The following is a 57,671-nucleotide window of genomic DNA, read 5'->3' as shown; positions in this document are numbered from 1 at the left end:
AGGAGGTGTATGGGGAGTTGCCTTTAACCCACAAGGAAATATTATAGCCTCAGCTAGTCGAAACGATAACCTCAAACTTTGGCGCTTAGATGGCAGCTTAATCAAAACAATTCGGGGGCAAAGTCGAGGATTAACGCGAATAGCATTTAGTCCTGATGGTAATACAATTGCAACAGCAGGCGTAGACAACACTATAAAACTGTGGAGTACAACAGGTAAATTGCTAACCACATTACCAGGACATTCGGGTATGGTAATCAGCCTTGCATTTACAACCGACGGTAACACACTAATATCCGGAGGTGATGAAAGTACAGTAATTTTGTGGGACTTAAAGCAAATTCGCACCCTTAACGAACTAGAATATGCTTGCAACTGGGTACAAGATTATTTACAGACAAACACGATGCAACTAAGCGACCGCCACCTGTGCAACCCCCTGTAGCACTGAAGTGCTTATTACGAGCTTCTCAGCATTTTCTGGTATATACTAGTAAAGGTGTTTGTAGCACAGAAACGAAAATTAGATACGCACATCCTATTACACCTAGGTATTTTGCTCTAACCATCACGGATATACAGCGAAATTTGGGCGCTTTATTTTTGATTTTCATAGCTCAAATTATCAAAACAATCCAAAAATACCTTATGACAATTGCTAACGAACCAAATTTGATTCGGCACGGATTATACGTAAAACAAATACGTCCTCTACTGCCAGACGAAGCATTTCTAAAAAATTCAAATAAACTAACTATCCTACTCATCAATATTGCAATATTGATTCTCGGTTGGGGTATAGCATCTTATTTAAATCAATGGCCCGTATACTTATTGTGGCTATACCTACCATTATCTCTAATAATGGGCAACAGCATAATAGTATTACTATTTAGTTCTCACGAACTACTCCATAACAGCGTCATCAAAAATCCTCGCTTAGTTTATGCGTTTGGTTTTTTAGGAATGACAATGCTAGGAATGCCACCAACATTTTGGCTAGCAGTCCACAACCGAGAACATCATAACAAAACCAATTCATTCGGTGACCCCGACCGAAACTATTTATCAAGCCAACCAGACACTTGGGGAAAATGGATTCAAGATAAATTTGTTCCCTCAGCAGAAGTAAATCCATTTGGATTGATGTTAGGTATGGCATCAGCTTGGGCAGTACACAACTTTCGGAATTTAACTTCTGTATTATTATTTAATAGCAAATCTGTCAATTACGTTCCTGCTGCCTTTACAGTAGGCGCCAAAGAACGGCGTACAATAGCCATAGAATGGTTAGGAATCATAGCAATTCATGGAAGTATCTTAGCATACTTACAATTTGACTTGTTAAAAATAGTACTGGCTTATATTATACCAATCGCCATTGGTTATGCCGGAGCAATGTTTTACATTTATACAAATCATATGATTTGTGAAATGACAGATGTCAACGACCCTTTAGTTAACAGTCTTTCTTTGAGAATGCCAAAAATATTTGATTTGCTGCATCTCAATTTTTCCTACCATACCGAACATCACATATTCCCAAGCATGAATTCCAACTACTATCCCTTAGTGCAACAATTACTCATTCAACACTACCCAGAAAAATATAATCTCATCGATGTAAAAGAAGCTTGGTCATTGTTAATGCAAACTCCTAGACATTATCGAAATAATAATCATTTCACTGATTGGTCTGGTAAAAAATCCGTTCCTTGTCCACTGATAGATAACTAGGGCAACGGATATAACGGATGTAACGGATAAGTTATACTGTAAACGGGTAAAATATGTACTAATGTCATGCTGAGGAACGAAGCATCTCACGTCATGCTGAGGAACGTTAACGCAGTTTTCGCGTTATCCGTAAACGGAGTTTTCCCGCAGGGTAGGATATCCCGAAGGGTAGGGTAGCATCTTTAAGATTTTGACTTTATTTAAAAGTAAAATTGTAATCCGTCCCCAGTATATTAGGCACAAAAATATTGGCTCGATAAAATAAACTATCCGTTACATCCGTTAATAATCCGTTGCCAATATGGTTTTCAACGCTATGATAAATTGCGTCTTTTTTGTATTTATTCTACTGGGTTAAAAACAAAACCCATGAATAGCAAGGCGCCAGTTTGGTTATCGCGAATTGCATGAAAGAACGGGCGGTCAATAATCATTCTAAATTTAGACGTAAACCCCATACTTCTTACCATTGTAATAGCAGTCGCAGCAGCAGCTTCAGTTCCCTCTTCGTTAACCTCAATAATCGCTTTATGAATAACTTTGCTAATTGTTAAATTTCCCGCTCCTATACCTTCAAAGTTGACATCAACAGAAAAAGCTTCGCCCATACCAAGATTAATCAAAGCATCATTTAAAATTTTGCCATATTCAATCTTGAAACGAGGCAGAACAATATCGCCCTCCATTTCATTAAACTGAAATATCCAGCTTCGCCAATTTTCCACAGTGAGAAGCTGTTGAAATTCTTTTATCGAAAATGATAATTTGGGAAGAAAAATGTACATGCTAAGGCGCCTATCTCCGTAAGGTAAGCTGACAGCCTGAAATTTTTCAGTTTCGTAATATAGATATTGCCCTGACTGTGACATCATAGGGTGTGACTTCTGGCTACCATCGGGTAAGGAAAAACTTTGCTCTTTTGTCTTCTGTTTATCAAATAGATACGTCCATGTTCCTTTAAAATAAATTGTATTAATTAGAACTAAAATTGCGTTTACAATGTCATCTGGTGTAACTAATTGTTTAATTTTATCCTGAGTTTTCTCTTCTACCCATTGATTTATAGTTATAGCGGCGCCGGGATGAGGAAAATCTAGATTTGCAACCTTGCTATTATAAGCTTCTTGTAGTTGCTGAACAAAATTATTATTTAGTGAAATATCGGGTCTTACCCAGAGTGAATTTGCAAATCCTAATTGGTTATGAGTATCAGTATTGTTTCCTATTGACATTAGGAATTTGTTAGCGGCATTAATTTCTTGTATATTTAACCCTTTGAATCCTAAAACCTTAGCGATTGTTTGCTCTGTTGTTCCGCGCGCACCATTATACACCATTGCAAAAGCTATTGCTACACTAAAAGGCGATATAAACACGTTTGTGTTAGGGTCTTGTTTTAGTAATAGCAATAGTAACTGGAAACTAAAGCTTTCGTATGCTGAAATTAATTTATTTACAACCATATTATACATGTAGAAAATTAAAGATATAGTACATAAGTTTTGTGCAAGTCTAGAAATGGCTATTTATAGCTATGAAAATAATTCTAATATCTCCGGCGCCTAAAATTAAAAACTATTTGTATAGATTACGAAGTAGGGTGAAGTAGGGTGAAGTATATTGAATAATGCTCGCTACATGGCTAATGACAGTTTATATTCCTGCACAAGTGGAATACTTGTTTAGAAAGCTATAGAAGTATATTGAGAATAACAACACTAAAGCAGCGAATTGTATGCTCATACTACATATCAGCATCAATATTTGCTTTTTATAAACGGCAATAGCTATGGATTTACGAAGATTTTTTGAGATGGTTAATTGTAGTAAAAATATTGCAGTGGGGTTTGGAGTAGCTGCACTCACTATAACTTTATCTTGTCAAGCACAAATAAGTTATTCTCAAACAATTTTCAGTCAAAGCAAAAGTTTAATAGCAAACAATCAAATTATGACAACAGAACCAAGAACTTTAGCTGGTCATAGCAATGTCGTCAATGCTGTTACCTGGAGTCCCAACGGCAAAATTATTGCTTCTGCAAGCCACGATAACAGTATTAAACTTTGGGATGCAAGCACGAATAAGTTAATCACAACTCTGACTGGGCATAATGGCGGCGCCAATACTATATCTTGGAGTCCAGACGGTAAAACTATTGCTTCTAGCGGTTTCGACGACACCATCAAACTTTGGGATGTATCCACAGGTAACTTAATCAAAACCTTAGCAAAACATAATAGTATTCGCAGTTTAGCTTGGAGTCCAGACGGTAAAACTATTGCTTCTAGTGGTTTAGATAACAACGTCAATATCTGGGATGCAACTACAGGTAAATTAATTCAAACATTAAATCATAGCTATGCAGTTGTTGGTGTAGCTTGGAGTCCCGACGGCAAAAACATTGCTGCTGCAAGCTTAGATAGTACTGCTATTTGGGATGTTACTACTGGTAAGCGACTCAAAACTCTTTATGGACATATGGGTTATCTCAGCAGTGTCGCTTGGAGTGGCGATGGTAAAATGATTGCTTCTGCTAGCGATGACCAAACTATCAAACTCTGGAACGCAACTACAGGTGAATTAATCAAAAACCTTTATGGACACGGTTACGGCGCCACAAGTGTAGCATGGAGTAGAGATAGCAAAATTCTCGCTTCTGCGGGTGTGGATAATACAATCAAACTTTGGGATACCACGGGTAAACGTATAAAAACCCTAGCTGGACATAATAATCCTGTTATGAGTGTATCTTGGAGTCAGGATGGTAAAACTCTCGTTTCTGCAAGCCAAGACAAAACTATTAAACTTTGGGATTTAAATAATTTAGTCAAAGATGAAGAAGTTACAGAAAAAGTAACTTTAAATGGGCATAGCAGTGACGTTGATGATACTGCTTGGAGTTATGACGGTAAAATTCTTGCTTCTGCTAGTGGCGATAAAACCATTAAACTTTGGGATGGAACCACAGGTAAATTAATTAAAACCCTGAGTGGACACAAATATGGCGCCTTAAACGTATCATGGAGTGCTGACAATAAAACCCTTGCTTCTAGTAATGGGAGCGAAGTTATTATTTGGGATACAACCACTGGTAAATTAATTAAAACTTTTACAAGTAAAGCAAGTAATGGTTTAACTTGGAGCGCAGACGGTAAAACTCTCGCAGTTGCAGGAAATGATGGCGCCATAACACTTTGGGATGCAACCACAGGAAAATTAATTAAAACCTTAGCAGGGCATAGTAATTCTTACATCAGTAGTGTAGCTTGGAGCGTAGACGGTCAAATACTAGCTTCTGCGGCTAACGATAATACCATCAAACTCTGGGATAAAACCACGGGTAATTTAATCAAAACCTTGACAGGACATACCAATGTAGGAGTTAATGACGTACCAGATGGTACTTTTACTAACGGTATGGCTTGGAGTTATGACGGTAAAACCCTTGCTTCTGCCAGTGGCGATAAAACCATCAAACTCTGGGATATATCTACAGGTAAATTAATTAAAACCTTGGCTGGACATAGCAGTACAGTTATTGATGTCGTTTGGAATAATAATGGTAATCTTACTTCTGTAAGTCAAGACAAAACTATTAAACTTTGGGACGTATCCACAGGTAAATCACTCAAAACTGTTGGCATCAATATACCTGTGTCTTGGAATGTAGCTTGGAGTCGCGATGGTAAAAAACTAGCTTCTGGAAAGGCATTCAAAACCATTAAAATCTGGGATATAGATTTTAATAACTTTGCTAAAAATGAAACAGAGTTAATTACAAACAAACCAACGAAAGAAAACAAAACATTAATTGGACATAGCGATGTTGTTAATAGTGTGGCATGGAGTAGCGACGGTAAAACTATTGCTTCTGCCAGTCTAGACAAAACCATCAAACTTTGGAATGCATCCACAAGTAAATTAATCCAAACCCTAACTGGACATAATAATGCTGTTTTAGATGTAACATGGAGTCCTGATAATAAGACACTTGCTTCAGCTAGCGCAGATACAACTATCAAACTTTGGGATGCGACTACAGGTAAATTAATTCAAACTTTGACTGGGCATAAATATACAGTTGTTGATATTACTTGGAGTGCCGACAGTAAAACTCTTGCCTCCGCCAGTTCAGACAAAACCATTAAATTTTGGAATGTAGCCACAGGTCAATTAATTAAAACCGTGAATGCATATAGTGATTCTCTAAGAAATGTTACTTGGAGTGCTGACGGTAAAACTCTTGCTTCTACAGGAATCGATGGTGAAAATCTCCATGATCCAGACACTATTTCTTGGACGAATAACATCAAAGTTTGGAATACAACCACAGGAAAATTAATCAAAACTATAACTGAATATACCAATAATATATGGAAAATCGCTTGGAGTGGTGACAGTAAAACTCTTGCTTCTGGAGGGGAGGATAATACAATCAAACTCTGGGATACAGCCACAGGAAAATTACTTAAAACCTTAACTGGACATGTAGATGTAGTCACAGGTATAGCTTGGAAGCCAAAAAGTAAAATTATCGCTTCTACAAGTGCAGACAATAGCATCAAACTCTGGAATACAACCACAGGTGAATTAATTGAAACCCTAACAGGACATAGCCTTGCAGTAACAGATGTGGCTTGGAGTCCAGACGGCAAAACCTTGATTTCTGCCAGTATAGATAATACAATTAAAATCTGGAATATCAATTTTGATATTTGATGTATATGTTATGGTTCGCAACGCTAAATTCCGCAATTAAACAAATCTAGAATTTAAACCACATATCAAGGCGCCAAATTTAACCGAAAGGCGCCTCAAACCTTTACATCTTAATTCAATTGCAATATAGTATTCATTGTTAAGTGGTAAAAAATTAAATATAAGTAACAACAAAATAAAACTATGAAAAACTTGCAGAAATCTAGGATTCTTTTTTTCTCACTCATGACATTCCTTGGTTTAGGAAGTCATGTTCTTGCACAATCTTCATCACCAAAAATTCCAGAAGCTCCAATACTTCCAGATACGTCGGAATCACCTAGGTCGCTTCTTGAATATAAAAATCCTGAGTCTTGCAGTCATGATGATGCTCAATGCGTAGCTGATTTCATAAAAAGACTAGAAAGTCCAAACCATTTAATGCGTCGCGGTACCGCTTGGCAATTGGGTTTGATGAAACAAAAAGCAACAAAAGCAGTCCCAGCTTTAATCAAAATGCTTCAACATGACCCAGGTAAATGGGAGCGTATCCATGCAGCTATAGCTTTAAGAAGTATAAATATACCAATAACTAAAATTTTATCTGCTCTGCGGGTTGCACTTAATGATTCTGATAAAGACGTCGCTAATATTGCTGCTACATACATCGGAGAAATTGCTGCCAATCTCCACAAAGAAACTAATATTACCCCGCTATCTTTATCTGAACCTTTATTTGAGTCTTTATCTGAGTCTGAAAGAAAAATTGTTATATCAGAATTAAAGACTAGCTTAAGAGTTCTACAAAATCCACGTAGAAAATTTGCTACAGAGCCAATAAATAGAGTGACAGCATCTCTCTCGCTTATATCTAAGGCGCCTAAAATTAAATCATAAGGAATTGTTTTCTACAACCAAGCCAATTTCTTGCCCATAAGATAGTTCAAGCGTATGACCATCTGGGTCTTGCAAAAAAGCCCAATAACCAATTGGATAGCCAGAATCTTTAGGTTCTTGAATTAATAAATCTTCTTGTCGTGCTTTGTCACATAAAGAATCCATATATTCGCGACTTTTGCAACCAACCCCAAGATGAGCAAGCGGAGAAAGAACGGGATGTACTGAATCTTTTTGAATCAAAACAATTACAAAAGGACGAGTATTGTCAGAAATCCAAGCAACAGCAACACCTGTTTCTACATCAATACGTTGATGAATAACTTGCATTTGAGCATAGGTAGAATAAAACTTAACACTTCGTTCCAGGTTTGATACAGGGAGTGCTATATGAGTAAGTCCAATATCAATCATTACGGTAATGCCTCCAGATAATATATGATAAAATCGCAAATAAACCTGGTTTCTATGCATAATCATTATTTTTATTACATGCTATCAGCGAAGAAACCAGGTTTCTGTCTATAAACACTATTATAAAGATTGAAATTTATGACTTCTCTGATAAGTTGGAAATCTTATTATTTGCCAAGCATAAAATTACAATAAGAGATGACACGGCGCCCCAAATAAGTTGATTTAAAGGTGTAATGGAGTTTACTAATTGTAACAAAATTGAAATCAAGGCGCCAGCTGCACCAATTCCACCAAAGTATAAACCCGTCCCCAAACCTGCTCTATCACTAGCGACCATTCCTAAAATTAAAGGAATTTGGCTTTCAAAAACTAATCCAAAACCAAATCCAGCAACTAAAATTAGTCCTATCGCTAACATACTGCCCAACTGAAATAAAAGTAAGGCTAGGCAGATTACAATAATTAACATTCCTAGTTTCATTGCTAACTTGGCGCCTAACTTAGTAGTCAATGTTGCAGCGGGCACTACAGTCAAAGCAGAAAGCAGTAATATACCTGATATAATCCAATTAGCTTGAATACCAGATAAGTGTTGAATAATCTTAGGAAAAGTTCTCAGCAGTAAATTTATTTCTAAACCAACTCCTAAACCAATTGTAAAAATTATACTAATATTTTTAAGTGATATAAAAGATTTGCTAGCTTCAATATTTATAAATAAAACATCTCTATTAGTCAAAGTATATAAAACAGTGGCGCCAATAGTTAAAGAAATGGCGCCTAAAATAAAAGTAATAGAACCACCAATACTATTGAGAAAACCAGTCATAATTGGAGATAAGGCGCCAACTAATCCAAATACAACGGTCAGTAGCATATTTGCCTGGGGTAAAGCAGCTAAAGGTGCAGCTTGTCTGAGTAAAGCAACCACTGGCCCCCGAAATACAATCATTGACATTACCCACAAAGTCATTAACACAGGAACAAAAGGACGAATGACAACAGGTATTTGCCATTGCAACAATATTGCAACCGCAACAAAAATTAACCCTGCTAACGTCACACCTGTAGTAATAACTGGTAAACGACTGCCAAAGCGTCGTTGAATTTGGTCAGAAACACTTCCAACGAAAGGTTCAAGCACTGCACCTAAAAACCCCTGAATAATTCCTAACCATGCAGCAAGTTTGACAAACCCCAATTCTTGGAGAATCTTGGGTTGATAAAGACTATAAGCCATCCAGCTAAACATTACTGCCGCTAATATTGCCGATAATCCTACAACTTGGCGCCATAATATAGATGATTGAGAAACTCTGAACTGCATATTGGTTAGGTTTTATTTTTACAAATTACACTTTCAATACCCAAGCATTACGAGTTTCCACGCTGACAAAAGCTGCTGGCACAATCTCTATACCAACTCCCAACGCTCTAAAAGTGGCACGAATTGCCGCAGCATGTGCAGACTCAGTAGAGCCAATACTGGCGCCAACTGTAACTAACTTAGGAGTTTTGAGTTTAGCAGCTTCCAAAGTATAGGCAATTGCCGCATCAACTTCTAAAGCCAGAGCCAACTTAGCAATATTCACATCACTGTCAATATTACCTTCACCCTTTTTGATATAAGACGAAACATCATAGCTAGACTCAGCTTTAACAGGATTACCACCCAAACTACTAACAGCAGTAGCTAAAGCATCACGATGTTTTTTATGGTCAGCTTGGTTACGCAACGCAAGAGCCAAAACTGCTTTACCAACATCAGTATTAGTCAACTTTCCTGCCGCAAAACTATAAGCCCAAATAGCTTGATGCTCATAGTAAAGCGCATTATTCAAAATTTTCAAATCATTCCGTTTCGCGCTGGTTGTAAGCGCTTCAGCGCTTTCACCAATTAGCGGCAAACCTAAAGCTGTAGCGGCGCCTGCAATTACCCCACTCACCACAACTCCACGACGCGACAATTTTTGTAACCCGTTTGAATAGTTCATCATATGTAAAGACAAAAAATACTTTAAATTCGATAGATTTAGTTTGTCTTAACCCAATATTCACTATCCAGTTCAATTTGTGTTCAATAACTACTCACTCAAGTCGGCGCCCCTAAACAGTTACTCCTTTGATCACAAAAAAACCCCAGCTAACAAGTAACTGGGGGACTAGAGGTTAATCAGGGTGCATCTATATATTTGTATTCGTCAAGCAATTAACTGTATCAGGATAAATCTGGTAACGGATGGTTTGTAAGATGAAGAGGCGCCAAACGAATTACAGTTTATAACAAATCAACCATCCGTTACATCCGTTCATAATCCCTTGCAAAAAAACCCCAACCGTTAAAACGATTGAGGTCAAATTGAATCAGGGTGCATCTACCATCTAAGTATCCCTGCCCGCTTGGGACATATCAGGATAATTTAGGTAATTGAATTAATATTACCAGCATCTGTCTACAGATAGATAAAAATTTTGCACAAAGTCAAAATTGCTTAGGGAGAATTGATAGAACGCATAAACCGTTGTAGTTGCCGACTCTCTAATTCAAGAACGCGACGAGCAAAATCGCTATCGCTATCTAGTAAATCATCGAATGTATGTACTGGAATTGCCAAAATACGAGTTTTTGGGCTGCTGGCAATAATTGTATTCCTAGATTGACTATGCGCTAGTACATCTAGTTCGTCTAAGGTTTGTCCTGGGTGCAGACTCTCAACCCGAATTTCATCATCTGTAAGTTGGTAACGAATTTCTGCATCACCACTCAGCAACAGTAGTAATTCTCGACAAGTATCACCAGCCTCAGTAATTGCTTGATTTTGTGTATAGGTTTTAACGTCAGCCCGCTCTGCAAGGGAAACTAATGTTTCGGGATGCATTCGATGGAAGAAATCGCTGTTGAATAAATAAACTACCTTTTCTAAAGTCGGGAATGAATCTAAAGAGGGATAAGGGACGGGTAGAGATAACAGTAATTCAGAAGTTTCTCTCAGTACTTTTGAGCTATCGCTAGTAAATTGGCAGGCAATGCTTTTTCCTCGTTCGGATTCGAGTTGAGCAATGATATAAAGACATGCTGCTTGGAGCGATGGATTTTGATCACCCAGCAATGCTTCTAAATGTTGTAACACCTCTGATGGGGAAGATTCGAGAGAACAAGTGTTCCACTCACTACTGGGTTGGGTTAAATATCTCAATATTTCTGGGTGTAGACGTTGTTTCCAAGGTTCTGCTTCGAGCAATTCTACCAAAACGAATGATGACATTTGTCCTAAAGATAAACCTAACTTGAGCGCTAAGGGACTATTTTGTTGTGTTGCAAGAATTTCTAAAATTGAGCGAATAATCAGTTCTTCTTTGTGATAAATACTTTCCTTTATTAGAGTTAATACTGCCTGATGTTGGCGAATAATTGGCTGGTTCAATACACGATAACAGGTAATTAAATTTGGTAATTGTGCCAATAGGAACTCAGCACGTCGTTTATCTCCTGCGTCTGGAGATAAACCGCTTAATATCCACTCTTGTTCTTGAGATGTAATAAAGTACTGTTGCCTTAAGGCGCCTATTTCACTAGAATTTTGTTGTAGAAGTTGGTCAAAATTTTCGTTGCTGGACTGTTGTTGTAATAACATCAAGCGTTCTAAGGATTTGCGATATCCATTCAAACGAATTTGATTTTCTAAAGTGCGTTGACGGTCTGGGTCGAGCAATTCAGGATTTTCAATTCCTAATTCTTCTAGAACTTTCCGGTGTTCATCATCGGTAATTCCTAATTCCAAGCGCATTTGTTGCAGTACTTCTAAACTACTCGAATAGTTAACATATCCTTCTTCTAAAGCTTCTTGTACAACTCCCTTATAAGCTTTATGGCGATTTTCTTTGGTGAATTCTGGCAACACCTTTGCCAATATATAAACCTCGTGGGTATTCAAATCATCAAGCGAGCGTCCTTCTAGATATTGAGAAACATTTAGTTGCAATTTGACTAACTGTTTGCGGAAACGGTTGGCTAAATTTTCACGTGAGTATAAATCGGGACTACGGTTCCAGGTTTTATAAACCCAAAGCGTGCTTAGTGATACTAATCCTAAATCATAGATATATTGTACCCAAACTGGTAATGTGGCAACTATCGGTCGTCCACCAAATATAAAAAAGAAATTAAAAATAATATATGTGCAGAGAGTAAAAATTCGGTGGCGAACTACATCTACATGAAGATTAGGAAAGCTTTGGCGACTAAGGGAAATTATTTGTTTTTCTGCAATTTTTCCTAAATAATAAGCTACGGCAGTAAATGCTCCTAATGTCAAAGGTACTGCTAAAATTTTGGGTATATTTATTGTTTGTCCAAATAAGTAAAAACCAGGACTAAGAAGCGATGCAAGTTGGTCGGTTTGTCTTGCCCAGGCGCCTGAAAAATAATAATCCCAATTCCCCGCATATAAATAGTAGTAAACAAAATAACCAAAAACTAAACCTATATACCCATAGCGTAAAAAACTTTCTGTTGGTTTATTCAGACTATCCCAGTAATTGCGTTCGGCATCAATATCAATGCAGGGATTTTGGCAAGCAACGCAAGCGCTTTGTTCTTTACCATCGGGTAGAGTAATGCGACACATCGATTGAGTGATGGTTTGGTCGCTGGTATGAGCTTTAGTGCGAAACAATCCACCAGGTTCACTATATATCTTCTGTACAGGCGCCATTGGACAAAAGTACTGACACCACGACTTTCCTGCATAAAAATAACCAACTCCAATCGCACAAGCAATAGTAAATAATAACCATAACGCCAGCACTAAGCGGTCTGCATTAAAAAACAAAATTCGTCCGCACAACCCCACAAATAGCCAACCAAACTGGATGTAGTGATAATTTCTACCCAACCAAGAATCTGACTTAACTTTTGCCAGTTCATAACGAACTTTACCAGTTTTGGCATTTTCTCGTTTAAATTGTCGTTGTTTATTGAGCGCACGCGGAATTTGCGATAAGAAAGACAAAGGACAAATCCGGCGCCACACCTCATGTCCAAACACTAATAATATAAAAATAGCACTAGGAACAATGGCGCCCCAAAACAGAGTAGTGCCCAAAGGATAAGGCTGTTCAGACAAGCATTTTCCCTGTACTTGAATGCAAGTATTGGGCAATCGTAAAGGACTCCAAGGGTGATTTGGCGCCGTCAATACTGAAGTCCAAGGGTCGTAAAATAACGAGACAATTACCAAAAGCCATGCGACCGTTAGTACCCAGCGAGAAAAATGCATTTGCCGTTCAGAAAATTGTGGTAGCATATTTGGGTTTTTTTCAGTAGCTATTTTCATCAATTTAGTCATTATCATCCCAAGAGGTTGTCAAAAACTAAATATTGCGATTTGTAAAGAATGCATAAATGCTTGCCAGTATTAGAAGAGATAAATACAAGTAGGAAGTACATCTAAGTACGTCTGCTATTACCCGTTATTTCAACTAAACAATAATATTTTTTGGTAGGATTTATGAGTAAATTCATTCTTCAACTTGGATTATTCGTTATTGGTGTAAGCTCAAGCTTTGCAGCCATTGAGACCATTCAAACTCCCTCAGTTCAAGCTCAAAAAGTATGTCAATCTTATAGAGTAACTCGCCCCAATGGATTATACGTATATATCCAAGGAGGTAAACGAATTGTTACAACTCTTCCGTACAATTATATCGTCACTGTTACAGGACTTAGTAAAGATGCATATTGGGCAAAAATCGAATATCCAAGACGCGATGGGCAAATAGGAAGCGGTTGGGTTGCTGCTAGACATTTAAAATGTTTTCAACAATAAAGCATATTGAACGCGCGGCGCCTAAAAAGTGATATACTCATTCCGCAGCTAAAAACTTTGATAGGCGCCAATATTAAACCCCACTATATAATCATCTATAATCTCTGCTTCTTTTTGCTGGGAGGAACTAATATGAAAAAGATATTAATTTTGGGAATGCTTGCAATAGTCGGATGTCAAACAACTCCACAGTCTAGTCAAATACCTACTAGTACAGAAACTAAAGTCACAACAACCACATCTCAAGTTATAGAAACTGTGGCGCCAACCCCAACAATATTAACCACACTACCACCGCTTCCTATACCTACACCAACTATAATACAAACACTACCACCATTACCACCGCTAACGACTCAAAAAACACCCCTCACAATAGCACCAAACATAGACAAGCCAATTCCTTCAAGCCAAAAACTAGCAGAAAACATACGTTCGTCCATTGGTTGCGGTGTAGTTAACGAAGAATATAGAATAAAAGTAGCCGCAATGGCAGTTGCTCTAGCCAACCCAAAAGCCACAGAACAACTTACTGAATCACAATTTTACCAAGCTGTTAAACAAAATATTATTAAGAATCAAGCAAAAACAAATAATTTGGTCGCAGAATTCCGCGCTTCTAACTGCGGCGCCCAATCTAAGAACGTAAATACTAACACACAACAGACACAAAAAGCACAAAAGGCGCCGACTCCAACAGATAAGGTGATTTTAGAACAATCAGGCAGTTGTCAAGATTTAAACGCGCGTGGCATCAGTAATATTAACGTGCGAATCAACCCTTGGGCAAAAGCCTTAGACCAAGACAAAGACGGAATTGCCTGCGAATCAAACTAATTACAGCCACTTACCACAAATTATTGAAAATGGTTATCAGTATATAAGACAAAAACTGATAGTCAATATAAGTATGTCAAATATATCAAATACATAAATCTACACACTATTTGTAAAAATCTGTTACAGTTCTTAATAGAGGCTTACAAACCTTTACATTACTTCTAGAGAATATACTTAATCATGCCAGATACTACAACCACAAAAACCACAAACATCAATACACCAGTTCAAGACCGTAACGCTTGGGTCTGGGGTTTCACACCACAATCAGAAATTTGGAACGGTCGCTTTGCTCAGATTGGTTTTTTAGCAGCAGTTTTAATTGAATTGTTCTCCGGTAAAGGCTTTTTACACTTCTGGGGAATTCTCTAAACTTTTACAAGTTTTAATTTAAACCTGATGGGGACATACGTGTTCCTGTCAGGTTTTTAAACTAAGACACAAAACATCTCTCAATATAGTTTTTACAAGTACTAAAATTGAATTAAATAACGAGATAAATATCCTGCAAACTGGTAAAATCTAAACTTCTGTCATGAGTCGGGCACGTAAACGGAGTTTTCCCGTTATCGAAGATATCCTGAAAGGGAGGGTAGCATCTAAAAGATTTTGATGCTTATTATAAAGTCAAATTCTAAGCCGTTTTTAGTATAATTATAGGCGCCCGTCAATACAATCTAATATTATGTCTGGTTGATTATCCACATGTAGAGACGTGACATGTCACGTCTCTACAACAAACATATTTTTCTATCTACAGAATTTGCATCGCGGGTGATTGTATAAAAACTAGCTTCTCTGATTTTGGCTAATCTTAGTAATTAGTAGAAGGTAGACATTGCCCACCTTTTTTATGAACTTTAACCTTGATAAGAGAACTCGAAGAATAAAGTTGCATATGGTGCGTGTTTATCAAATAGCACTATGAATAGTACTTTAAAATCTTATTATTTCCGGCGCCTTTGCATAAATTCAAGTATATTTGTAATAAATTATACATTAATATTTTTCTAAGTATTGCATAGGAACAAAAGCTTTACAAATTTTAATAATATTTTGCTAAAAACTTAACTTTAGTTAAGTGTTTTTACTAAGAGATGGCATCAAAATGTGGATTTAGGGGCTATATTTTACTATTTGATGCTTTACAACACTGCTGTTTAACGCTAAGTGGCTCAACTTAGTTATGCTTCTAACGGTTAATCTATGGTAGCTATTTATGGAAACATGGGTAAATTTGGAGTTTGATGACGGGAACTTTAAATTTGGATTTCCTAAAGTAAATCTTAAGGTGATGGTAGCAAATGCAGAGAGTAACATCACGCAACTTGAAGTGCAATTACCTCCAAATGTAGACATTTCAGTTTCCTACCAGCGTTGGAAAGAGCAATACTATTCACTGCTGAACCATTCAAGAGGTGGTTTTAAAAATAACCAAGTTACTCATGTATCCAAGATGAATTGTGATAATTATGCTCAAGGTTTATGCCATCACCTTCATCAGTGGCTTCACCCTATTCAGTTAAAATTAGAGCAAGTACTACCACAAAATTGTCAATCAGATATTCGTCTATTTATCCATACCGAAAAAATTACCTGCCTCTCAACTAAAGACATCTTACATCGTTTACCTTGGCAGGAATGGAGTTTTTTCGCTCAAAAGTTTTTCTGTGAAGCAGCTGTTTGTTTTCACTCTCCTGTTACAAGTACTACGGCACCGGAGAAATCATCGACTTCTGGTAAAATTAGAAGAGCTAGAATTATTAGCATATTTGGAGATAGTACAAATATTGATACGAGTGCAGATAGAGAATTACTTGAAAAATTGAAAAAACGTTCAGCAGAACTTATCGTTCTAAAAGAACCCAATCGTTCCGATTTTAATGCACTTTGGGAAGAAGACTGCGATATTCTATTTTTTGCGGGTCATAGCGAAACAAAAGGTGATGGTCAAACAGGCATAATAAATATTAATCGTAACGATAGTTTAAGTTTAGCGGAAATCAAAAGGACACTTAAAGCAGCAATTAGCAAAGGCTTAAAATTAGCAATTTTTAATTCTTGTGATGGGCTAGGTTTAGCAAAGCAATTAGCAGATTTAAACTTACCTTATATTATCGTTTGGCGCGAAGAAGTACCAGATAAATTAGCACAAAAGTTCCTTCAATATTTTTTGAATTCTTTTTCACAAGGTGAATCTTTGTTTAATTCAGTTCGGCAAGCAAGAGATAAGCTTTGTGAACTTGCAAACGACAAGGATATCGAAAAGCGATTACCAGGGGTAAGCTGGTTGCCAATTATCTGTAAAAATACTACAATTCCTGCACCAAATTGGGAAGATTTGGGAGGACTTTCTGGTGAGGTGCCCGAATGTCCTTATCAGGGTTTATCAGCATTTCGTCAGGAAAATGCTGATTACTTCTTTGGTAGAGAGAAGTTTATTAATAAGTTAGTAAAAGCAGTCAACAGTAAACCTTTAGTTCCTGTAGTTGGTGCTTCTGGAAGTGGAAAGTCATCTGTCGTATTTGCAGGCTTAATTCCTCGTTTACAAGCTACTGGTAATGTAGAGATAATTAGTTTTCGTCCTGGAAAAAATCCGTTTGATACTTTGGCTATAGCGTTGAGCAAATTTTTAGAACAGCGACAATCAGAAGCATCAGCAGAAATTGCAAGCAGGTTAGCAGAACTAGAATTTGAGGTTAACTTGCGACATGATGAAACAGTATTATGTAATTTTATCGACAATATTATTAATTCTTCAGGATGTAAGCGTTTTGTGTTAGTGGCAGACCAGTTTGAAGAACTTTACACTCTTACTGCCGACTCAGAACGTTACAGTTTTTTAGAGTCACTGCTTATGGCAGTAAGAAACGTTCCAAGGTTGACGCTGGTGTTGACGCTGCGAGCAGATTTTTTAGGAATTGTGCTTGATAATCAATCAATGGGAGAAGCTCTGCAACAATACACTCCATTGTTACTAACTTCAATGAATAAGGAGGAGTTACGAGCGGTAATTGAAAAACCAGCCTTAAAAATGAAGGTGGAACTGAAGGAGGGCTTAACAAGTAAACTAATTAATGATATTGGTAATCATCCTGGTCGTTTGCCTTTGCTAGAATTTGCCTTAACTCAATTATGGTCAAAACAAAAAAATTGGTATTTGACTCATAAGGCTTATGAAGAAATTGGCGGTTTAGAAAAAGCTTTAGCAAAACATGCTTCGGAAGCATTAAAAAATCTGTCTCAACAACAGAAACAGCAAGCAGAAAGGATATTTATTCAATTAGTGCATCCTGGAGAAGGGACTGAAGACACTAGACGTGTAGCAACTCGCAACGAGATAGGAGAAGAAAATTGGGGTTTAGTCAAATGCTTGGCAGACGCACGCTTACTAGTAACAGGAAGAAATGAAGTTAAAGCAGAAGAAACGGTAGAAATTATCCATGAAGCATTAATTTGGGAATGGGGGACTTTGCGGGAGTGGATAGAAGCTAACCGTGAGTTTCGCATTTGGCAAGAAAGGCTCAAGCAAGAAGCGCGCGATTGGAAAAATCATAATTTAAATCCAGATGCATTATTAAAAGGCAGGCGCCTAGCTGTAGCAGTAGACTGGTATAAAGAAAGGGAAGAACAATTAACACAATCAGAGCAAAATTTTATTACCGCTAGCATATTACATGAACAACAGGAACAACGCCAACATAACCGGAAGCAAAAACTTATTATGTTTGGACTAAGTGGTGGTTTAGTAGTAACCTTGATATTTGCTGGAGTCGCTTGGTGGCAATGGCAAAATGCACGTTTGAATGAAATTAAAGCTATTAGCGTATCAAGCAAAGCCTTTTTAAGTTTGGGTCAAGATTTTGATGCATTAATAGAAAGTTTAAAAGCATCTAAAAAACTCAATGGAACACTCAGCCATTTAGTGTTTTACCAAGCTAAAGAAAGGGCTGCTATACAAAAAGAAAATGATGTTTTATTACAAGAAGCACTTTATAAAACTCAGGAACGTAATCGATTACAAAAGCATAAAGATGAAATAATATGTGTTAATTTTAGTCCTGATGGCAATATTATTGCAACTGCCAGTAAGGACAAAACTGTTAAATTATGGAGTTTAGAAGGTAAAGAAATTACCACGCTAACAGGGCATACTGATTTAGTTAATAGTGTAAAATTTAGCCCAGATGGAAAGATAATTGCTACAGCAAGTTGGGATAAAACTATTAAACTTTGGACGCATGAAGGTAAATTAATTACTACCCTGACAGGGCATGATAACAAGGTTTATAGCGTGACTTTTAGCTCTGACGGCAAGACAATTATTTCTGCTGATGCTAATGGATATATTAAACTCTGGAATATTGAAGGTAACTTAATTAAAAGTATCAAAGCACATGAACAGCCAATCTTAAATTTAAGTTTTAGTCATAATGGTCATATTATTGCCAGCGCTAGCCAAGATAAAACAGTTAAACTTTGGAGCTTAGATGGAAAATTACTGCGAACGTTGGCTGGAAATGATGGACATAAAGATTGGGTTTGGAGCGTTAATTTTAGTCCTGATGGTCAGAATATTGTAACCGCTAGTCGAGATGAAAAAGCAAAAATTTGGAGCAGTGACGGAAAATTAATAAAAAATTTAGATTCTCATAAAAATTCTGTTACTAGTGCAAGTTATAGTCCAGATGGTAAGCAGATTGTTACCACCAGTGCTGACAAAACAGTGAAGATTTGGAGTGGATTCGGCGAAGAACTCCAAACCTTAAAAGGACACCAAGATTGGATATGGAGCGCTAATTTTAGTCCAAAGGGAAGTATAATAGCCACAGCTAGCAAGGACGGAACTGCCAAACTTTGGCAAATAGCAGGAAAGAAATATCAAATCTATCAAGCACATAATAATAATATTTATAGTCTCAATTTTAGTCCTGATGGAAAAGAAATTGCCACTGCTAGCAAAGATAAAAGCGTTAAATTGCACACTAAATCAGGTGAATTAATTCAAACTCTAAAAGCAGATAATAGTCAGTTCACTCATGTCAGTTTTAGTCCAAATGGACAGATAATAGCTACCGCAACCAATGATGGTAAGATTATACTTTGGAATCATCAAGGAGAGAAAATAAAAACCTTCCAAGGGCATAAGGGAAAATGGATATGGCAAGTAAGCTTTAGTCCTGATGGCAACACCATAGCTAGTGCTGGTCATGATGGTAGTATAGAAATTCGCAGCTTGAATGGCGCCCGACTCAAAACCATTAATGCACATAAACAAGGTAAATATGAAGACGGGGAAGGAGTTAATAGCGTTACTTTTAGCCCAGATGGCAAAATTATTGCTTCCGCTAGTTGGGATAAAACAGTTAAGCTTTGGACTTTAGAAGGTAAATTAATTACAACTATTAAGAAACATACTGATGGAGTTCATAGTGTCAGTTTTAGTCCAGATGGCAAAATTATTGCTACTGCCAGTGAAGATAAAACAGTTAAACTTTGGACTAGAGAAGGTAAATTAATTACAACTATTAAAGGGCATAACTCTGGAGTATTTCGTGTCAGGTTTAGTCCGGATGGCAAAACACTTGCAACTGCTAGTTTAGATAAGACAGTTAAACTCTGGAATCTTGAAGGTAAAGAACTGAAAACTTATCAAGGGCACGATGATTCTATCTTAAGTCTCAATTTTAGCCCAGATGGCCGTACCCTTGCTTCAGGTGACCACAGTGGAAAGTTAATTCTATGGAATTTAGATTTACAACCAAATCAGCTACTAATTGATGGTTGTAATTGGGTGCGTGACTATCTAAAAAACAATCCCACAGTTAATGAAAAAGAGCGCGCGATGTGTAACGGTGTCGGTATGTAGAAACCAGAAACCCGTTTTCTTCGTTGAAACCGGGTTTCTTTAAGTAACTAATTAATTTGGTATCCGGCAAACTCTTCTAGATATGTGAAAATAGAAGTGCCCGTTTCATCCCTACTATCTGTACCCCTAAGCAGCATTTGTGCCGTTGCTCCTGGACCACGTAGATGAGAAGCTGCTAAAAGTCCGGAAACAGTAACTACTGTCCCTCTTAGTCCAATGCGCTTTCCAAGAAAATCTCGCACAGAACGTCCATTCTGTTGAAGTTCAGCGTTAAGACGGCTCAACTGCAACTTAAAAGCCTGATTAATAGCCCTTTCTTGTGCATTATTCTTATTATTCAAAAAATCTTGCTTGCTATTAATGCCATCTTTTCCTGTCCATGTTCCTCGCCAATAGTTTCTATCGGTGCCTTTGCCATCGCCATAGTAAACTTGAGCCTGATAGTACCCAAGGTCAATTAATAGAGCTTCTCCAAATTGGTATTTACCGATAAAACCCCATTGGTTTTTAGTATTATTATAAGATGGATTTGCTTCTCCTGTTTCCCTGCGTGCAAGTTGATGCTTAAAATCTGAGAAATTTCCTCTAGCCTTCGAGTTTTGTTTTGTAAGCGCAAAATCATTATTATTTTTAAAATTACTCTCAGCGTAACTCGATTCAGATGTGACAAATAATGGAGTTAAAGACGAGCATATAATTAGCCCGACAGCAGATAATTTTGTAGCAAGGAATGAAGTCATAGAGTTTTTTGACTCATATTTAATGTTCATCAGAACGTTCATCTTGATTAAATAAGTTTTAATTTACTAGAATAAAAAGCTTAAGTTAGTTGCTGTTTTGTCACTTCTAATTGTTGATAGGTATGAGTTGAATCAACTTATACACTTGTTATACATTTGAATGAGTCAGTGTTAGAAACAGAACAGCTTTAATCAATGTTGAGGCGCCGTAATCATAAATTTTAAAAAACTAAAAATATTAAATGAATAGCTCAATCACAATACAAAATATTCAGTAATCATTGCATCTTGATAGCTAACTTCAACCTGGAACTGTTGACCGGGTGTTTCACTAAATTCTAACTGAATAACTTGGTCAGATTCTCTAGCAACAGCTTCCTGACTTACAGATTCAGGAGTATTAGGATAAAGAATAACTTTCAATTTCAAGCCATGTGGTAAAATTTGTTGCTTCTCAGGATTAGGAATAACTTGTACTAAAACGCTTTTTTCTCGATTTTCTTCGTCTTTAAGATTGATAATTAAAGCTAAAGATTTATTTTGTAGTAGCAGTCCTAAATCAAATAATTTGGCTTGTGATATTTGATTATTTCTTGACTGGCTTCTAACATAACCCCAAGTTGAGTCTCCCGAAACCTGATTTAATATTAAATCTGTAGACTGCCAAGCTTCTTCAACTATTCCATAGCACCATTTACTCAAGTTAATTAAAACTTGATCAATTTTAGTCTTAACTGGAGCTAGAGCATTTGCACTATTAGAAGTTGCTTTTAAGAAAATTGCTGATGGTTCTAAAAAACGAGTGTAGAGCAAAAGATTATTTAACTCTCTGTCAAACAAAGACAACGGAAGCTGATAAAATCCATCTGGCAGAGATGTTACATTTTTATTTTGACAGTATTTGAACAGTTCATCATAACGCAAAAAACCATGAATATTTAATTGTTGTTCTTCTTCTAATATTTCAAGTAAGACATAGAAATGAGCATTCATTTCAACAGAGGTAATAATTTTTTTCGTAACTGTAACAAAATCGTTAATCAGATTATCAACGGTAATTAAGCAAAGGATAAATTCGCTGGCACTAAGGTAAGAAATATTATCAAATGCCACATCCCAGTTATTATGACTAATTTTAACATCTGGAATTCGCTCTCTTAGCCACTTTTCAATCTCAAGTCTTGCTAATTTATTTAAGTATGTTTGCCACTGATTTGTTTCAGTGGTTTTTATATCGGTCAATCTTTGAGCTTCATCAACAGATTCTGGCTCTATCCAAATAACTTTAGGTGACATTTGCTTCTCCTATTTTACGTTGCTGGTAAATACGTCAATTATTTTTAATTTTTAGACATTTTAATTAAAGCATAACTAATTTACATATTAACTATAAAATGTTTAACTTACTAAAATATTTAAATAATCAAGATATGTACGTATCTTTTGAGCAACTAAGCTGTTTCTACTCAAATTTTTACCTGCTAAAGTTTCCGCTTTGGCATCTTTGAATACTTTATTCCAGATAAATTCTCTAGTTTCCACAGCAACTTTTTTAAAATGCTCCGAATCATGAGATATTTTTTTGAACTGAGATTGATTAAGTACTTGCAAAAGTCTCTCTATAAATTTCTCCTCGGTTCGATACTGAATAATTTCCAAGAAGTTATCTAGTTGAAAAATTCGCCTAGCTCGACTCCACTCTATTCCCCAAATTCTAGCAATTTCACTCAAAGATTTACTTTCGTGGTAGTAATATTGTAACCCTTCAGGAAATCGATGGGCAAAGTTTTTGTACCCTTTGCTTTTTTCTAAATCTTGAATGCGCTGGGGGATGACTTCTGCTACTGCTTGATATAAAACTTCATCTAACCAATCTGTAAAGTTTTGTTGCCATTGCTCTAATTCCACATCTTCTGGGTCTGGGTCAATATAATAAGGTAATTCTGGATGAGGAATATAATTTCCGCTCTTAGCATCATAAATTACTGTAGGTACTGTTTTGGGGCTACCCGTTTTCTTACATAGCATCTCTTGCCGCAATGTTTCTGCAATGCGTTTAAGATGATAAATAAGTTCTTTTGCAGAGCTAATTACGATATGTTGATGTTGTTGCTGCAATATTTGTAGTATTTCTAACTGTTGGCTTGCCGTTGGCTCCGTACAGCGTCCTTTTTGGCGTAATTTAATTCTGTCTCTTTGATAAACTTGTTGAAATGCCTTTATAATTTCACTGTCTCCTTTTTGTAACACCTGTTCTAAAGAACGGGAAACATGTTTACATAATAACCCCCAATCGCTGGCAGTTCCTATGCCAAAGTCCCATAAAACTAATTTCAGCTTTTCATTTTGGCGAGTTAATCGCATCGTCCAATTTTCTAAGCTTTCGTTAAAATCTAAATTAGGATTAAATTTTCCTAAAATTTCAACGGTAAAAAGCTCTGCTTCTTTGACTACTGGTCTAGTTGTGCCGTCATGATTTAAAATATACTGGGTTTTACCTTCACAATCTAAAATCACCAGTGCTGCACCATCGTCATTTAAGACGCATGGTAGTAAATCAATATAAGTAAACCCGATTTGAGCAGTGGTGTTGTAGATGTGAGGGATTGTTTTGCAGGTAATAAGGATTCGTTCGGACACATAGCACCTTAAACATAACCCAGCAAGCGCGCGCTTTTGAATATCACCAGTTGAACAAAACATCCTCCACAAAGTAGTTTGAATGTATTTGTTATCTGGCGGAGAGAGTCTAGTTTTGCCAACTAAATCGGGAAATTGGCATTGAATAAACTCAAAAGCTTGCTTAATTTGCTTAGGTCTATAACCGTTATGAAGTTGATTGCGCTCAATCCTTGGAGAATCGATTAACCATATTGTCCAATATTTTGACGGAATCATCATAGCTTTTCAAATAGCCTCCTATGATAAACAGTAACGTCAACAGCAAAGCCTTTTTCCAAAGACCATATTCTGATTGACATAATCGAGAGCTACATTTATATATAGGTAATGGTTTTTGATACCTATACACTTCTGCCCCTATCAGGTTTCAAGTAGCTTTAGGGGTGAGGTTACAATAATTATTTGTTAGTCATCTCAAATAATGGCGCCTCACAATTGCAAAGACTAAAAACTTGACAAGCTGTTTTCGCTACCATTTCAGGAGTTGGGTTATCGTTTAATGGCGTTCCTTCTGGTTGTTTTTGTAGACTCCACAGCATTAACCCTGCGGCATTATTTTTAATAACAGCCTTGATAAGAACTATATAGTAGAAACGTTATTTTACCACCTATCGAAGCGACATTTACTATAATTCCTTGTCGGCGCCCTCGAAAATGTGGCAATATCGGACGTGTCACTGCCATTAACCCAAACACATTCGTCGCAAATTGCCGCTCTATTTCTTCAGATGTACACGCTTCAAAGGCGCCTATCAACGCATAACCCGCATTATTTATTAAAACATCAATGGCGCCAAACTTTTCTATCGCTGCTGTAATCGCTGGTTCTATCGTCTCACTTCGCGTTACATCCAATGGTAAGCACAATATATTTGGTACTGAAGTACCTATTACGATGGGGTTCCGCATCGTTGCGACTACGTTCCAACCCTGACTAGAAAATATTTTTGCCGTTTCTAAACCAATACCACTTTATGACCTGTTATCAATACTGTTTGATTTTTACTAGACATAGTTTATACATCAATACTTAGACAGGCTACTATACTGCATATTTTAAAAATAGTAACCATATAAATAAGTGCAACGAGTTAAAGCACAAAGCGATGAAAAGGACTATAATAATATTATTAATTTTTACAGGAACCCTTATATTCTGCAATAGTCAAAACAACTATTATATATCTCACTTAAACAGTACGAACTTACAGTCTAACAGAACGGCGCCGCCAACAACCGGAATTCCAGAAAAAAGAGAAGCTGGCATTATAGAATCCAACTTCGAGATATATTAATACTTATTTAATCAGGGTTACAAAATTTACCAATTAAAATTATGAATAAACAAGTACAAAAAACCAGGTTTTCCGGAAACCTGGTTTTTTAAATGAAGTCTACATCTAAAGTACCCAAAGAAACCGGGTTTCTATGCAAAGTCGTTGTTTTATATTACAAGGTATCAACTTTGAAACCCGGTTTCTCAGAAATATGAAAACGGAAGCATCTAAATATGTTAAGCAACTCGTCATCATATTCGCACGATTATTTGTTAGCTGACTTAAAGCAGCGTCGCATTATTGAAAAAATTGCCAAGAAGTACGTACATGGGACTTCGGTCAGTTGGGAGGATGCGGTGCAAACTGGTTATATAAAGATTTTAGAAGCTTATTCAGTGGGTAGGTTTCGTCATGGGGATTCAGAAGACTTTTCTCGTTGGGCGACAGTTGTGGCACGATACGAGATAATAGACTTTGTACGCAAAGAGTTACGCAAACAGTGTCAAAGTCTAAACTCCCTTGTCCCAGGAACCGACATATCTATATTAGATAACATTTCTGACGATTTTAACTCTTTCGATGCAGTCGAACGTGCGGACTTTACATTACAAGTCACCAAAGCAGTAAAAAATCTAGACCAGCGTTATCCCGAACGGGGGTACTTAAAACTTTGGCAAGGACTAGTAAAAGGAACCAAGCAAACCCAACTTGCCCAAGAACTTCAAGTCACGCAACCCGAAATTTCCCGAAGACGCAAAGAATTAGCGTTACGTGTCGTCATTGAGTTAGGATTAGCGCAACCTAATTCTAGCAAACACAAAAATCAAAAACAACCCAACCATTCAGAACGGCGCCGCACAAAAAACATATGGTAGGGGCGGGTTAACCAATATCATAAAATTAGACGCAAATCACGTAAACCCGCCCCACACATCATAAAATTAGACGCAAATCACGTAAACCCGCCCCACACATCATAAAATTAGACGCAAATCACGTAAACCCGCCCCACATATCATAAAATTAGACGCAAATCACGTAAACCCGCCCCACACATCATAAAATTATATGCAAATCACGTAAACCCGTCATTACATAAATTTGTAAAATAACCAGCATATAAAAACGCGGTTAAACGTTATCTTTATAACGCAAGTTTTTAAACTAATTGATTATGATACAACCATTACCTGGTGAAATTTGGGAACTTAATACAATATCAATTCCTTCGTGCCATCATCAGGCGCCAAGATATGTCATGATTATTACAGAACCAGAAGAAGTAGTATTACCAACTGTCTCTGTAATGCTACTTTCAGAAGAAACAAATTTTCTGAGTGAAATTGATATATTAATTCCCAGTTACATTTCTGGGTTACAAAAAGACTTACTTGCCGAAACTTGGTTAGTCTTTCCCATGTTCGTATGCGATTTACGTCACCCCACAGGCGCCCGCTTATCATACCAAATATATGAAACACTATTAAATATAGGAGACTCACACCATTACTTAACAGAACTCCCATGCTCACATCATATCCAAAGCTTAGGACTTCAACAAGGTAGTCAAACACTTGTAAATAACGACATCCTCAAAGGGTTTCATACAAGTGAACAAAGTAAAATCAATAAATTCAAGGCGCCAGCACTATGTAATAATCAACACAGTATAATGCAAATGGCAGAACAGGTATTAAATCAAGCAGTGCAAACCGAGCAAGACTTAATAGATACCACACGTCATAACATTATCGAATTTATCCCAAACACCTTGACACCAATTACTCTCAGTCACTGGTTACAAAATATACATTCACCCGAATGGCAAATTCCAACTCAAACACAAAAATTAGCAGTTGCAACCCGCAGTGTTAATCATCGTGAGTACACAATATCGACAATTGATGAGATTTCCACATTAATAAAACAATTATCGCTTCTAAAAGATGAATCTCAAAAGCGTAGCATTGCAAAAAGACTGAGTGAAATTGGCAAAGATAATCAAAACGTGAAGCAAGCACTAATAAAGTTATTACAAACGACTCAAGACGACGAAACGTTGTGGACAGTAGTCGAGAGTTTATGGCAAATAGACCCAGGAAACTCAGCAGTGGCAGTACGAAGAGTCAAATTAATCGACTTAGGAATTCAGCTAGCAGGAGAAGGAATAGCTCTAGCTATCGCATTAATCCCAAAAATCAACAATCGATTTGGAATATTATTACAAGTGTACCCAACAGGAAGAGAAATTTATTTACCACCACAATTAAAGTTAGCTCTACTCGAAACAACAGGTAAAGTGCTAAAAAAAGTAACAGCACAACTAGCAGATTTCTTTATACAAATTAAATTTAGCGGAGAACTTGGTGAAGCTTTCAGCGTTAAAATTTGTATAGGAGAAGCCGAAACTACCGAAAATTTTATCATTTAACATTTTGCCTGACTGGCATAGTAATGACAAATTCTGCTCCATTTCCGGGTGTCGAGTAACACTCTAATTTCCCCTTATTGTAATTCCGTAATAATTTGATAGCTTATAGATAACCCCAACCCAGTCCAATACTGCTCGGTTAAGGGAGAATGAAGGGTAAAATAAAGAGAATTATGTTCTCGTTTCATACACGAGAACATAGCAAAGTTTATATAAACGTATAAAAATCTACGCGCATATCGTTAGTCGCGTTCAACTTAGCTTTATATATATAGATGTCAAATGTTACTATTGTTTCTTTACTTGTTCGGTTTCCACTACTTTTTATTCCAGAAAACCGAATCAGAGATAAAGAGAGCAAATGATTACAGGTATCGCGGCAATCAGTAAGGTGCCATACTATTTTTGTCGAAAGCCAAGAGTCAAATTTACAACCAATTACCAACTAGAACATATGGCGCCCAATAAAGAGGAAGATTTAACTCTTTATCTTTGAGTAACTCTAATTGAGCTAGTTGTAAAGCTTCGGCTGTTGATTTACCTGTTTTTAAGTAATAATAAAATTTCTTAATAAGTTCTGCTGTAGAACTGTCCTTAATTTGCCATAACGATGCTAGTGTACTACGGGCGCCTGCACGTAACGCAACTCCTGCTAAACCTAATGCCGCGCGGTTATCTCCAGCAGCTGTCTCGCAAGCACTAAGAACGAGTAATTCTATTGGTTCAGAGCGTTGCCACTCTCTACTTTTGAGTAATTTATCTAGCTCATCTACGTAAATACGTCTATCTGACGCAAGAATAAAAGTTTCTTTTGCTTTTGAGCTAAATTTTCCGTGAGTTGCCAAGTGAACAACTCGGAAAGGTTGAGTGTTGATGGTTTTTTCTAAAATTGTACTTTTGAATCTATTATTATATAATGTGACTGTTGATACGCCTAATTCTTGAAGGGCTTTTAGTTCTATTTCAACATTGGGTAGTGGTGCAAACTGTTCACCTTTGGGCATTTGCGATAGTCCTCCTGCAAGAACATTTAAACTTTTCCGTGCGAGGGGTTTGGGGGTGAATAGTTGTAGACCTGGACTCATAGCAACAGCATATTTTTCTATCAAGTATTTTTGCTCAATATTATCGTATAATGCAGCCATCGGAATATTCCTTAAGGCGCCATCCGGGATAAATACCAAAGTTTTAACTTTACTTTTTTTAATCTGAGCTTCAACTGGTTCAATTAACCATTTATAAAGCTGTTGGGAAGCTGTTTTAAGTTTCCGTATTTCGTCAGGTTCAGATATATTATATCGTATTTCTTTAATAACTTGTTCTACTTCTTGACTACTAACTATAGAAGTTTTATTTATTAAAGGTTGCTCAGGTAATTTAAGAATTATTTCGAGTTGATTATCTAGAATAATTGGGTAAATAATGGCAGTGTCGGCTTTAATGTTGTCTACCACTTTGTCAAGTACAACAAATTGGTTGTTTAAGCAAGCTTCACGAAAATAATTGTCTAATTCTGCTAATTGTAAAGCTTCTATTCGTCTGCGTGCTTTATCTAAATCAGGTTTGTTTTCACCTTTTTCTTGCAGTAATAGTTCTACTGACTGACGGTAAATAGGTTCAATGCTATCACGGAAATTAAATTGTATTTCTCTGTTCGCTCCTGCTAAGTCTGTGCGGAAAGTAGAGAGCGTTTCAACTGACGCATCATAAGCTTTTATCGCTTCTGGAATGTTAAGCTGTGCTTTGAGTATACGTCCTAACTGCCATTGCCAACGGTAAGTAATATCCGGTGCATTAATTTGTTGAGATAAAGATAATGCTTCACGTGTTAATTTCAAAGCTTCTTGCCACTGTTTGTTTTGCTCGTAAACCGATGCTAAATTACCTAGTGCATATGAAAGCGCGCGCGCATCATTTAAAGCTTTTGCTTGTTGTACGCTAGTTGCTAAAATAGAAGCAGCATCTTTTTTATCAGCAATTTTTATTATAGCGCGCGCAAAATTAATTCGGGCATATATACCAGTGTTATTAGTAGGTAAACTTGGTAATTGAGATTGAATTGCACTAATCAACGTTTTTGCTTCTGCTATTCGTTTATTATTGATAAGCAAGTTTAATTGATTAATTTGAGCTTGGACTTTTAAAAGCGGGTTCGGCGCCGTATTTGCCGCATTTTGATAATGTATAATAGCGTCGTTAACATTACCTAATGCAAAAGTAGTATTACCAAGAGAAAATTCTGTCAAACTAATTTCTTGTGGTAATTGTAGACGTTGAGCTATTTTTAAGCTGTGTTGTAAATTTTTCTGAGATTCTTCTAAACTACTTAACTGTTGCTGAACATTACCAAGCGAACGTAATGCACTTACCTTAAGAACCGAGTCTCTTTGTAGTTGTAACTCGGTAGAGACTGATTTTAAAATATCGAATGCACGACGGTTGAAACCAGAAACTCGCAAAGCTTGTGCTTGGTTGATACGACTGCATAAAACACCTGTACTATCGCCTAACTGGCGCCAAAATTTCTCCGTATGTTTGGCTGTTTCATATGCTGCGTCTGACTTTCCTTGTCTGAGTTGTTGTCCAGCAAATATATCTAAAGTCGGCGCCAAAACTTTGAGTAATTCTGACTTAGGGTTGTTGACTTTTAACACATAATTTCCTGTATCCCATCCAAGTAAATTTAAACTAATATTAATAGTTTCGGTCGCTTGTTTCCATAATCCTAATTGCTCTAATATAAGAGAATGATTGGCTTGCGATTCTGCTTCTCCCAAATTATCACCAGATTGTTTGTAAATGAGAATAGCTTGTTGTAAAATACGAGAAGCATCGCTAAGATGCCCTGCTTGAAATAAATTTTCTGCTTGGTCAACAAGTTGTTGTGCTTTAGTTTTATCTGCGATAATTTGGCTTTTAAATTCTAAATTATTATGTTGCGGTTGTTTCGCAACAGTGCTAGGGATAATAATTAAGAAAAAAGCAAAAATGAATAATGCTAAATTAATCGCTGCTATCTTAACTATCTTTTTTGAAAGTTTAAGTTTCATATCTTAATAAAATAAAATTTTGTAAAGGCTATTAGTTCATATTAATGAGTCTAAATTAAACTTATTAATAGATAAAATATTTTTTTTGCAGCAACTTCACCAGTCCTACAGCCACCTTCCATATTATATCCCTGAAACTTTTGCAAACAGTGTTCACCTGCAAAAAAGAAATTACCTACGCTTTGTTGTTCAGCGTATGATATACTCGTCCATTATGCAACTAAATAAGATGAGTAAATCAAACTCTGCTAAACATCGAATAGTCAAGCTTTGTGTATAATTAATTACGACCAGCAGTTAAGATGATAGTTAATTATTTCCGCGCGTTTGTCATAAGTTTGATTACAGCTAGTGCCCTAGTTACTAGCTTTGTAGTGAAATCCCTAGCTCAAATTAATCCAGACACAACCTTACCTAACAATTCTAGTGTTAGATTAGAAGGGAATACGAATATTATTGAAGCTGGAACAACACAAGGAGGTAATCTTTTTCATAGTTTTTCCGAATTCTCTGTTCCTAATGGCAGTACTGCTTTCTTCAATAATACACTTGATGTTCAGAATATACTAGCACGAGTAACGGGTAATTTTATTTCTGATATTAATGGATCAATTCGCAGCTTGGGTAAGGCGAATCTGTTTTTGATTAATCCTAACGGCATTATATTTGGTCAGAATGCTCGGCTAGATGTTGGTGGTTCTTTTCTTGCTACATCCGCTTCGGGCATAAAATTCGCCGATGGCTTTGAATTCAGTGCAAAAAGTTCTCAACCTACACCTTTATTAAGTATTAGCGTTCCTATTGGTTTGCAATTTGGCGCCAATCCTGGTTCTATTCAGGTACGGGGTAATGGTAAGGGAGCAAGAAATTTGAATTCTCCTATAATTAATACGCAAGATGCTTTGCGAGTACAACCCGATAAAACTTTAGCGTTGGTTGGTGGAGATATTAATTTAGAAGGGGCAACATTGAAAACTGCTGTCTTCTGAATCCTCAAGAACGATATAATATAAGCGAAGACTTTTATTTATAGTTATGCTTGTTCACTGCTTACCATTTAAGGGAAAATTAAATGATTAGGAAAAAAACTCGATACCTTGCGACATTTGCAGTGCCAGCAAAAGAAGATGAAGACGCATTAGCTTGCCCCGTTATGTTAGAGGAACTCTCTGATGCGGAATCAGAGGCAATTTGGGGGGGTACAACAATTGGGTACGGTTACACGGAATTAAACGCAGAAGGTTCCCCCGAACCAAAGCCTTTCATATTTTTTAAAGGATCAACATCCAGCAAATCCTAACGGGGTGGCAATCTAGCTTAAAAACCTTCGAGCAAAGATTATAAAAGAGTGACCGCTCGAAAGATAAAAGTAAATTCAGAACTAAGTCCAAAGAAAAATAAGACTTGTGTACGAAACTTATTGATAATAAAATCAATAAAGTCTAAAAATGGTGTTTATCTTTTTATGGCACACACGCTTAAAACTATTGCTGTATCTCAGGTTATGGAGTTTTTGTCACCCTCCGAGGTAATATAATCGCTCTGATCATCATGACTTACGCATTTGGTATTTTGTACCAGTTGCGTAAGTCCTGCATTAAATAAGATTATAACAAAGATATAAAATCATCAACAATTACAATACCTTTGCCAAAAACCAGTTAAGATGATAATTAATTATTTTCGCACGTTTGTTATAAGTTTGATTACAGCCAGTACCCTAGTTACTAATTTTGTAGTAGAATCCCTAGCTCAAATTAATCCAGATACAACCTTACCTAACAATTCTAGTGTTAGATTAGAAGGAAATACAAGTATTATTGAAGCTGGAACAATACAAGGAGGTAATCTTTTCCATAGCTTTAAGGAATTTAATATAGAAAATAATAATGAAGCATTCTTTAACAATGCCGCTAATATACAAAACATAATTACTAGAGTTACAGGTCAATCAGCTTCTAGTATTAATGGTGTAATCAAAGCTAACGGAGAAACAAATTTATTTTTAATTAATCCAAATGGTATTATATTTGGTGAAAACGCAAGCCTTCAAATCGGAGGTTCCTTTATTGGCAGTACTGCAAACGCAATTCAATTTGGCAATTTAGGAGCATTCAGCGCAACTAATCCAAAGGTGCCCACATTATTAACAATCAATCCTTCAGCGCTGTTGTTTAGTCAAAATCAAGCTAGTTCGATTGAAAGTAATTCCGTTGCACCTTCTGGCAATAATCTATCAAAGGAATTTACTGCATTAGGTTTGCGCGTACCAGATGGAAAAAGTTTATTATTAGTTGGCGGTGATGTCAATATTAATAACGGAGGATTATATGCTTTTGGTGGACGAGTTGAGTTAGGGGGTTTAGCGAGTTCGGGAACTATTGCGTTAAAAAAAGACGGTGATAATTTTAGTTTGAGTTTTTCAGACGGGCTAAATAAAAGTGATGTTTCTCTCAGTAATAATGCTAAAGTAGATGTGCGTGCGGGCAATGGTGGAGGTATTGCGATTAATGCTCGTGATTTAGTTTTGACAGGTATCAGTGAGGTATTAGCTGGAATAGTAAGCGGAGGTACTGATAATAGTAGAGCTGGAAATATTGATATTAATGCAGCTGGAACAGTGAATATTCAGAATAGCGATATTGTCAACTATACACTCTCAAATACAAAAGCACAGGGAGGTGATGTCAATATAAAAACGAACACTTTAAGATTAGAAGATGGAGGACGAGTTATTGCTAATACACATGGCAGAGGTCAAGGTGGGAATTTAAAAATTGATGCGACCTCAAAGGTAGAACTGTCAGGTTTAAATACTGTTAATGGTCTTTATATCAGTAGTTTGGTTGTTCAATCGGTAACCAAAGAAGCAACGGGGAATGCAGGAAGTTTGACAATTAATACCCCTGAATTGCGAGTCTTGAATGGAGCGGAAATTAGTGGTAGTACTGATAGTGCGGGCCGAGGTGGAGACTTGATAGTTAATGCAAATAAAATAGAAGTAATCGGTACATCAAGCGATGATTATGTTAATGTTAGTCAAATCTCTACTCAAGCAGAGTCAACCGCAAAGGGAGCAGCAGGAAATTTAATAATCAAAACAGACGAGTTGCTAGTACAAAACGGGGGAGAAGTTAGTGCTAGTACATTTGGTGCAGGTACTGGTGGAAATCTGAAAATTGATGCTACCTCACTTGTAGAACTGTCGGGTCAAAGTACTGTTGACAGTAGGCGCAGTGGTTTGTATGTTCAACAAAATATCTTAGGTGCAACGGGGAGTGCAGGAAGTATGACTATTAACACTCCTGTTTTGCGAGTCTTTGATGGAGCGCTTGTTAGTGCTAGTACCTATGGTGCAGGTACTGGTGGAGATTTGACAGTTGATGCAGGTATTATAGAAGTAGTCGGTACATCAAGCACTGGTTATAGCAGTAGTATAACTACCCAAGCCTTTTCAACGGGAGCAGCAGGAGATTTGATAATTCATACTGATAAGTTGCTTGCACAAAATGGGGGATTTGTTAGTGCTAGTACGTTTAGTGCAGGTACTGGTGGAAATTTGAAAATGGATGTTACATCACTTGTAGAACTGAAGGGTGTAAATTCTTTTGATAGCAGATTTGCCAGTGGTTTGTTTGTTATACAAAGTACCGAAGGTGCAAGGGGAAATGCAGGAAATTTGACACTTCATACTGATCGGTTGCTAGTACAAGATGAGGCAACAATAGCTGCACGAAGTTTGGGAACAGGAACCGCAGGGAACTTAACTATAAGTGCTAACTCGATCAATTTAGATAAAAATGCTGTATTCACAGCAGATACGCGCAGCAATAAAACTGATATTACTCAAGCAACAATTAACATTAATTCACGAGAGTTAATATTACGTCGTGCTAGCAGAATTACCACGAACGCTACAGGTCGTGATGTAATAGGTGGTGATATCAATATAAACACTTCGGTGTTTGGCGCCTTAGAAAACAGTAACATTACCGCCAATTCAGCTTCGGCACGCGGTGGTAATATAAATATTAAAACTCAAGGACTTTTTCGCAGTCTAAATAGCGCAATTACAGCAAGTGGAGCAACGAGTGAACAAAACGGCAATGTCAACATTGTAACTATACTAGACCCTAGTAGAGGTTTAGTGGAAATACCAATTAATTTGGTTGACCCTAGTGGACTCATTTTAGCTAGGTGTTCTCCAAGAAACTCTTCAACTCCAAATTCTTTTACCGTTACAGGTCGTTCTGGCTTACCAATTAGTCCAGAAGATTTATTACAAGATGTTAATACGATTGGAAGTTGGATAAGGTCAGAGAATTCTCATAGGGGCAAAATTGAGCAACCAATACAAGCGCAGATAGATAAGACTAGGAATCAAATTGTAGAAGCTAGTGGTTTAAAGATTGATGACCGTGGTCAAGTATATTTAGTTGCTAGTACACAAAATGCTCAATCTCAATACCTGCCATCACAATCTCATTTCTGTCATAATTAAAGTAGTTCTTCTATCTCAGAATAAGCATATATTAAGCGTTCGGATAGTTGACGAATTAAAAATTCTTGAAAAACTACACTTACTTGAGGGTTTTCTTGTTGCATTTTGTAAAGGTTCATTTTTGTTAAGTGATATATTTTGCTATCTTGGTCGGCTATTGCAGATGTTTTATAGCTGGTGCTGAGATAAAAAGCTGTTTCTCCAATAATTGTTCCGGCGCCTGATGTTTGTAAGCGTCGAGTTTGTCCATCATCGAGTTGTAAAAAAGTTGTAATTTGCCCTGACTCAATGAAGCAGAGCGTATTTGATGCTTGATTTTGAGTAAATAAAATTTGATTAGCATTTACTTGTACTCGTTCTAAATAACTCATGAAGCATTTTACTTGGTTAGTATCATTAAAAATTTTATTAAATTGAAGTGCTAAAGGAAGTATGCCAGGGAGTTTTAAAGAATATTTTTCGATGATTTTATTTTCGCAATATTCGATACCTCTGTCTAAGTCAGGCAAAATTTGGATAGATGTATCATTATGATTAATACAACCACCAAGAGTAAGTTGTTGTAAAATATTTGAGTGAACATGAGTTAAAATTATATTGAAGTTATATTTATTTGCAAGCTGTTGAATTTTTAAAAAGCTGAGAACAATAGAGGAATCCAAACCATTGACAAGACGGAAGTCTAAAATCAAAAACTCGATGGTAGGGAGGTCAATATTTTTTAATCTCAGTTGAATTTGTTCTAATAATGTGTTTGCCCTACCAAAAAAGATATAGCCCTGTAAAAGTAATATATAAATTTGGTCGCCTTTTTGTTTTAAAAGTCTCTGCTCTGCTCTTTGACGCTGCACTTTACTTTTATATGTAGTGCCTTCTAATGTATTACGCACTATTTGATAACGACTGTAGTTAAAAGCAAATAAAGCGCAGGAGATAATAATACCAATACCAACACCCGCAATAAAGCCCCAAATTGTAGTAATAGCAAGAATTACAATAATTATAGCATATTCAAGTCGAGGAAATTTAAACCAAGCACTATAAACCCATTCATGTAAAAGTTTAAAGCCAATTGTTAATAATAAACCACCTAAAACGAAACGCGGAATATAAGTAAAAATACTCGAGCCAAATATTAGTATAAAACCACAAAATGCGGCTGTGGTTAATCCTGCAACTCGACTATTGGCACCTGCACTTTGGTTAAGCAAGCTACGATTAAGAGATAAATGTCCTACCATCCCACCACATAGACCAGTAAAAATATTAGCAATACCGTTTACACAAAGTTCGTGGTCAAGATTACAATCATGCTGAACGGCAATTTCAATTCCAATAGCGTTAAGCAAAATTGCAATTAACACTACTATTACCATTGCAAATAAAGTCCCGCTTTCGTTCAATAAGACTTGCCAATTTACTTGTGGAACTGTTGATATCCAAAAATTCCAAGAATTGTGGTTTGGCATAGATTCAAGGAACCAACCTTGAGATGAATGGACTGTATCTGAAATAAACAACCAAAAAAGATCAAACAAAATAATTGTCAAAAGTAACATAACTGGCATTGTTAAAACATGACGAATATATTTTGTTGCAATAATGGTGGCTACTGAAAAAATTAATCCTGGCAACCAATGTATAAGTATATCCTCTTGGAATAAATATGATAATTTATTCCACTCTAACGGTACACCTGCCATTACTTTAAATGAACTACGTGTAATTAGCCAACCTGTACCAGCAAGAAACCCCCCCATCACAGTGTAAGGAATAAAACGTGCCCAACGCGCGCTCTTTGATTTGCCGATTAAATATAAAACCAAACCCGTTAAAATTGATGAAAGTGCAATCGCTGCCCATACTGTTGGTAAAGTATTGACTTCTACAGAATCTTTTGCACTAACTTGTTCAGTGATATCATAAACCATCAACGCTAAAATTGCAGCAGAGTTAGAATCTGGACCTGCAATTACAAATTTAAGTTTACTAAAGTATGAAACAAAAATACCTGTAATCAATGAACTAATTAGTGCGCTTGTAACTCCTTGCGAAAAATACGGTGCCAAAACTCCCGAAAAAATCAGTGCTGCGAACGAGATACTATAAGCCAGTGTTACTAATCCAGTTGTAGTGCCAGCAAATAAATTTATAACTATTTGTTTAAAGCTCAACAATTATGGTTATTCCTTGGTATTCTTAAAAATATGGATGTGCCTGATATTAAGGCCGCAAACAAAAAGAAAAGCTAAGATAGCAACAGGCGAAGTAGGCTCTGGAATATCTTTAATAAATACAATTGAAGTGGGACCATCTAACCCACCACTACCTGGAGGCACAAAGGCGTTAATAAAATCTCCTGTTTTTGCATCATAACGAAGAATATTATTAGTGTCAAAACTATTTACATATAATTGACCATCAAAGCCAAATTGAGTTTCTACAGGACGACTCAACCCACCACTACCATTTGTAACAAAAGTATCAACAAATTCTCCTGTTGTACCATTGTAACGAGAAACACTATTAGCCCCAGGATTTGCAACGTAAAGATTACCGTCTGCTGCAAAAGTAAAATCAGCAAATCTGTCGCCTTCCTTCCCTGTTATAAAAGTATCAATAAATGCTCCTGTTTGACCGTTATAACGTAAAATATTGTTATCAAAAACATTAGCCACGTACAAGTTATTATCATACCCAAAACCAAATCCGACTGCCCCAAATATTCCACCACTACCAGGCGCCACAAAGTTATCTATCTTAGCACCATTTTTACCGTCATAACGTACAATTTTATTTCTACTTTGAGTTGTACTTGAACTTGAAAGATATAAATTACCATCTTTTCCGAAAGCTAAATCTTCTGCGAAGTCTAATTCTTTATCGTTTATAAAAGTATCTATAAATGCTCCTGTTTGAGGATTGTAGCGTAAAACACTATCAGTCCGAATGCTAATAACGTACAGTAATCCGTCTGAACCTATAAGCATACCTGATGGAGCGTTTAACCCACCGCTACCTGAAGGAACAAGAGTATCAATAAACTCTCCTGTTTTATCGTTATAGCGCAGGATGGAATTATTTCTAACGCTAGAAACTAACATCGCTGCTTTTGAATTTGGCGCCGTCAATCCTAAGAATGCGATAGCTATTGCACAAGTTCGACCAATTGCAAAACTAGCGCTTGTTATGATAGCTACTTTATTTTTAAACATTGTACTAAGTAAGAAACAACTTTTTATTGTGACAAGATTAAAGTTAATGGGAATTATTTTAGAGACGTGCTTGAAGTGTCGGTTGCGTAGTTAAGAAAAGTATTAGTACTTGTGTAATCAGGAGCATCACCACAACGCCATTCGGCATCTTGGCTTTGAGCAATAACTATGCCTCTATCTTGTATCCAGAGTGGTTGAGATGTTTGAGTCATAAGTATCGTAATCCATATGGTACTAAAAAAGGCACAAAGAGTACGCTAAAGCGCTCTTAAAATTTAGCTTTGGTTATTAACCAATATATAGCACTTGCAATTCCTAAACTTAACCCCAAACGTATAGATACCCCAAACATTACACTCATATTTCAGCGCTTTACTAAATTATAACTTGACTTCTCCGACAACAGGTTGAGAAATTAAATATTCTAAATCAACACGCTTTAATAAATTACTCCAATCACTGGGTAAACTATTGTTTTGTGGTCTAATAGGTTGGTGTTTCGCTAATTCGGTTACAGCTTCATACCAAATATGATTTTCATAATATATGGTAAAGCGCTGCTCTGGTGTCCTAGCTGCTGCTAATTTTCTTTCTAAATCAGAATTGTTTGCTATACGTTGTATCCATCCTTTGACAAATAATGGTTCGGATAACTTCTCAGGAGAGCAGTAAATTTTGAAAAACCACTGGTACTCTTGATTAATTTGTAACGGTTTTGCCTTCCCTAAGCTAACATTAACTATCCCCGGCGCCTGTGGTAAGGTAAAATTTGTGCGGTAAACATCATTATTTTGTTTATCTTGTAACACAAACTCTCCAATAGCTATATTCTTAGATTGGTAAGGAACAAAAATCCAAAATTGAGGATACTCTGCCATTGTTAAACCTTGATTATTCACTGGTATCAAGGCAGTAAGTGGTACATTTACTTCGGGACAGTCACCACGGCTTCCAGTAGCTGTTCTACCACTTGGTCTACCGCGTCTGGAACCATCTGTTTCAGTTCGTTTTGGTTGGGTTGTATTGAGCTGTGCTTGAGCAGGTAGAAAGTTGCTCATCCACAATACTAGTGCAAAAGCAATCGTGTATTTAGACTTAATATAATTTTTTACAACACTCATGGTTAGAAAATCTTGTCACGCTATATACTCAGTAGTAGCGAAAAATCCAAATTATGCATGATTTACGTATGATTTTTCTCAGATATTACTTATCTTTACAATTATTTATTATCGAAAAGTGTTTAGTATATATAGTCACAATTAAATAACTACCTGAAAAAGCAAAAACGGCTGGTATGCAAGGTATCCAAAGACCTTGTATTAAAAATAAAAGACATAAGCTATATAAAATTCCATAACCAAGAGTTAAATGAATTACTAAGTACCATTGAGATTGAATTTTCCAAGCTATTAAACACCCTATGATAGACCAACACCACAACCAAACAAATTCGCTCCATTTTGGTAATACCCATAATAAAGGGCGATTATCCAATACAGCGCTAATAATTTGACTAACCATATGGGCTTGTACTACTAGCCCAGTTGTTTGTTTGTAAGGTAATTTATTAGTACTATAAGGTGTAAGCCAGCGTTGATCATTAAAGCTTTCTGCTGTTGTGCCAATTAAAACGATACGGTTTTTTACGGTTGCGGCAGTAAGTTGATTATTTAATATGTCGCTAATTGTAACTTTTTTTATGAAAGGGTTAGAGGTGCGCCAATTAAGTAAAACTTGATAACCTCGACTATCTATTTGATGATAACCACCGCTATTTTCTTCTAAACTTTGAAAAACTTCTTTACCAATTAACCAGTTATCATCAGAATTTAATGTTGCTTCTATTCCTTCAAATTGTAAATAACGAGTTGCAACGCGAAAACCGAAAGATTTATCTGGTTTACACTTAACAGCTACGTTAGTCGCAGGCGCCATAGATAATAATTGACGACGAATAACAGTATCTACATCAGTAATTATATCGCTAAAACTAAGATTTTGTAAGGGGACTTCTGGTGGCGGTGGAACTCCTGGGTCTGTTTCATCTTCACCTGATTTACAAACAGTAATAAAGCGGTTACTTTTTTGCAACGCGCTCAAGTTCTTATAGTCTTTAGAAATGGAATTCTCACGATAAATGTCTAAACCAATTACACGAGGATTAAACTGCTGTAACTTTCCTATCACCCTATCTAAAGTTCTTTCAGATATCGATGCTCCCCTCCTTTCGTTTACTGGTTGAGCTTGCACGTCTGCTTCTGTAACAGTTACTAATAAAATGCGATTGTCTATTGGTTCTATGGGACGCGCGCGCATTAGCGCATCGAATGCATTTAATTCCCATAACTGCCAAAAACCCAACATTTTTATCCCGAAAACAAAAGCAGTTACTGCTAAACCAGTACTTAAAACAAAAGAATTTACTGGACTTGGAGTAGATTTAGTAACTAATTGACTCCAAGTTATAGGTATAATAGCAGGATTTTGACAAATTACTGGTATCCAACTTGCACAAGGAAACTCACTTTCTAAACCTTGTAGTCTTTCGCTTGCTTGTCGCATCGCAATATACAGCGACTCACCTGCTGTAAACGCTTCTAAAAATTGCTTTAAAAATGATTGCGCTACTACATCTGGTACAGGTTCACGCATCACAATTATTTGCCCAATATTTAAAGATAATAATTCTTTAGCTAATCCTAAACCGTCGCAACAATTAAAAATTGCTAATTGCAAACCCCGTGAAATAGCAGTTTTCAACGCATTTTTTAACTGAGTAATAGTTAAACTCTCAGTTTGATTAATATAAATTCTACCTGTTTTACATTCTAAACTACTTGTACCGTGCCCCGCAAAAAATAAAATATCCCAACCATGTTGATCCCACAAATATTTATCTAACTCAAATCGTCGTGGTTGTACTAAAAATACTATTTCCGTTCTGGGTAACTGTTCTAATATTTTTCGGTCTTTTTGTATATCAATTCCTTCACTATTACCCAAAATTGCTAAAATTCTAACTTTACCAGTAGAAACTTTACGTTCAGATTGTACTAAGTTTATCTCCGACACACCAAATGCTAAAACTGCATTTTGATAATCCTCAAAGAAATCCCATAAATGCCAGGGAAGTCTAATAACTTCATCATCCCTTGCTTGTAGAATTATTCTAACTTCATCTAGATGATGCAGTTTTGTTCGTAACTTTTGTTCGATATTACGGAAAGACTCAGTTTTTAACCAGGTATTAATTTCTTGACATAAATCTTCACATAATAAGCTAAATTCAATTGAAGAAACATTTGTTACATCCTCCGAATCAATCTCTATTTCTTTTGGTTGAGACGACCTTTTAGAGCGACCCGTATAAGATAAACTATCATGCAATAATTGGTAAAGTAAACACCAGCGTTTGTAAAGTTCAGCTAGTTTTGGTGAAGCTTCTAAACTACCTGTAAATTGTATCGGAACCCTACTGCTAGAGTCATACAATTGAGCTGTCACACTAGCGAAACCTTGATTTAAATCACCTTTTCCTAAATTCAACACGACTAATTTAGTCATGGTTATTCACTGACAAACTGTTTTAACACAAAGTCTTCTGTGATAGTAGCATAACCATGAACCACTTGTATAGAAAAATTTATCTCCGCGAGAGACTTAAATCTTTTCAATTGAATATAGTGGTCATAACTTCTCGATACTGACTCTTGAAGCACCTCTCCTCGTGATGATAGTAAAACTAGTTTAATTTGAGATGGCAAATAATTATTATCATTTGCAGGATGCAATTGCACACAAATGCTATATCTGTCATCTATCTTTGGAGATATACCTACTAGCAGAATAAATTTAGAATTGTTTAAATTCATTCCTAAATCAATTAGCTTGGCGCCTTTAATTAAGACTTCATTTAATACCATATCTCTTCTAAATTGAACAGTTAAACTTTTACCTTGTTGACTTAATAAAGTATCAAGTGCGTACCAACCATTAATAAAGGCATTTTCTAACCATTTGCATAAGTTAGTTTCAATCTTCAAATTCTGAAATTGTTTAATCTGACTATTATTGAGACATTGTTGGTATAAATCTTGACGTAACTCATCAGATGACAGTAATATTGACCACTCTTCAAACGGTACACCTAAGCGTAGGACATAAGAGTTGGTATGCAAATGTTTACTAAGTAACTGTTCTATATATGTAACTGATAACTGAGGTAGTGGTTTAAATTCTAGTTCCTGCCACGGTAAAAATTTTTGTGCTACCCACATTACATTAATATCAGCAACTAGCTCTTCCCTACTCAGACAATAAACCTTATCTGCTGAGTCGAAACAAGCTTTTTCTCGAATTTGTTGATGACTAGCACATCCCCAAATTCGTAACCATCCTTCATCTAAATTTATTTGAACAGCCAAATAATAACGTGCAACCCAATTAGGAATATCAACCCATTCTTGAGGAATATAAAAATGACTTATATTGCTTTTGTCGCTGGGTATTAATACAAGTTTAGTTTCATCTACAGTTATAAGTGTACCATTAACAAATTCCCAAATACTATCTAAATTTTCAACTAGAGGCAAAACTTTATAAATATTTTCAAAGTCAGGGTCTCCTTTTAAATAACTTAAAAAAGTATTTAAAGATAAACAATTTAAAAACGCATTCCATCTTGTTACTTCGCATGAGTAGCAATCTTGATTAGACAACATCCATGCCTCTTCTTTTTGCTGTTCAGACAATTTTAACCACAAATGCTCTGAATAAATTACACTTAATTCATTAAATCCAAGTACCATTTTTGTCTCCTTAGTATTTTAGAGAATAACTTTTAGCCTTCAACCATTCATCTACAAATATAGTGATTTTATCTTCGACAGATTCTAAGGAATTGCTACGTAAAGACATCTCTTGTTCTAATTGGTCAATAAAACCTATAATAACTCTATTTTTTATATTTGGGTGTATAATTGCTTGATTGTTTTGTTCATTTACTCTAGCATTATTCTCCTTTTTTAATTCGCTAATTATTAATTCTAAACAATCATTCAATATTTTTTGTATATACAATTGTAAGCATTCATCTAAAGCCTCTTTAATGTTTTCAATATCCTTTTCATTATTGAGAGGCATATCAGGTTCTACTAACTGCCATTGCATCAAAAAATCTTTTAAGATATTTCTATTGTACTTGGCTAATTGACGAGCGACTTGATACTGTTTTTGTAAATCGCAATATTTATCTTTCAAAATATTTGCTACCTCAGATTGAGTTAAGCTGAACCCTTTACAAAGTTTAATCATTATTTGTCCAGCTTCTGGCATCGATAAAAAAATTTGAGATAAAATAAATAAGACTTGCTCCCATCTTTCTTCTTGTATAATATTATCTAATATATTTGTTTGAAAGCCATGTATATTCTCATAGTCATCCAAAGGTGTAAAACGTTTAGTACGATATTCTCTTGCTACTTTTATACAGGTTGATAGCATTTGTTGAATTTTTTCTTCCGATGCTGGAATCGCAGAAATATTCAACTGTTGTAATCGGAGGTTGTAGCAAAAACAAATTTGTTTAATTTGCTCTGAATTTGGGGAATTTAAAGAGCGGCTACTTTTCAATTTATTAGAAGAATAAACGTCATCAAAGCATTTCCATGCAATACAATATAAATCAATTTCTTGCTGAGTTATACCATGCCAAAGAAAAGCCGTTTTTAATTCTATTTTTGTTAAATCTTTTAAAAGACCGTAATCACTATATTTTAAAGATTTTGTTTCTATATCTTGAGAATATATTGTATTTTGAATAAAATGTATAAGTGTTTTTACCGCATAACTATTTATGTTATTAGAGTAATTTAAATTAAAATTTTTAAATAATTTTGATGGTTTGGCACCTATACAAGCTATTTGGAAACATTCTTCCAAAGGATACTTATATCTAATCAAAGTAAATTTTTTATAAACTTTATATGCAGCCCATAAGCAAGACTCTTGTAAATATGCAAATAAGTGCTTCTCCGCTTTTAAAGAATAGTCTCGTGAATTTTCTAATTGATTATCTTGATAAATACAATTATTTAGCAATGATTTCTCTTTTTCAACTTGTGGCACCTGGAGTATGCTTTTAAGAAAATATAATGCCCAAAATTGTTCCTTTGCTTCACAGTCAGACTGCCTTATTTTCTTTATATGCCTCTCTAACTCTACGTCAACTTGCCAAGATACAGAGGTAATATTATCTGCTTCTGTAAATTGAACAAATGTTGAAAATTTTTGGTTAATACTATCACGCTTTTTCATAATTATATATAAAGTGTAGATTTGAAAAGCCAAAAACGGTTGAGTCTTTAAAAGCCAACTCAAGCACTTTGCTATTCGGTCAACTGTTCTACCTAAGGTGTTAATTTTGTTAAGGTTTTATCCTAAATAGACTATACATTTTTTACAATGAAGTCCTATTGGTTATACTCAAAGTCAACATCCACAAAGCTCTACTTATCTATGGGCGGAACTAGCAGTCAATTATGCAATAATGGGAAAAGTTTTTGAGTAACTATTTTTAGTACCAAGTAAAGCGTATGTACTATATTTGCTTTGGTAAAATGATATTCGATTAACTCACATTTTGCACCAGGGTTAGAAAACTTTCATCTAATGAGCAGAAAATTGCTGTGCCTTTATCACACAAGCAGAAGATGATAACTGTTTCAGATGTTCTATCTAGTATTCATATGTGTAAAATTTACGCATTTTAACTTACAGCATATTTCGCGTTTATGCGATACATGTAGAGACCGAACATGTAAGGTCTCTACAAAGTTAAAAAGCCCGGTTTCTAAGCCCTAATACGAGAAATCGGTGTGTTAAGCTATTTGCCTTTGCATCAGTTGAGCAAACAACCCTGTTTCTAGGGCAAGTTCGGAAAAAGTTCCTTGTTGTATGATGCGACCAGCTTGAAGTACGTATATGCGGTTGGCTGAACGGATAGTGCTGAGACGATGGGCAATAACTATTCGCGTTACTTGCAGTTTATCTAAACTTTCACTGACTATTGCTTGGGTTTTATTGTCTAAAGCACTGGTTGCTTCATCAAAGAGTAAAATTTTTGGTTTTAGTGCTAATGCGCGCGCGATAAGCAAGCGTTGACGTTGCCCTCCCGAAAGGTTATTACCTCCTTCACTAACAATTGTGTGCATATCCATTGGCATCATCGCTATATCCGAGGCAAATCCTGCCATTTCTGCTGCTTCCCACGCTTCGTCTAGTGTAAGATTGGCGCCACCTGCAATATTATCAAAAATAGAAGCCGATTGAAGGTGACCATTTTGTAAGACTACACCCATTTGTCGGCGCACCGCTTCGATATCTAATTTGGACAAGTCTTGACCTGAGTAGTAAATATTACCAGAATCCAAGTTTTCAAAACCTAGTAGTAGTCTTAATAAAGTTGATTTACCACTTCCAGAAGTGCCGACAAAAGCAATAAACTCTCCAGGTTCTACAGAAAAACTAACGTTATCTAAAACTAGCGGTTTATCTTGAAGATAACGAAAACTAACGCGCTCCATTGCAATTTTACCAGTAAGTATACCTGGATTGCGTTTATTAGAATTTACTTCTGTTAATGTTTCGAGAATTGGCAGAGTTCGCTTCCATTCGGGTACTACTTGCAAAGTTTCTGTAAGTGTGTTGCTTAATTCAGAAGTTCCTTCAATAAAGGTATCAAATGCTGTATTAAAAGCTAAAAAAGTACCAATAGTAAGTCCGACACTGGATGATTGCGACGGCGCCATCATTTGCACTGTAAACCAAAATAAGGCAGCATTTGTTAATGTCGGGATTACTGTATTTATAAGTGTAACGGAGTCTTCGACTTTTTGCTTACTAATTTCTAATTTTACTTGGCGACTATATTTTTTACTCCATGCTGCAAAAGCACGCTCTTCTGCTCCAGCTACACGTAATTTAGATATTCCATTGATTAACTGTACTTTCTGTCCAAAAATATCTCCTTCTAATTCGAGTAGTGGACGTACTTTATCGAAAAGCATTACACTACTCATAATAATGATAATAACTGTAACTACAGCTACAAGTACACCAATTATCGCTAAATTTACATTATAATAAAATAATTGCCCTAAATAAAATAAAGCAAATAAACCAGTGATTAGATTTACTAAAGTACTACCACTAAGTCGGCGCCGAATATTATGAATCGATAAAACTCGGTTGTGAAGGTCACCTGTAGTGTACTGTCGAAAAAAAGATACCGGAAGTCTCAGTAATCTATCCCATACAGCTGCTTGAGCAGAGACATCAGATGCTGTTTCTACACGCAGAATAGCAAACCCTTGGATTAATTTAAATATTGTTGTTGCAAAGGTAGTAACTAATAATCCCACTCCAATTTGCATTATTAAATTTTTGTCACCATCTGGAATGGCGTTATCCATTATAATGGCAGTTGCTTGGGGTGTTACCATTCCCAGTAATACGGCGCCAATACTAGTAAGTAAAATAATTACTAAATCTCGACTACGACCAAAAAGGATAAACTTAAATAAATCTTTCGCGTTGAGAACTTGATTTGGTAAAGAGCGATAAAATGTATACGCTACAGGTGATAAAAGCAAAGCTCTACGTTCATTTACAGTTGCACGAGTTTGCTCTATTGGGTCAAGCATTTGGTAAGAAGTTGGAGAAACTGGGAGCAAAGCTATTGGTCGGTCGTCTTCGCTTGTAAAAGCAACCATTGCTCCACAGTCGTTTTTCCACCAATTTTCTTGCAACAGCACTCGTCGCATTCGCACTTTTGAAGCTCTAACTATTGCTTCGAGAGGTTCTTTTGTTTTTAGCTCATCTAAACTAGCAGGTGGATGAATATTTATTCCTAAAGCTTTCCCGACGGCACCAGCAACATATAATAATGGAGAATCGTGTGTTTCTGCTAAAAAGGAGTTTTGTTTTTCGTGATTGAGAGAAGACGCTAATTCTTCTAAAGCTTGTTTTGTGACTTGACGATTAAGATGTTCCCGTGCTTGTAAACGTTGTATTTCTTCTAGCGCTTCTTGCTGTTCGACAAAATCAATACAATCAAAAAACTCAATATGAAACTGCGCTAATCGTTCAAGCAACTTCTGAATGTTGTTACTTGTCAAATCAATGTTAAACTTAAATTCATCATTAAGCGCAGCTTTACATTTATTACACCAAACTTTAACTAAGGTACTTAGGTTTTGATAATGATTTATATTTTGAATATTTACTTTAAGAAGTTCTGCTGTCCCAATTGGTACCGCTAAAATCTGACGGTGTTGATTATCGCTGTATTTTAAACTTCCAAACAGCGCTTCACCTGGGTTACAGCTAAATAAATAACGGCGATTTCCTTGAATAATACCATTATCAACAGTGACGACAAATAAAGAAATGGAACCAGATTGAATTTGCCAAAGTGCTTGTGGGTCGTTTAGAAGTATCGGTTCATTACCTTTAAGTTGATATAACTGCTCTTGTAATTCCATCTTATAATTCCTCCTTACTGAGTGCTTCACCTTCGGTACGAATTAAGCTTGAGTATGCACCATCTAACTGCCAAAGTTGTTCGTGGGTACCTTGTTGCACAACCTTTCCATGTTCAAGAACAATGATTTGGTCACAGTCTCGGATAGTGCTTAATCGATGTGCAACAATTAAACAGCTGCAACCCCTCTTTCGTAAATTCTCGTCAATAATTTTTTCGGTTTCTGTATCTAAGGCACTCGTTGCTTCATCCATAATAAGTATTGAAGGGTTGTTAACCAAAGCACGAGCAATTTCTAACCTTTGTCGCTGACCTCCACTCAAATTTGCTGCATTCTCAATCAACTCGGCATCGTATCCCCCAGACATTGCACAAACCACATCATCAATTGCCGCATCTTTACAAGCTCGAATTATATTCTTTTCTGATACGGTTGTATCCCAAAGAGTTAAATTGTCTCTAACAGTTCCGCTAAACAGCAAAATTTCTTGCTCGACCAAAGAAATGGAGTTAGTTAATATATGATGTTGTTGGCAAACACTATTATCAAATAAAATTTCTCCAGACCAAGGTTGATAAAGTCCAGATACTAGTTTAGCAATAGTAGATTTTCCTGAACCGCTGGTGCCAACTAAAGCAACTCGCTGTCCTGGTTTAATAACAAGATTAAAATTTTCAATTAAAGGAGATTCTAGGTGATTAAAGCCGAATGTGACGTTTCGCAGTTCAACATATCCTTGTAATTTTGGTCGTACAGAGTAAGGTGATAATTGACTTTGCTTACCTTGCTCTTGTTCTAAGCTCAGGTTTCTTTGCTCAACTTGTGAATCGATTGGGTTACATAAAATATCATCCAAACGAATTAAATTACTTTCTAGTTCTTGCAGGGTTTTACTGAAGCCAACAAGATTATTAATTGGGCTTTCAAAGTTTTGTACAAGTCCTTGAAAAGCTACTAGCATTCCGATACTCATATGTCCACTCATCACTCTCCAACCGCCAAAAACGATTAGAAGCATAGATGAGAGCGCGCTCAAAAGTCTTGGTAATGCAGAAAGTATCTGGTTTATACTTTCCAAGTCTTGTTGTGAATTAATTGCTTTTGTATAATAACCTGACCACTTAGAAAAGAAATCTGATTCTAAACCTGATGCTTTTAGTGTTTCTATACCTTGGAGAGCAGCTATAGATGCTCCCGATGCTTTGCCTTGTTCTTGCTGTAATAATTGATTTGCATCTACACGCTGGCGCCCAATCCATTGTAATGTTAAAAAATTTATAGCCGCAAAGCTGACAATGACTAAGCTAAGTAGCCAATCGTACTGAAACATGACAAGCGTGTAAAAACATACCATTACTGAGTCAATTACTGTGGTTGCAACCTTTCCAGAAAGTGCGTCAGCAACTTCATCGTTAAGGTTAGTACGGTCACTGATTTCTCCAGAAAATCTTTGGTCATAAAAACTTATCGGTAAACGCAGTATATGCCACAAAAAACGACTCGACATTCCCACACATAATTTACTTTTTAGGCGCCGTAAATGTCGTAATCGTAGTTGCACTAACCATCCTTGAACTATTGCTATGACAACTAACCCTACTAGTAAAGGTCGTATCCAATGATGTTGTCCTTTCACCAGAATTTCATCTACAAATACCTGGCTGAATACTGGTACAGCAAGTCCAATAATTGCTAAAAAGAATCCTGCAATTATACAGTAAAGTATCGCCGCAGTGGCGCCTTGTAAACGTTGCCATAAGGATGTTAATATATTAGTCTTATATCCACCTTTAGTAAACTCAAAGCTGGGTTGCATCGTCAGTACAACTCCAGTATATCCAGAATCAAATTCCTCTAAAGGTATACTTCGGCGCCCGTTGGCTGGGTCATTTAAATAAACTCGTCGGTTAGAAAAACCTTCAACAACTAAAAAGTGATTGAAGTTCCAAAACACTATATAAGGAAAACGTAAATCTTGAAGTTGGTCTAGTTCTTTTTTGAAACCCCTTGCTTCGAGTCCATAATGCCTCCCAGCTTTCAGCATATTAGAAGCTTTACTGCCATCGCGAGAAACACCACACTCTCGACGTAATTCGGGTAATGGTACTATTTTACCATAGTAAGCGAGTATAATTCCTAGGGCAGCGGCGCCGCACTCAACAGCTTCCATTTGTAAAATAGTAGGAGTAGTAGCTCGCTTAGGACATATAAGCAATTTTTGCAAGTACTGCCACATATCAGTAGGCGCCGTAGTCATATTAGTATGTACCACTTGCAGACCTCAATATTGGTAAAATATAGCTGATAGGAGATGATTCTTCAACCTTGACTCGAACGCTAGCAGTTGTACCAGAAGAAAGTTTTAACGTAGGTCCAGTAGAAGAAGACCACTTGTAACCGCTTGGAGTTGCAGCATCTATATCTAACTTGACAAATACTTGTATTACTCCATTTTGCTTTTGACCTACCATACCCTCTACTAACTCAGAGTTACCAACAACACTATTTGCTTCCTCCCTAGAAACAGGAAAAGAAGAAACAGACGTAACAGTACCAGATATACCACCAAAACGTTCTCGTTTAACAGTTTCAGGTGTAATTTGTAATTTCATTCCTGGTTGAATTTTCTTACCCTCGGCAACTGGGAAATAAGTTACACCTACCAATTTGCTATCAGGATTTCTTTTGTCTATATTTCCTAAGCGAACCCCTGAGTTAACTAATTGTCCTGGTGCAACAGTAAGTTCTAAAATGTGTCCAGAGTGTTGACTTATAATCTGCTTATTATTACGTATTTGCTGTTCAAGTTTAATAATCTCTCGCTCTTGCTCTAATATCTCATTTTTGCGGATATTAGCATTTTGTAAATTTTGTTGATTATTAGTACTAAAATCAGTATCTAAACGTTTTAACTGAGCTTGTAGTTCAGCGATTTCAGTCATACTTTCGTGATAAGTTTTTTCTTGTTCAGCTTCCTTTATATCTAATTCCTTCAACTCAGATTGCAGAGCTAATATTTTTTCTGTATTTTCTAAATAGTTTTGTTCTGCATCTAAAACAATATCCCTTGTAATAGCTCGTTCCTCCTTAAACAGCTTTTTGCGAATATCCATTGTTTGCTTCAAAGACGAAGTTAGCGTTTGAGCTTCTTGGATACGTTTTTGCAAATTTTGGCGTTGTACTGTTATAGTACTATCACCTTTATTTTTGAGCATAGGTGTCAGAGATTGAATTTCTCGAATCCGCATCTGAAGATATTGACGCTGTTGCTGAATCGAGTTTTTATCCTGCTGAGTTTGCATTCTTTGCAGAGTAGTAACAGCTTGCTCTTGTAACTTTAGCTGCATTAGTTTATTTTGCTGCTGTAGTAATTGTTTTTGTGCTTCCGATTGGTCAATAGTCGCGATAATCTGTCCTTTCTTGACCACATCTCCAACTTTTACATTTAAACTTTGTAACATGCCTGTAGTCGTTGATTCAAGTGGCGCCACTCGAGGGTAAATTAGTACTCCTTGACCCTCAACAGTAACGGGAATGCGTCCATAAATACTCCAAACAGCACCAGCTGCAACTAAAGAACCCAGAGCAAACAAAGATAGCCGGCTTTTAGAGTTAACAACCTTCATCAACTGGTCTAGTTTCTCAGGAGAAGCTAAACGGTCTAATGACTCTTTTCTAAATAAATTACGTTTTTGGTATAGCATTTACTTATAATTTTTTGTTTAGATCAGCTATCCATTTTAGACTGTCCCCAAAATCTAAGCTATCCTAAATCTTTTGACATCACTCATAAATCTTTAGATATCTGTCATGAGTCGGGCACGAAGCATCTAGCACGAAGCATCTATTAATTATTTCGGTCAGACATCGAAAGAATTTGAATTGTTAGATTGGTTCGATGTGACTATATTGGTAATTGTGAAGCGGACATCACCAATTCACGATGGGCAAACACAAAAGGAACAAAACAATGTCTAACGAACAATTAATGCAAAATGAACTCGAAAAAGCGATTTCGTCAGTAGATAACGTTACCACCGACGAATTATCTAACGAAGAATTAAACGACATCTCTGGTGGTATTAGAAGACGGAGATGCGTCGTAAAGAGCAATATCGGCTCAAGACAAGATCGTGTATGTACTAATCGCTCTCGTCGTTTTCAAGGAAATGATTTAGACTAATACCGATTTTCTGTGAAGCTGCATATTAAGTACTGACGCAAAAATATTTATACTCCAGCAAGGAAATTATTATTTAGCTCAAACCCCTGCTAATAATAGGTTTTACTCGATTAGTTTCGTGATAAAAAACATCTAATTAATTTTGCGTAACTACTTATTTGCTCTTAACCCGCCAACACCCTACAAGGGTGTGGCTAATGCAGCAAAGCCCACCTACGTGGGCTTTTTAGCTCAAGTAGGTGGGCTTAGCTCATATCTTGCACCTGGAAATTTGAATGTCAATTCCTTGACTAAGTGCTAGTTCTCTCAAACGTTCAATATCTTGTAAAAGAAGTAACACTACCAAATGGGGAAATATAGTTTGGAACGCAATTTCTGCAGCTTCTCCCCAATCAGGTATGGTATCGGAGGCGCCTGATGTTGATAAATAAGCCCAGTGCGCTAAAACATAAGATATAAGGGATAAAACCAACCAACGATAGACTCCTAAGAGGCTTCCTTGCCCAAAACGGTGTAACCCAAACCGATGTTTTGCCGTTTTAAACCAACCTTCTATTTGCCATCTTCGTTTGCCCCACCAAGAAATGCTGCTAGCTTTAAGAGCTTTGGTAGAAATGACAAATCGCTTTTCATATTTACCATCATGACGTTTAAAATAATACCAAGAGATATAGACAGGAAATTTCAAACCCTGAAGGTAAAGTTGCTGTCCTCGTTTGTGTAATTGAGCAACTGTGCGTCCATCGACTAACTTACGAGTACAAGCTATACCAGCAATTATATGAAATTTTTTCTCTCGAACACTGTGTATAAATTGAATACTACCAAACCCTGTATCTACTAGAACCATTACCTCTTTAAAGTGCTTGGTTAATTTTTTCGGCTGCATATTTAACCATTTTTAATCCTAGTCTTGCTGGGGATGTGGCGCCCTTTCCCCGCCAAACACGGAAATTCCAGGGCACTCGCCATCTACCAACCACTAAATACACCACAACCAAATGTAAACCTCGTTTTCCGTGGTACACACTGATTAAGTTTTCGCTTTTCCTTAAATTTCCCAAATTTCTCCAAAGTTGTCAGGTCAATAATAACTTGTAAAAATGGTTGGCGCCCCAACGATCTCTCAGACAAAATCTCCTTGATAATACGGTTACGGGCAGTGCGAATCACGCCTCTAGTTGACCAATTGTAAATATTAAGAAATCTGCTCAAGGCGCTGGCTGACTTACTTTTACTGTGTTGGGGTAGGAGATAACCCTGTGCTTCTAAAAACATTCCCAACATCGCCTCAAGGTTTTCTTGTTGGTAAATAGAAGGCATTAATGACATCAAAGTGTAAACTAGATTTTGTCCCGCGCCTAAGAATTGAAACCATTTTTCTTGCTTATTCTTATAAACTTCAACGCCCTTTTTCTCATGTTTTGGCGCCATATTGCAAATAAAATTCATCACTACTCACTACTGTAAGTATTTTTGTATCTAATTTCCCGACTCAATGGCGCCATTATCAAATCCAAATTTCCGCTCTTAATTCCGTATTAATATGGTGTCCTCTAGTCAAAAATATATTCATATATACTTAAAAAATAAAATTATATTCTGGTTATAGTTTTACCATTTCTAATTGGCTTTATACGGGTTTTTACGTTAGGTGCAAGATATGAGTTAGTATCAATAGCTTTACATGAATAGGATGTGAGCGATATTAGGTAGGTGCTAAATGCCTAAATACTGCAATCACAAATTCACTAAATTAAACAAAAAAAGAACAAAACAATGTTTAACGAACAATTAATGCAAAATGAACTCGAAAAAGCGATTTCGTCAGTAGATAACGTTATAACCGACGAATTATCTAATGAAGAATTAAACAACATCTCTGGTGGTATTAGGAGAGATAGATGCCTTGCAAAAACAAGAGTCACAGGACAAGCTCGTGCATGTGTCATGCGCTCTCGTCGTTTTCAAAAAAATGATTTAGACTAAGGCTTTTTCACTCCAGATTCATCATTCGAGTGCTAAATGCCTAAATACTGCAATCACAAATTCACTAAATTAAGCACAAAAGGAACAAAACAATGTCTAACGAACAATTAATGCAAAATGAACTCAAAAAAGCAATTTCGTCAGTAAATAACGTTACAACCGACGAATTATCTGATGAAGAATTAAACAACATCTCTGGTGGTTTTAGGGCACAATCATGCATCCAAAAGAGCGCTAGAAAAGGAAACCCAGTACGTCGTATATGTCTTGGGCGCTCTCGTCGTTTTCAAGCAAATGATTTAGACTAAGGCTTTTTCACTTCAGATTTATCATTCGAGTGCTAAATGCCTAAATACTGCAATCACAAATTCACGATGGGCAAACACAAAAGGAGCAAAACAATGTCTAACGAACAATTAATGCAAGACGAACTTCAAAAAGCTATCTCCAACGTTGATGAAGTTACAACCGACAAATTATCTAATGAAGAGCTAGAATTAGTTGCAGGTGGTGGTCGTGGTCCGGAAAGTCAGTGTTTAATAGGAAGCAAAGTACGTCGATTTACCCAGCGAACCTGTGTGGCGAGAACTCGTCGTTTTAAAGGAAATGACTTAGATTAAGGCTTTTTCTAATAAACTTCTCATTCGGGTGCCAATACTGCTCGGTTAAGAATAAAAACCCCCCCAACCCCCCTTATTAAGGGGGGCTAAAAGCTTTATAAAGTCCCCCTTATTAAGGGGGATTTTGGGGGATTAATTCTAATTAAAAAAGCTTAACCGAGCAGTATTGATTCGGGTGCTACACGTTTTAATACTGCAATACAGTTTGTTTAATGAGCAAAAAATAAATTGCTTCCGAGGGCAAAAGTTTTTCACTTAACCGAAAACTATTGCAGTATTGCTAATATCTGGTTAATTTAATGAGCCAGGTTTTTATATGTTTGGTAGCACAACCTTAAGAAGAAATAACCATTTCAGCTATTGATGGTTTATTTTATAACTGAAACTTAATAACTATTAATTATTTCGGTCAGACATCGAAAGAATTTGAATTGTTAGATTGGTTCGATGTGACTATATTGGTAATTGTGAAGCGGATATCACCAATTCACGATGGGCAAACACAAAAGGAACAAAATAATGTCTAACGAACAATTAATGCAAAATGAACTCGAAAAAGTGATTTCATCAGTAGATAAGGTTACAACCGACGAATTATCTAATGAAGAATTAAACAACATCTCTGGTGGTTTTATGAGAAGCAGGTGCGCCCAAACGAGCGCTAAAGTAGGACCGGCACGTCGTATATGTGGCCAGCGCTCTCGTCGTTTTCAAGGAAATGATTTAGACTAAGGCTTTTTCACTCCAGATTTATCATTCGAGTGCTAAATGCCTAAATACTGCAATACAGTTTGTTTAATGAGCAAAAAATAAATTGCTTATAAGAGTTAAAATTTTTGATTTAATAGAAAAGTATTGTCGTATGTTTTATACCTGGTTTATTAAATAAACCAGGTTTTTACATATTAGGTAGCAAAACCTTAAGAGGATGTTTGAAAAGTCGGCAATTGAGTAAAAAAGCTTTCAGGGTATAAGCTGTTAATTAAGAAACTTCCAATTAAATAAATTGCTTATAATGGCAAAAATTTTTAACTTAACTCCTAACTTGCACATTCAAAAAATCCATATATGATAAGGGTCCCAAAAAATGTGCTAGTTTTATATTTTACTGGAGCGTTTGCGGCGCCAGTCGGAGGCTCACATCTTGCACCTTGAACTTATTGAGAATGAAAAGGCTTGTAATGCTCATTCTTGCGTAGGGTGGGCAGTGCCCACCTTACCCTTATTGAGAAGGTGCAAGATGTCAGCCTCTGACTAGCGGACGGGAGCCGCAAGTGATATATATAAGAAACACAGGAAATTTAAGGGAAATTTGAGAGCTTGAGACTTACAATTAATAGTTACCCTGACAGTCAAAACCGTGTTAACAGTGGTGTTAATTACGCCCGTATGTCAGCCTGGTTCTGAGTGAAATTGGTGAATTTATTGGTGAAGTGACTATTAAATTGTCACTATCCCGTGCGCGGAGATTAGATTTGGACACCTCACTCAGGTCGGGGTACATAAATACTCTTAAAAATGTAGCTGCAATGACGGAGGCTACCATGAGCAGAAAACAATTGCAATCAAAATCACCAAGTTCTAATTTACCATTAATTAACGCAAATGCAGCAGGTATAGATATTGGTGCAGACAGACACTGGGGAGCGTGTTCCTACAGATAGACAAGAAGACTCGGTACGCAGTTTCGGCTGTTTCACTGCTGATTTGTATGCAATGGCAGACTGGCTAAAGGCTTGTCGAATTGAAACTGTAGCAATGGAATCAACAGGTGTTTATTGGATACCTGTGTTCCAAATTCTGGAAAGCAAAGGCTTTGAGGTTAAACGATGTTTTTGCTCATCACGTTAAAACTGTACCAGGGCGCAAAACTGACGTACGCTTATTGCCAGTGGCTGCAACAGCTACATACTTACGGGTTGGAGCGCAGGTTCCCAAGCGTCCAGACGACCAAATTTGTGTTCTTCGTAGTTATATGCGACAACGGGACAACCTGATTAAAAGTGCTTGTGTCCACGTACTTTGAATGCAAAAAGCTTTGACTGAAATGAACATACAATTGCATCGAGTTATTAGTGACATTACGGGCACTACTGGTATGGCAATTATCAATGCGATTGTTTCCGGTGAGCGTGACCCAAAGAAATTGGCGCTCACTAAAAGACGAACACATTAGAGCAAGTTGTACGAGTATCGCTGCTGCTTTAACTGGAGATTATCGACCAGAACTTGTGTTTATTTTGTCACAAGAGCTAGGACTGTATAAATTCTACCAGACACAAATAACTGAATGTGATGCTCAAATCGAGGAGTGTCTAGCTCAATTCATAGATAAAGTAGACGTTAATATTAATCCTCTTGGCAAACCAAAACGTCGTGGCAAAAAGCAACCAGGAAATGCTCCTCAGTTTGATTTACGTACCCATTTATATCGCATTACTGGTGTAGACTTTACTCAAATTAATGGCTTTGGAGCTTTAACTGTTTTGGTTATATTATCTGAAGTTGGGCTAGACCCTTCTCGTTTTCCCACAGTCAAACATTTCACTTCTTGGCTGGGGTTATGTCCTGGTAGTCGCGTGACTGGTGGTAAGGTTAAAAGTTCGCGCGTCTCGCCCTGTTGTCAATCGGGCAGGAAGATGCTTTTCGCATGGCAGCACAAACACTTTGTCGTAGCAATTCTGCCTTGGGAGCATTTTACAGACGAATGCAATCTCGCATGGGGGCACCAAAGGCAATTACTGCGGCTGCTCACAAACTAGCACGTATTTTCTACCGTATGCAGGACATCAGCAACAGCTTATGTAGACCCAGGTGTTGATGTTTATGAGCAAAAATACCATGAACGTATGGTAAACAACTTAAAGAAGAAAGCTCACGATGCAGGGTTTTGATCTAGTTGCTCAACCTACAATCAGTGAGGAACAGTGCGCTGTATAAGATGCTTTTATTACCCTAGTAGATAGGAGCATTACTTAAAAATCAACGTATAACTAAGGGTACGGTTTAACTCTCAGTTACTTAGTGCATTATCAAAACGTCATATAACGCGCTGTTTTTTGAAAATCAAGCGTGACAATTACCATGAAAAATTAAGCGCCAATTTTAACCGTTACGCCCTTACCAAATCTTCAGCGATGGGATGTGTTTC

At 36.6% G+C, this 57,671-nt stretch carries 40 protein-coding genes and 2 pseudogenes (1 of these 42 only partly in view); 19 read left to right on the top strand and 23 right to left on the bottom strand.

From position 1 onward, the window contains the following. Positions 1-445, top strand: partial view of a WD40 repeat domain-containing protein gene (locus DSM106972_RS04405; RefSeq protein ID WP_127079241.1) — the final stretch only. It extends 3,068 nt beyond the left edge of the window; the window shows 445 of its 3,513 coding nt (coding positions 3,069-3,513); the start codon falls outside the window, past its left edge; the stop codon is at positions 443-445. Positions 446-648: 203 nt separating this feature from the next. After that, a complete protein-coding gene (locus DSM106972_RS04400; RefSeq protein ID WP_170213551.1) occupies positions 649-1,737 on the top strand; it encodes a fatty acid desaturase family protein in 1,089 nt (362 codons plus the stop codon). Positions 1,738-2,078: 341 nt separating this feature from the next. Here DSM106972_RS04400 and DSM106972_RS04395 read toward each other — a convergent pair whose 3' ends face one another. Further along, positions 2,079-3,200, bottom strand: a complete 1,122-nt coding sequence (locus tag DSM106972_RS04395) for a serpin family protein (protein WP_127079239.1) — start codon at positions 3,198-3,200, stop codon at positions 2,079-2,081. Between the two features lie 326 nt (positions 3,201-3,526). Between DSM106972_RS04395 and DSM106972_RS04390 the strand changes: the two genes are divergently transcribed. Next, entirely contained in the window at positions 3,527-6,457 is a 2,931-nt protein-coding gene (locus DSM106972_RS04390) for a WD40 repeat domain-containing protein (protein ID WP_127079237.1), read from the top strand. 183 nt (positions 6,458-6,640) lie between these two features. Further along, positions 6,641-7,333 carry a HEAT repeat domain-containing protein gene (locus DSM106972_RS04385; RefSeq protein ID WP_127079235.1) on the top strand — a complete coding sequence of 231 codons (693 nt, stop codon included), beginning with the start codon at positions 6,641-6,643 and terminating at the stop codon, positions 7,331-7,333. On the opposite strand, the gene DSM106972_RS04380 is transcribed toward DSM106972_RS04385, so the two are convergent. The 4 genes from DSM106972_RS04380 to DSM106972_RS04365 form a co-directional block, all read right to left on the bottom strand. Next, positions 7,328-7,807, bottom strand: a complete 480-nt coding sequence (locus DSM106972_RS04380) for a VOC family protein (protein ID WP_325052145.1) — start codon at positions 7,805-7,807, stop codon at positions 7,328-7,330. The genes DSM106972_RS04385 and DSM106972_RS04380 overlap by 6 nt on opposite strands. A gap of 76 nt (positions 7,808-7,883) precedes the next feature. Then, positions 7,884-9,077, bottom strand: a complete 1,194-nt coding sequence (locus tag DSM106972_RS04375; RefSeq protein WP_127079233.1) for an MFS transporter — start codon at positions 9,075-9,077, stop codon at positions 7,884-7,886. A 25-nt stretch (positions 9,078-9,102) separates the two neighbouring features. Then, positions 9,103-9,747 carry a ferritin-like domain-containing protein gene (locus DSM106972_RS04370; protein ID WP_233787589.1) on the bottom strand — a complete coding sequence of 215 codons (645 nt, stop codon included), beginning with the start codon at positions 9,745-9,747 and terminating at the stop codon, positions 9,103-9,105. Positions 9,748-10,242: 495 nt separating this feature from the next. Further along, on the bottom strand, positions 10,243-13,098 hold the full coding sequence (locus DSM106972_RS04365) for a cyclic nucleotide-binding domain-containing protein (protein WP_233787591.1): 2,856 nt from the start codon (positions 13,096-13,098) through the stop codon (positions 10,243-10,245). A gap of 162 nt (positions 13,099-13,260) precedes the next feature. Here DSM106972_RS04365 and DSM106972_RS04360 point away from each other — a divergent pair, with 162 nt between their 5' ends. From DSM106972_RS04360 to DSM106972_RS04345, 4 genes are all read left to right on the top strand, one after another. Continuing rightward, positions 13,261-13,578: an SH3 domain-containing protein gene (locus tag DSM106972_RS04360; RefSeq protein ID WP_127079231.1), complete on the top strand. Its 318-nt coding sequence runs from the start codon at positions 13,261-13,263 to the stop codon at positions 13,576-13,578. A gap of 132 nt (positions 13,579-13,710) precedes the next feature. Continuing rightward, positions 13,711-14,415, top strand: a complete 705-nt coding sequence (locus DSM106972_RS04355; RefSeq protein ID WP_127079229.1) for an excalibur calcium-binding domain-containing protein — start codon at positions 13,711-13,713, stop codon at positions 14,413-14,415. A 183-nt stretch (positions 14,416-14,598) separates the two neighbouring features. Continuing rightward, complete coding sequence (locus tag DSM106972_RS04350; protein ID WP_127079227.1) at positions 14,599-14,790, top strand: high light inducible protein; 192 nt, start codon at positions 14,599-14,601, stop codon at positions 14,788-14,790. Between the two features lie 847 nt (positions 14,791-15,637). Next, positions 15,638-20,287 carry an nSTAND1 domain-containing NTPase gene (locus DSM106972_RS04345; protein WP_127079225.1) on the top strand — a complete coding sequence of 1,550 codons (4,650 nt, stop codon included), beginning with the start codon at positions 15,638-15,640 and terminating at the stop codon, positions 20,285-20,287. A gap of 47 nt (positions 20,288-20,334) precedes the next feature. On the opposite strand, the gene DSM106972_RS04340 is transcribed toward DSM106972_RS04345, so the two are convergent. From DSM106972_RS04340 to DSM106972_RS04325, 5 genes are all read right to left on the bottom strand, one after another. Beyond that, complete coding sequence (locus DSM106972_RS04340; RefSeq protein WP_127079223.1) at positions 20,335-21,027, bottom strand: hypothetical protein; 693 nt, start codon at positions 21,025-21,027, stop codon at positions 20,335-20,337. Positions 21,028-21,282: 255 nt separating this feature from the next. Then, positions 21,283-22,323: a DUF1822 family protein gene (locus DSM106972_RS04335; RefSeq protein ID WP_127079221.1), complete on the bottom strand. Its 1,041-nt coding sequence runs from the start codon at positions 22,321-22,323 to the stop codon at positions 21,283-21,285. A gap of 102 nt (positions 22,324-22,425) precedes the next feature. Next, on the bottom strand, positions 22,426-23,928 hold the full coding sequence (locus tag DSM106972_RS04330; RefSeq protein WP_127079219.1) for a hypothetical protein: 1,503 nt from the start codon (positions 23,926-23,928) through the stop codon (positions 22,426-22,428). A 179-nt stretch (positions 23,929-24,107) separates the two neighbouring features. After that, complete coding sequence (locus tag DSM106972_RS51165) at positions 24,108-24,248, bottom strand: hypothetical protein (RefSeq protein ID WP_158632764.1); 141 nt, start codon at positions 24,246-24,248, stop codon at positions 24,108-24,110. Positions 24,249-24,267: 19 nt separating this feature from the next. Further along, on the bottom strand, positions 24,268-24,654 hold the full coding sequence (locus DSM106972_RS04325; RefSeq protein ID WP_325052153.1) for an SDR family NAD(P)-dependent oxidoreductase: 387 nt from the start codon (positions 24,652-24,654) through the stop codon (positions 24,268-24,270). A 565-nt stretch (positions 24,655-25,219) separates the two neighbouring features. On the opposite strand from DSM106972_RS04325, the gene DSM106972_RS04320 reads away from it, so the two are divergent. Beyond that, on the top strand, positions 25,220-25,861 hold the full coding sequence (locus tag DSM106972_RS04320) for a sigma-70 family RNA polymerase sigma factor (RefSeq protein ID WP_127079217.1): 642 nt from the start codon (positions 25,220-25,222) through the stop codon (positions 25,859-25,861). A 299-nt stretch (positions 25,862-26,160) separates the two neighbouring features. Next, positions 26,161-27,417, top strand: a complete 1,257-nt coding sequence (locus tag DSM106972_RS04315) for a DUF1822 family protein (RefSeq protein ID WP_127079215.1) — start codon at positions 26,161-26,163, stop codon at positions 27,415-27,417. Between the two features lie 428 nt (positions 27,418-27,845). Here the strand turns inward: DSM106972_RS04315 and DSM106972_RS04305 are convergent, their stop codons facing one another. After that, positions 27,846-30,467 (bottom strand): CHAT domain-containing protein, encoded by a 2,622-nt coding sequence (locus DSM106972_RS04305; protein WP_127079213.1) that lies wholly within the window; start codon positions 30,465-30,467, stop codon positions 27,846-27,848. Between the two features lie 50 nt (positions 30,468-30,517). Next, on the bottom strand, positions 30,518-30,670 hold the full coding sequence (locus DSM106972_RS55665; RefSeq protein ID WP_127079946.1) for an FAD-dependent oxidoreductase: 153 nt from the start codon (positions 30,668-30,670) through the stop codon (positions 30,518-30,520). A gap of 99 nt (positions 30,671-30,769) precedes the next feature. On the opposite strand from DSM106972_RS55665, the gene DSM106972_RS04295 reads away from it, so the two are divergent. The 3 genes from DSM106972_RS04295 (at position 30,770) to DSM106972_RS04285 (ending at position 34,968) form a co-directional block, all read left to right on the top strand. Continuing rightward, the gene (locus tag DSM106972_RS04295) at positions 30,770-31,456 is read left to right on the top strand and encodes a filamentous hemagglutinin N-terminal domain-containing protein (protein ID WP_127079211.1); all 687 of its coding nucleotides are present in this window, start codon (positions 30,770-30,772) and stop codon (positions 31,454-31,456) included. Between the two features lie 83 nt (positions 31,457-31,539). Then, the gene (locus tag DSM106972_RS04290) at positions 31,540-31,767 is read left to right on the top strand and encodes a hypothetical protein (protein WP_127079209.1); all 228 of its coding nucleotides are present in this window, start codon (positions 31,540-31,542) and stop codon (positions 31,765-31,767) included. Positions 31,768-32,133: 366 nt separating this feature from the next. Beyond that, a complete protein-coding gene (locus DSM106972_RS04285) occupies positions 32,134-34,968 on the top strand; it encodes a two-partner secretion domain-containing protein (RefSeq protein WP_127079207.1) in 2,835 nt (944 codons plus the stop codon). Here the strand turns inward: DSM106972_RS04285 and DSM106972_RS04280 are convergent. The 10 genes from DSM106972_RS04280 to DSM106972_RS04240 all read right to left on the bottom strand — a co-directional run bounded on the left by DSM106972_RS04280 (position 34,965) and on the right by DSM106972_RS04240 (position 51,432). Further along, complete coding sequence (locus tag DSM106972_RS04280; protein WP_127079205.1) at positions 34,965-37,145, bottom strand: SulP family inorganic anion transporter; 2,181 nt, start codon at positions 37,143-37,145, stop codon at positions 34,965-34,967. The genes DSM106972_RS04285 and DSM106972_RS04280 overlap by 4 nt on opposite strands. Before the next feature lie 6 nt (positions 37,146-37,151). Then, positions 37,152-38,183 carry a Vgb family protein gene (locus DSM106972_RS04275; protein ID WP_127079203.1) on the bottom strand — a complete coding sequence of 344 codons (1,032 nt, stop codon included), beginning with the start codon at positions 38,181-38,183 and terminating at the stop codon, positions 37,152-37,154. A 53-nt stretch (positions 38,184-38,236) separates the two neighbouring features. Continuing rightward, positions 38,237-38,395, bottom strand: coding sequence for a hypothetical protein (locus DSM106972_RS51160; protein WP_158632763.1), 159 nt, complete (start codon positions 38,393-38,395; stop codon positions 38,237-38,239). Positions 38,396-38,563: 168 nt separating this feature from the next. Continuing rightward, positions 38,564-39,304: a DUF928 domain-containing protein gene (locus tag DSM106972_RS04270; protein WP_127079201.1), complete on the bottom strand. Its 741-nt coding sequence runs from the start codon at positions 39,302-39,304 to the stop codon at positions 38,564-38,566. An 85-nt stretch (positions 39,305-39,389) separates the two neighbouring features. After that, entirely contained in the window at positions 39,390-41,750 is a 2,361-nt protein-coding gene (locus DSM106972_RS04265) for a CHASE2 domain-containing protein (RefSeq protein ID WP_127079199.1), read from the bottom strand. A gap of 2 nt (positions 41,751-41,752) precedes the next feature. Continuing rightward, the gene (locus DSM106972_RS04260) at positions 41,753-42,994 is read right to left on the bottom strand and encodes a DUF1822 family protein (RefSeq protein WP_127079197.1); all 1,242 of its coding nucleotides are present in this window, start codon (positions 42,992-42,994) and stop codon (positions 41,753-41,755) included. A 10-nt stretch (positions 42,995-43,004) separates the two neighbouring features. After that, a complete protein-coding gene (locus tag DSM106972_RS04255; RefSeq protein WP_127079195.1) occupies positions 43,005-44,501 on the bottom strand; it encodes a sigma-70 family RNA polymerase sigma factor in 1,497 nt (498 codons plus the stop codon). Positions 44,502-45,064: 563 nt separating this feature from the next. Beyond that, a complete protein-coding gene (locus tag DSM106972_RS04250) occupies positions 45,065-47,728 on the bottom strand; it encodes an NHLP bacteriocin export ABC transporter permease/ATPase subunit (RefSeq protein WP_127079193.1) in 2,664 nt (887 codons plus the stop codon). A 1-nt stretch (position 47,729) separates the two neighbouring features. Further along, positions 47,730-49,964, bottom strand: a complete 2,235-nt coding sequence (locus DSM106972_RS04245) for an NHLP family bacteriocin export ABC transporter peptidase/permease/ATPase subunit (RefSeq protein WP_127079944.1) — start codon at positions 49,962-49,964, stop codon at positions 47,730-47,732. A gap of 22 nt (positions 49,965-49,986) precedes the next feature. After that, a complete protein-coding gene (locus tag DSM106972_RS04240) occupies positions 49,987-51,432 on the bottom strand; it encodes an NHLP bacteriocin system secretion protein (RefSeq protein ID WP_127079192.1) in 1,446 nt (481 codons plus the stop codon). A gap of 266 nt (positions 51,433-51,698) precedes the next feature. Between DSM106972_RS04240 and DSM106972_RS04235 the strand changes: the two genes are divergently transcribed. Further along, complete coding sequence (locus DSM106972_RS04235) at positions 51,699-51,911, top strand: hypothetical protein (RefSeq protein ID WP_127079190.1); 213 nt, start codon at positions 51,699-51,701, stop codon at positions 51,909-51,911. A gap of 304 nt (positions 51,912-52,215) precedes the next feature. Here the strand turns inward: DSM106972_RS04235 and DSM106972_RS04230 are convergent. Further along, a pseudogene (locus DSM106972_RS04230) lies at positions 52,216-53,276 on the bottom strand (transposase); the annotation flags it as partial. Between the two features lie 414 nt (positions 53,277-53,690). Here DSM106972_RS04230 and DSM106972_RS04225 point away from each other — a divergent pair. The 5 genes and pseudogenes from DSM106972_RS04225 to DSM106972_RS55660 all read left to right on the top strand — a co-directional run bounded on the left by DSM106972_RS04225 (position 53,691) and on the right by DSM106972_RS55660 (position 57,414). Continuing rightward, positions 53,691-53,900, top strand: a complete 210-nt coding sequence (locus DSM106972_RS04225) for a bacteriocin (protein WP_127079188.1) — start codon at positions 53,691-53,693, stop codon at positions 53,898-53,900. A gap of 92 nt (positions 53,901-53,992) precedes the next feature. Then, positions 53,993-54,208: a bacteriocin gene (locus tag DSM106972_RS04220; protein ID WP_127079186.1), complete on the top strand. Its 216-nt coding sequence runs from the start codon at positions 53,993-53,995 to the stop codon at positions 54,206-54,208. Positions 54,209-54,301: 93 nt separating this feature from the next. After that, positions 54,302-54,520, top strand: coding sequence for a hypothetical protein (locus tag DSM106972_RS04215; protein WP_127079184.1), 219 nt, complete (start codon positions 54,302-54,304; stop codon positions 54,518-54,520). Between the two features lie 519 nt (positions 54,521-55,039). Further along, positions 55,040-55,252 (top strand): bacteriocin, encoded by a 213-nt coding sequence (locus DSM106972_RS04210; protein ID WP_158632762.1) that lies wholly within the window; start codon positions 55,040-55,042, stop codon positions 55,250-55,252. Between the two features lie 812 nt (positions 55,253-56,064). Further along, positions 56,065-57,414: pseudogene (locus DSM106972_RS55660) on the top strand (IS110 family RNA-guided transposase). Positions 57,415-57,671 lie beyond the last annotated feature (257 nt).

This window comes from Dulcicalothrix desertica PCC 7102 (assembly GCF_003991905.1).
Taxonomy (GTDB): domain Bacteria; phylum Cyanobacteriota; class Cyanobacteriia; order Cyanobacteriales; family Nostocaceae; genus Dulcicalothrix; species Dulcicalothrix desertica.
This window is presented reverse-complemented; position numbering and strand designations above follow the sequence as displayed.

Excerpts from the sequence above, each read along its gene's own strand:
- DSM106972_RS51160 (WP_158632763.1), bottom strand. The coding sequence starts at position 38,395 with ATGACTCAAACATCTCAACCACTCTGGATACAAGATAGAGGCATAGTT.
- DSM106972_RS04290 (WP_127079209.1), top strand. The coding sequence starts at position 31,540 with ATGATTAGGAAAAAAACTCGATACCTTGCGACATTTGCAGTGCCAGCA.
- DSM106972_RS04240 (WP_127079192.1), bottom strand. The coding sequence starts at position 51,432 with ATGCTATACCAAAAACGTAATTTATTTAGAAAAGAGTCATTAGACCGT.
- DSM106972_RS04320 (WP_127079217.1), top strand. The coding sequence starts at position 25,220 with ATGTTAAGCAACTCGTCATCATATTCGCACGATTATTTGTTAGCTGAC.
- DSM106972_RS04330 (WP_127079219.1), bottom strand. The coding sequence starts at position 23,928 with ATGATGATTCCGTCAAAATATTGGACAATATGGTTAATCGATTCTCCA.
- DSM106972_RS04255 (WP_127079195.1), bottom strand. The coding sequence starts at position 44,501 with ATGAAAAAGCGTGATAGTATTAACCAAAAATTTTCAACATTTGTTCAA.
- DSM106972_RS04400 (WP_170213551.1), top strand. The coding sequence starts at position 649 with ATGACAATTGCTAACGAACCAAATTTGATTCGGCACGGATTATACGTA.
- DSM106972_RS04295 (WP_127079211.1), top strand. The coding sequence starts at position 30,770 with ATGATAGTTAATTATTTCCGCGCGTTTGTCATAAGTTTGATTACAGCT.
- DSM106972_RS04315 (WP_127079215.1), top strand. The coding sequence starts at position 26,161 with ATGATACAACCATTACCTGGTGAAATTTGGGAACTTAATACAATATCA.
- DSM106972_RS04355 (WP_127079229.1), top strand. The coding sequence starts at position 13,711 with ATGAAAAAGATATTAATTTTGGGAATGCTTGCAATAGTCGGATGTCAA.
- DSM106972_RS04345 (WP_127079225.1), top strand. The coding sequence starts at position 15,638 with ATGGAAACATGGGTAAATTTGGAGTTTGATGACGGGAACTTTAAATTT.
- DSM106972_RS04340 (WP_127079223.1), bottom strand. The coding sequence starts at position 21,027 with ATGACTTCATTCCTTGCTACAAAATTATCTGCTGTCGGGCTAATTATA.
- DSM106972_RS04385 (WP_127079235.1), top strand. The coding sequence starts at position 6,641 with ATGAAAAACTTGCAGAAATCTAGGATTCTTTTTTTCTCACTCATGACA.
- DSM106972_RS04275 (WP_127079203.1), bottom strand. The coding sequence starts at position 38,183 with ATGTTTAAAAATAAAGTAGCTATCATAACAAGCGCTAGTTTTGCAATT.
- DSM106972_RS04395 (WP_127079239.1), bottom strand. The coding sequence starts at position 3,200 with ATGGTTGTAAATAAATTAATTTCAGCATACGAAAGCTTTAGTTTCCAG.
- DSM106972_RS04250 (WP_127079193.1), bottom strand. The coding sequence starts at position 47,728 with ATGGAATTACAAGAGCAGTTATATCAACTTAAAGGTAATGAACCGATA.
- DSM106972_RS04380 (WP_325052145.1), bottom strand. The coding sequence starts at position 7,807 with ATGCATAGAAACCAGGTTTATTTGCGATTTTATCATATATTATCTGGA.
- DSM106972_RS04305 (WP_127079213.1), bottom strand. The coding sequence starts at position 30,467 with ATGAAACTTAAACTTTCAAAAAAGATAGTTAAGATAGCAGCGATTAAT.
- DSM106972_RS04390 (WP_127079237.1), top strand. The coding sequence starts at position 3,527 with ATGGATTTACGAAGATTTTTTGAGATGGTTAATTGTAGTAAAAATATT.
- DSM106972_RS04270 (WP_127079201.1), bottom strand. The coding sequence starts at position 39,304 with ATGAGTGTTGTAAAAAATTATATTAAGTCTAAATACACGATTGCTTTT.
- DSM106972_RS04265 (WP_127079199.1), bottom strand. The coding sequence starts at position 41,750 with ATGACTAAATTAGTCGTGTTGAATTTAGGAAAAGGTGATTTAAATCAA.
- DSM106972_RS04215 (WP_127079184.1), top strand. The coding sequence starts at position 54,302 with ATGTCTAACGAACAATTAATGCAAGACGAACTTCAAAAAGCTATCTCC.
- DSM106972_RS51165 (WP_158632764.1), bottom strand. The coding sequence starts at position 24,248 with ATGCTGTGGAGTCTACAAAAACAACCAGAAGGAACGCCATTAAACGAT.
- DSM106972_RS04285 (WP_127079207.1), top strand. The coding sequence starts at position 32,134 with ATGATAATTAATTATTTTCGCACGTTTGTTATAAGTTTGATTACAGCC.
- DSM106972_RS04370 (WP_233787589.1), bottom strand. The coding sequence starts at position 9,747 with ATGATGAACTATTCAAACGGGTTACAAAAATTGTCGCGTCGTGGAGTT.
- DSM106972_RS04210 (WP_158632762.1), top strand. The coding sequence starts at position 55,040 with ATGTCTAACGAACAATTAATGCAAAATGAACTCGAAAAAGTGATTTCA.
- DSM106972_RS04365 (WP_233787591.1), bottom strand. The coding sequence starts at position 13,098 with ATGACTAAATTGATGAAAATAGCTACTGAAAAAAACCCAAATATGCTA.
- DSM106972_RS04360 (WP_127079231.1), top strand. The coding sequence starts at position 13,261 with ATGAGTAAATTCATTCTTCAACTTGGATTATTCGTTATTGGTGTAAGC.
- DSM106972_RS04225 (WP_127079188.1), top strand. The coding sequence starts at position 53,691 with ATGTTTAACGAACAATTAATGCAAAATGAACTCGAAAAAGCGATTTCG.
- DSM106972_RS04375 (WP_127079233.1), bottom strand. The coding sequence starts at position 9,077 with ATGCAGTTCAGAGTTTCTCAATCATCTATATTATGGCGCCAAGTTGTA.
- DSM106972_RS04350 (WP_127079227.1), top strand. The coding sequence starts at position 14,599 with ATGCCAGATACTACAACCACAAAAACCACAAACATCAATACACCAGTT.
- DSM106972_RS04245 (WP_127079944.1), bottom strand. The coding sequence starts at position 49,964 with ATGTGGCAGTACTTGCAAAAATTGCTTATATGTCCTAAGCGAGCTACT.
- DSM106972_RS04335 (WP_127079221.1), bottom strand. The coding sequence starts at position 22,323 with ATGTCACCTAAAGTTATTTGGATAGAGCCAGAATCTGTTGATGAAGCT.
- DSM106972_RS04260 (WP_127079197.1), bottom strand. The coding sequence starts at position 42,994 with ATGGTACTTGGATTTAATGAATTAAGTGTAATTTATTCAGAGCATTTG.
- DSM106972_RS04235 (WP_127079190.1), top strand. The coding sequence starts at position 51,699 with ATGTCTAACGAACAATTAATGCAAAATGAACTCGAAAAAGCGATTTCG.
- DSM106972_RS04220 (WP_127079186.1), top strand. The coding sequence starts at position 53,993 with ATGTCTAACGAACAATTAATGCAAAATGAACTCAAAAAAGCAATTTCG.